Source organism: Asanoa sp. NPDC049573, from assembly GCF_040676615.1.
Lineage (GTDB): Bacteria > Actinomycetota > Actinomycetes > Mycobacteriales > Micromonosporaceae > Asanoa.
Map to the genome: position 1 here is coordinate 1 of NZ_JBFAPI010000023.1, position 54,791 is coordinate 54,791.

The 54,791-nt window shown below is 72.0% G+C and carries 57 protein-coding genes (1 of these 57 running past the window's edge); 25 read left to right on the plus strand and 32 right to left on the minus strand.

All coding sequences use genetic code 11. The features are described from left to right. The 3 genes from AB0J74_RS33880 to AB0J74_RS33890 all read left to right on the plus strand — a co-directional run. Positions 1–486 (plus strand): cbb3-type cytochrome c oxidase subunit I (locus AB0J74_RS33880; protein ID WP_363455610.1); only part of this gene is annotated, 486 nt, incomplete at its 5' end. Between the two features lie 115 nt (positions 487–601). Beyond that, a complete protein-coding gene (locus AB0J74_RS33885; RefSeq protein ID WP_363455613.1) occupies positions 602–1,309 on the plus strand; it encodes a lytic polysaccharide monooxygenase in 708 nt (235 codons plus the stop codon). Between the two features lie 177 nt (positions 1,310–1,486). Further along, a complete protein-coding gene (locus AB0J74_RS33890; protein ID WP_363455616.1) occupies positions 1,487–2,017 on the plus strand; it encodes a DUF305 domain-containing protein in 531 nt (176 codons plus the stop codon). On the opposite strand, the gene AB0J74_RS33895 is transcribed toward AB0J74_RS33890, so the two are convergent. Further along, positions 2,014–2,778 (minus strand): maleylpyruvate isomerase family mycothiol-dependent enzyme, encoded by a 765-nt coding sequence (locus AB0J74_RS33895; RefSeq protein ID WP_363455619.1) that lies wholly within the window; start codon positions 2,776–2,778, stop codon positions 2,014–2,016. The genes AB0J74_RS33890 and AB0J74_RS33895 overlap by 4 nt on opposite strands. Positions 2,779–2,917: 139 nt before the next feature. Between AB0J74_RS33895 and AB0J74_RS33900 the strand changes: the two genes are divergently transcribed. Beyond that, positions 2,918–3,769 (plus strand): hypothetical protein, encoded by an 852-nt coding sequence (locus tag AB0J74_RS33900; RefSeq protein ID WP_363455621.1) that lies wholly within the window; start codon positions 2,918–2,920, stop codon positions 3,767–3,769. An 89-nt stretch (positions 3,770–3,858) separates the two neighbouring features. Next, on the plus strand, positions 3,859–4,278 hold the full coding sequence (locus AB0J74_RS33905; protein ID WP_363455624.1) for a hypothetical protein: 420 nt from the start codon (positions 3,859–3,861) through the stop codon (positions 4,276–4,278). On the opposite strand, the gene AB0J74_RS33910 is transcribed toward AB0J74_RS33905, so the two are convergent. After that, on the minus strand, positions 4,272–5,501 hold the full coding sequence (locus AB0J74_RS33910) for an alpha/beta hydrolase (protein WP_363455627.1): 1,230 nt from the start codon (positions 5,499–5,501) through the stop codon (positions 4,272–4,274). The two genes, AB0J74_RS33905 and AB0J74_RS33910, sit on opposite strands and share 7 nt — an antisense overlap. A gap of 94 nt (positions 5,502–5,595) precedes the next feature. On the opposite strand from AB0J74_RS33910, the gene AB0J74_RS33915 reads away from it, so the two are divergent. Then, a complete protein-coding gene (locus AB0J74_RS33915) occupies positions 5,596–6,057 on the plus strand; it encodes an SRPBCC domain-containing protein (protein WP_363455630.1) in 462 nt (153 codons plus the stop codon). On the opposite strand, the gene AB0J74_RS33920 is transcribed toward AB0J74_RS33915, so the two are convergent. Together AB0J74_RS33920 and AB0J74_RS33925 are read right to left on the minus strand one after the other, a co-directional pair. Further along, on the minus strand, positions 6,054–7,400 hold the full coding sequence (locus tag AB0J74_RS33920) for an MFS transporter (protein WP_363455633.1): 1,347 nt from the start codon (positions 7,398–7,400) through the stop codon (positions 6,054–6,056). The two genes, AB0J74_RS33915 and AB0J74_RS33920, sit on opposite strands and share 4 nt — an antisense overlap. Positions 7,401–7,443: 43 nt before the next feature. Further along, a complete protein-coding gene (locus tag AB0J74_RS33925) occupies positions 7,444–8,484 on the minus strand; it encodes a glutathione S-transferase C-terminal domain-containing protein (protein ID WP_363455635.1) in 1,041 nt (346 codons plus the stop codon). Positions 8,485–8,608: 124 nt separating this feature from the next. Between AB0J74_RS33925 and AB0J74_RS33930 the strand changes: the two genes are divergently transcribed. After that, positions 8,609–9,586, plus strand: a complete 978-nt coding sequence (locus AB0J74_RS33930) for a sugar phosphate isomerase/epimerase (protein ID WP_363455638.1) — start codon at positions 8,609–8,611, stop codon at positions 9,584–9,586. 66 nt (positions 9,587–9,652) lie between these two features. Here the strand turns inward: AB0J74_RS33930 and AB0J74_RS33935 are convergent, their stop codons facing one another. Then, positions 9,653–10,195 (minus strand): snapalysin family zinc-dependent metalloprotease, encoded by a 543-nt coding sequence (locus AB0J74_RS33935; RefSeq protein ID WP_363455641.1) that lies wholly within the window; start codon positions 10,193–10,195, stop codon positions 9,653–9,655. A gap of 200 nt (positions 10,196–10,395) precedes the next feature. On the opposite strand from AB0J74_RS33935, the gene AB0J74_RS33940 reads away from it, so the two are divergent. Together AB0J74_RS33940 and AB0J74_RS33945 are read left to right on the plus strand one after the other, a co-directional pair. Beyond that, positions 10,396–10,560: a hypothetical protein gene (locus AB0J74_RS33940; protein ID WP_363455644.1), complete on the plus strand. Its 165-nt coding sequence runs from the start codon at positions 10,396–10,398 to the stop codon at positions 10,558–10,560. Positions 10,561–10,653: 93 nt separating this feature from the next. Then, positions 10,654–11,493: an alpha/beta hydrolase gene (locus AB0J74_RS33945; protein WP_363455647.1), complete on the plus strand. Its 840-nt coding sequence runs from the start codon at positions 10,654–10,656 to the stop codon at positions 11,491–11,493. A gap of 20 nt (positions 11,494–11,513) precedes the next feature. On the opposite strand, the gene rnhA is transcribed toward AB0J74_RS33945, so the two are convergent. Beyond that, positions 11,514–11,966: a ribonuclease HI gene (gene rnhA / locus AB0J74_RS33950; protein WP_363455650.1), complete on the minus strand. Its 453-nt coding sequence runs from the start codon at positions 11,964–11,966 to the stop codon at positions 11,514–11,516. Positions 11,967–12,032: 66 nt separating this feature from the next. Here rnhA and AB0J74_RS33955 point away from each other — a divergent pair, with 66 nt between their 5' ends. Further along, the gene (locus AB0J74_RS33955) at positions 12,033–12,467 is read left to right on the plus strand and encodes an SRPBCC family protein (RefSeq protein WP_363455653.1); all 435 of its coding nucleotides are present in this window, start codon (positions 12,033–12,035) and stop codon (positions 12,465–12,467) included. Further along, entirely contained in the window at positions 12,464–13,024 is a 561-nt protein-coding gene (locus AB0J74_RS33960; protein WP_363455656.1) for a TetR/AcrR family transcriptional regulator, read from the plus strand. Before AB0J74_RS33955 ends, AB0J74_RS33960 begins: the two co-directional genes overlap by 4 nt. Before the next feature lie 44 nt (positions 13,025–13,068). Here the strand turns inward: AB0J74_RS33960 and AB0J74_RS33965 are convergent, their stop codons facing one another. Then, positions 13,069–14,331: an MFS transporter gene (locus AB0J74_RS33965; protein WP_363455659.1), complete on the minus strand. Its 1,263-nt coding sequence runs from the start codon at positions 14,329–14,331 to the stop codon at positions 13,069–13,071. Between the two features lie 88 nt (positions 14,332–14,419). Here AB0J74_RS33965 and AB0J74_RS33970 point away from each other — a divergent pair, with 88 nt between their 5' ends. After that, the gene (locus tag AB0J74_RS33970; RefSeq protein ID WP_363455662.1) at positions 14,420–15,553 is read left to right on the plus strand and encodes an FAD-dependent oxidoreductase; all 1,134 of its coding nucleotides are present in this window, start codon (positions 14,420–14,422) and stop codon (positions 15,551–15,553) included. On the opposite strand, the gene AB0J74_RS33975 is transcribed toward AB0J74_RS33970, so the two are convergent. From AB0J74_RS33975 to AB0J74_RS33990, 4 genes are read right to left on the minus strand one after another with little or no spacing between them, the layout of a single operon-like run. Beyond that, complete coding sequence (locus AB0J74_RS33975; protein WP_363455665.1) at positions 15,532–16,014, minus strand: hypothetical protein; 483 nt, start codon at positions 16,012–16,014, stop codon at positions 15,532–15,534. The two genes, AB0J74_RS33970 and AB0J74_RS33975, sit on opposite strands and share 22 nt — an antisense overlap. Positions 16,015–16,051: 37 nt before the next feature. Beyond that, positions 16,052–16,660: a tyrosine-protein phosphatase gene (locus AB0J74_RS33980; protein ID WP_363455668.1), complete on the minus strand. Its 609-nt coding sequence runs from the start codon at positions 16,658–16,660 to the stop codon at positions 16,052–16,054. A gap of 57 nt (positions 16,661–16,717) precedes the next feature. Continuing rightward, positions 16,718–17,395, minus strand: a complete 678-nt coding sequence (locus AB0J74_RS33985; RefSeq protein WP_363455671.1) for a hypothetical protein — start codon at positions 17,393–17,395, stop codon at positions 16,718–16,720. Positions 17,396–17,431: 36 nt separating this feature from the next. Further along, the gene (locus tag AB0J74_RS33990; RefSeq protein ID WP_363455674.1) at positions 17,432–18,052 is read right to left on the minus strand and encodes a helix-turn-helix domain-containing protein; all 621 of its coding nucleotides are present in this window, start codon (positions 18,050–18,052) and stop codon (positions 17,432–17,434) included. A gap of 89 nt (positions 18,053–18,141) precedes the next feature. Here AB0J74_RS33990 and AB0J74_RS33995 point away from each other — a divergent pair, with 89 nt between their 5' ends. Then, positions 18,142–18,999, plus strand: coding sequence for a TIGR03560 family F420-dependent LLM class oxidoreductase (locus tag AB0J74_RS33995; RefSeq protein WP_363455676.1), 858 nt, complete (start codon positions 18,142–18,144; stop codon positions 18,997–18,999). Between the two features lie 46 nt (positions 19,000–19,045). Further along, positions 19,046–19,816: an NAD(P)H-binding protein gene (locus AB0J74_RS34000; protein WP_363455679.1), complete on the plus strand. Its 771-nt coding sequence runs from the start codon at positions 19,046–19,048 to the stop codon at positions 19,814–19,816. 23 nt (positions 19,817–19,839) lie between these two features. On the opposite strand, the gene AB0J74_RS34005 is transcribed toward AB0J74_RS34000, so the two are convergent. From AB0J74_RS34005 to AB0J74_RS34065, 13 genes are all read right to left on the minus strand, one after another. Then, entirely contained in the window at positions 19,840–20,787 is a 948-nt protein-coding gene (locus AB0J74_RS34005) for a zinc-binding dehydrogenase (RefSeq protein ID WP_363455682.1), read from the minus strand. 34 nt (positions 20,788–20,821) lie between these two features. Next, positions 20,822–21,226: a tRNA (N6-threonylcarbamoyladenosine(37)-N6)-methyltransferase TrmO gene (gene tsaA / locus AB0J74_RS34010; protein ID WP_363455686.1), complete on the minus strand. Its 405-nt coding sequence runs from the start codon at positions 21,224–21,226 to the stop codon at positions 20,822–20,824. Further along, positions 21,219–22,466, minus strand: a complete 1,248-nt coding sequence (locus AB0J74_RS34015) for an RNA polymerase sigma factor (protein WP_363455689.1) — start codon at positions 22,464–22,466, stop codon at positions 21,219–21,221. The genes tsaA and AB0J74_RS34015 overlap by 8 nt, the downstream gene beginning before the upstream one ends. A gap of 9 nt (positions 22,467–22,475) precedes the next feature. After that, positions 22,476–22,826: a YciI family protein gene (locus AB0J74_RS34020; protein WP_363455692.1), complete on the minus strand. Its 351-nt coding sequence runs from the start codon at positions 22,824–22,826 to the stop codon at positions 22,476–22,478. 129 nt (positions 22,827–22,955) lie between these two features. Continuing rightward, positions 22,956–23,390, minus strand: a complete 435-nt coding sequence (locus AB0J74_RS34025; protein WP_363455695.1) for a VOC family protein — start codon at positions 23,388–23,390, stop codon at positions 22,956–22,958. A 10-nt stretch (positions 23,391–23,400) separates the two neighbouring features. After that, positions 23,401–24,303, minus strand: a complete 903-nt coding sequence (locus AB0J74_RS34030; RefSeq protein WP_363455697.1) for an NAD(P)-dependent oxidoreductase — start codon at positions 24,301–24,303, stop codon at positions 23,401–23,403. Between the two features lie 171 nt (positions 24,304–24,474). Beyond that, positions 24,475–26,529: an MDR family MFS transporter gene (locus AB0J74_RS34035; RefSeq protein ID WP_363455700.1), complete on the minus strand. Its 2,055-nt coding sequence runs from the start codon at positions 26,527–26,529 to the stop codon at positions 24,475–24,477. A gap of 27 nt (positions 26,530–26,556) precedes the next feature. Further along, positions 26,557–27,327: a dimethylargininase gene (ddaH, locus tag AB0J74_RS34040; protein WP_363455702.1), complete on the minus strand. Its 771-nt coding sequence runs from the start codon at positions 27,325–27,327 to the stop codon at positions 26,557–26,559. Between the two features lie 24 nt (positions 27,328–27,351). Then, positions 27,352–28,917: an ATP-binding protein gene (locus AB0J74_RS34045; RefSeq protein WP_363455705.1), complete on the minus strand. Its 1,566-nt coding sequence runs from the start codon at positions 28,915–28,917 to the stop codon at positions 27,352–27,354. Between the two features lie 388 nt (positions 28,918–29,305). Beyond that, entirely contained in the window at positions 29,306–29,905 is a 600-nt protein-coding gene (locus AB0J74_RS34050; protein ID WP_363455708.1) for an ATP/GTP-binding protein, read from the minus strand. Continuing rightward, positions 29,886–30,269 (minus strand): DUF742 domain-containing protein, encoded by a 384-nt coding sequence (locus AB0J74_RS34055; protein ID WP_363455711.1) that lies wholly within the window; start codon positions 30,267–30,269, stop codon positions 29,886–29,888. The genes AB0J74_RS34050 and AB0J74_RS34055 overlap by 20 nt, the downstream gene beginning before the upstream one ends. Next, entirely contained in the window at positions 30,259–30,693 is a 435-nt protein-coding gene (locus tag AB0J74_RS34060) for a roadblock/LC7 domain-containing protein (protein WP_363455713.1), read from the minus strand. Before AB0J74_RS34060 ends, AB0J74_RS34055 begins: the two co-directional genes overlap by 11 nt. Then, a complete protein-coding gene (locus AB0J74_RS34065; protein ID WP_363455716.1) occupies positions 30,694–33,834 on the minus strand; it encodes a nitrate- and nitrite sensing domain-containing protein in 3,141 nt (1,046 codons plus the stop codon). 226 nt (positions 33,835–34,060) lie between these two features. Between AB0J74_RS34065 and AB0J74_RS34070 the strand changes: the two genes are divergently transcribed. Together AB0J74_RS34070 and AB0J74_RS34075 are read left to right on the plus strand one after the other, a co-directional pair. Next, on the plus strand, positions 34,061–34,642 hold the full coding sequence (locus tag AB0J74_RS34070) for a hypothetical protein (protein ID WP_363455719.1): 582 nt from the start codon (positions 34,061–34,063) through the stop codon (positions 34,640–34,642). 17 nt (positions 34,643–34,659) lie between these two features. Next, entirely contained in the window at positions 34,660–35,952 is a 1,293-nt protein-coding gene (locus tag AB0J74_RS34075) for a pentapeptide repeat-containing protein (RefSeq protein ID WP_363455722.1), read from the plus strand. Between the two features lie 28 nt (positions 35,953–35,980). Here AB0J74_RS34075 and AB0J74_RS34080 read toward each other — a convergent pair whose 3' ends face one another. After that, complete coding sequence (locus tag AB0J74_RS34080; protein WP_363455724.1) at positions 35,981–36,661, minus strand: hypothetical protein; 681 nt, start codon at positions 36,659–36,661, stop codon at positions 35,981–35,983. Between the two features lie 199 nt (positions 36,662–36,860). Between AB0J74_RS34080 and AB0J74_RS34085 the strand changes: the two genes are divergently transcribed. Both AB0J74_RS34085 and AB0J74_RS34090 read left to right on the plus strand, forming a co-directional pair. Next, positions 36,861–38,516, plus strand: coding sequence for a sodium:solute symporter family protein (locus AB0J74_RS34085; protein WP_363455726.1), 1,656 nt, complete (start codon positions 36,861–36,863; stop codon positions 38,514–38,516). A gap of 13 nt (positions 38,517–38,529) precedes the next feature. After that, complete coding sequence (locus tag AB0J74_RS34090) at positions 38,530–38,817, plus strand: hypothetical protein (RefSeq protein WP_363455729.1); 288 nt, start codon at positions 38,530–38,532, stop codon at positions 38,815–38,817. Between the two features lie 60 nt (positions 38,818–38,877). Here AB0J74_RS34090 and AB0J74_RS34095 read toward each other — a convergent pair whose 3' ends face one another. Next, entirely contained in the window at positions 38,878–41,151 is a 2,274-nt protein-coding gene (locus AB0J74_RS34095; protein ID WP_363455731.1) for a glycoside hydrolase family 6 protein, read from the minus strand. Between the two features lie 248 nt (positions 41,152–41,399). On the opposite strand from AB0J74_RS34095, the gene AB0J74_RS34100 reads away from it, so the two are divergent. Further along, positions 41,400–41,849, plus strand: coding sequence for a VOC family protein (locus tag AB0J74_RS34100; protein WP_363455735.1), 450 nt, complete (start codon positions 41,400–41,402; stop codon positions 41,847–41,849). Between the two features lie 12 nt (positions 41,850–41,861). Here AB0J74_RS34100 and AB0J74_RS34105 read toward each other — a convergent pair whose 3' ends face one another. Genes AB0J74_RS34105 through AB0J74_RS34120 form a run of 4 tightly spaced genes read right to left on the minus strand, consistent with a single transcriptional unit; the run spans position 41,862 to position 45,468 of the window. Next, a complete protein-coding gene (locus AB0J74_RS34105) occupies positions 41,862–42,677 on the minus strand; it encodes an LUD domain-containing protein (RefSeq protein ID WP_363455737.1) in 816 nt (271 codons plus the stop codon). Next, complete coding sequence (locus tag AB0J74_RS34110) at positions 42,661–44,103, minus strand: lactate utilization protein B (protein ID WP_363455740.1); 1,443 nt, start codon at positions 44,101–44,103, stop codon at positions 42,661–42,663. The genes AB0J74_RS34105 and AB0J74_RS34110 overlap by 17 nt, the downstream gene beginning before the upstream one ends. Continuing rightward, positions 44,100–44,804: a (Fe-S)-binding protein gene (locus AB0J74_RS34115; protein ID WP_363455742.1), complete on the minus strand. Its 705-nt coding sequence runs from the start codon at positions 44,802–44,804 to the stop codon at positions 44,100–44,102. The genes AB0J74_RS34110 and AB0J74_RS34115 overlap by 4 nt, the downstream gene beginning before the upstream one ends. 4 nt (positions 44,805–44,808) lie before the next feature. Beyond that, complete coding sequence (locus AB0J74_RS34120) at positions 44,809–45,468, minus strand: GntR family transcriptional regulator (RefSeq protein WP_363455744.1); 660 nt, start codon at positions 45,466–45,468, stop codon at positions 44,809–44,811. A gap of 58 nt (positions 45,469–45,526) precedes the next feature. Here AB0J74_RS34120 and AB0J74_RS34125 point away from each other — a divergent pair, with 58 nt between their 5' ends. The 3 genes from AB0J74_RS34125 (at position 45,527) to AB0J74_RS34135 (ending at position 50,159) form a co-directional block, all read left to right on the plus strand. After that, positions 45,527–46,606 carry a lactonase family protein gene (locus AB0J74_RS34125; protein ID WP_363455850.1) on the plus strand — a complete coding sequence of 360 codons (1,080 nt, stop codon included), beginning with the start codon at positions 45,527–45,529 and terminating at the stop codon, positions 46,604–46,606. A gap of 147 nt (positions 46,607–46,753) precedes the next feature. Then, positions 46,754–48,505 carry a substrate-binding domain-containing protein gene (locus AB0J74_RS34130; RefSeq protein ID WP_363455853.1) on the plus strand — a complete coding sequence of 584 codons (1,752 nt, stop codon included), beginning with the start codon at positions 46,754–46,756 and terminating at the stop codon, positions 48,503–48,505. Positions 48,506–48,653: 148 nt separating this feature from the next. Further along, positions 48,654–50,159 carry a sugar transferase gene (locus tag AB0J74_RS34135; protein ID WP_363455746.1) on the plus strand — a complete coding sequence of 502 codons (1,506 nt, stop codon included), beginning with the start codon at positions 48,654–48,656 and terminating at the stop codon, positions 50,157–50,159. Here AB0J74_RS34135 and AB0J74_RS34140 read toward each other — a convergent pair. Beyond that, positions 50,153–51,292, minus strand: a complete 1,140-nt coding sequence (locus AB0J74_RS34140) for a PP2C family protein-serine/threonine phosphatase (protein ID WP_363455748.1) — start codon at positions 51,290–51,292, stop codon at positions 50,153–50,155. The genes AB0J74_RS34135 and AB0J74_RS34140 overlap by 7 nt on opposite strands. A gap of 56 nt (positions 51,293–51,348) precedes the next feature. Here AB0J74_RS34140 and AB0J74_RS34145 point away from each other — a divergent pair, with 56 nt between their 5' ends. Continuing rightward, positions 51,349–51,819, plus strand: coding sequence for a MarR family transcriptional regulator (locus AB0J74_RS34145; protein ID WP_363455751.1), 471 nt, complete (start codon positions 51,349–51,351; stop codon positions 51,817–51,819). On the opposite strand, the gene AB0J74_RS34150 is transcribed toward AB0J74_RS34145, so the two are convergent. After that, complete coding sequence (locus AB0J74_RS34150; RefSeq protein WP_363455754.1) at positions 51,809–52,981, minus strand: ROK family transcriptional regulator; 1,173 nt, start codon at positions 52,979–52,981, stop codon at positions 51,809–51,811. The genes AB0J74_RS34145 and AB0J74_RS34150 overlap by 11 nt on opposite strands. An 88-nt stretch (positions 52,982–53,069) precedes the next feature. Here AB0J74_RS34150 and xylA point away from each other — a divergent pair, with 88 nt between their 5' ends. Both xylA and xylB read left to right on the plus strand, forming a co-directional pair. Further along, positions 53,070–54,260: a xylose isomerase gene (gene xylA, locus AB0J74_RS34155; RefSeq protein WP_363455756.1), complete on the plus strand. Its 1,191-nt coding sequence runs from the start codon at positions 53,070–53,072 to the stop codon at positions 54,258–54,260. 13 nt (positions 54,261–54,273) lie between these two features. Beyond that, on the plus strand, positions 54,274–54,791 hold the beginning of the coding sequence (gene xylB, locus AB0J74_RS34160) for a xylulokinase (RefSeq protein WP_363455856.1). Its footprint extends 883 nt past the window's final position; the window shows 518 of its 1,401 coding nt (coding positions 1–518); the start codon lies at positions 54,274–54,276; its stop codon lies beyond the right edge, outside the window.

The window sequence follows — 54,791 nt, forward strand, 5'->3', positions numbered from 1 at the left end:
ATGCTCGACGACCGGTTGGGCAAGGTGCACTTCTGGCTGACGTTCGTGGGCTTCCACACCACGTTCCTGGTGCAGCACTGGCTGGGCAACGAGGGGATGCCGCGGCGGTATGCCGACTACCGGCCGACGGACGGGTTCACCACGCTCAACGAGGTCTCGACGATCGGCGCGTTCATCCTCGGCGCCTCTACGCTGCCCTTCATCTACAACGTCTGGAAGGCCTACAAGGCCGGCCCGGTCGTGCTGGCCGACGACCCATGGGGGCACGGCAACTCGCTGGAGTGGGCGACCTCTTCGCCGCCGCCGTTGCGCAACTTCGACAGGATGCCACGGATCCGCTCCGAGCGGCCGGCCTTCGACCTGAAGTTCCCCGAGTTGGCGGCCGGTGCCCAGTCGATCGCCGGCCCGCCGGAGGGTGGCGCCAAGCCGTTCAGCCGGGAGTCCGACGGCGGCGCGTCGTACCCCGAGGACACTCCGCGGCGCTGAGGCACGCGTACGAGACATCGAGAAATTTCGTTAGGTCTATTTACTGTTAGGTTTGTTTACCTTATCTTTGGCGGCAGAGGGGATCGGTATCGCTCTATGAAGTGAGGAGGACTTCATGCGTAGACGCATCATGCTTCCGGTGCTGACCGTCGCCGCCCTGCTGGTCTCGATGTTCCTGGCCGCACCGGCTCAGGCGCACGGTTACATCTCCTCACCACCCAGCCGGCAGGCGCTGTGCGCGCAGGGTGTGGTGCCCAACTGCGGTGACATCGTGTACGAGCCGCAGAGTGTCGAGGCGCCCAAGGGTTCGCTGCAGTGCAACGGCGGCGGCAGCCGGTTCAGCGTGCTCAACGACACCAGCCGCAACTGGCCGGCCACCTCGGTCGGGCAGAGCGTCACGTTCAACTGGGTGATCACCGCCCGGCACTCGACCAGCACCTGGGAATACTTCGTCGGCGGCAGCCGGATCGCGGTCTTCGACGACCACGGCGCGCAGCCCGGCGCCACCAAGTCGCACAACGTCAGCCTCGGCGGCCGCACCGGCCGGATCACCGTGCTGGCCCGGTGGAACGTCGCCGACACCGGCAACGCCTTCTACGCCTGCGTCGACCTCCAGGTCGGCAGCGGCGGTGGCGGCACCAACCCGCCTCCGCCTCCTCCGCCGACGTGCGGTTCGCCGTGGAGCGCGAGCGCGGTCTACAACGGCGGCGCGATCGTCTCCTACAACGGCCGGCGCTGGCAGGCCCAGTGGTGGACACAGGGCGAGACGCCCGGCACCACCGGCGAGTGGGGCGTCTGGCGCGACCAGGGCGCCTGCTCCTGAACCGCATCGGGTACGGGTGCCCGCCGGTGCGCGGGCATCCGCCAGCCCGGCTTTGCTCTGCACCCCTGTGGGAAGCGGCTGTGGGCGTGGGGCGCTTTCTGCGGGGGTGCAGAGCAAAGCCTGACGAGATGGCAGGAGGCGCCCGGCGTGGCGGAACGACGATGGGTGATGGCCGCGGTGGCTTCACTTGCGGCGCTGCTGGTCGGCGGCTGCGGCGATACCAGTCAGGCGGCCGCCCCGGCACCGGCCCACAACGACACCGACGTGATGTTTCTGCAGATGATGCTGGCCCACCACGAGCCGGCCGCCAAACTGCTGGCGCTGGGTGAGAAGCAGGCGGCCGACCCCGCGGTCAAGGCGGTCGCGACCGAGGTGGCCACCGGCCAGGCCGCTGAGACCGCCACGATTCGCGACCGGCTCGCCGAATGGGGCCAGCCGCTGGTCTCCACCGCGAACCACGGCGCGCACGAGGCGCACGGTGGGCTGCCGCTGCTCGACGACGCCGAGTTGCTCTGCCTCGCCGGGCTGAGCGGCGACGAGTTCGACGCCACGTTCCTCACCATGCTGATCGGCCACCAGCACGGCGCGGTCGAACTGGCCCGGATGGAGACCGCGGGCGGGGCGGACCCGGCCACCCGGGACCTGGCCGCGCACACCGACGAGACGGTCCGCGCGCAGATCCAGCGGCTACTCAAGATGGCGGCCTAGAAGACCACCCTGGCCGCCGACAACGGGCTGTCCTTGGGTAGGTCGACGCCGTCGCGGCCGGAGAGGTGCAGCATCATCGCCAGCGTGTCGGCGGTGACCGACTCGACCGGGGCCCGGCCGCCGATCTGCCAGGTGCCTCCGGCCGGGCCGGTCAACTCCAGGCGCAGCGGCGGGCGGCGCCAGGCCCGGTCCAGGTCGCGGACGACCTGGCCGACGATCTCGTAGTCGTGGTCGTCGACCTCGAACGGGCGCCCGGTGGCCCGGGACAGCTCGACCCGGTGCATCCAGGTGTCCCGCGGGATCAGCACGTCGACCACGTAGCCGAGGTTGGGCTCCGCCAGTGGCGGCTCGGGGTAGAACCGCTCGGTCGAGATGCGCCGGAACAGGCCGGGCATCAGCCGGATCCGCCGGATCGCGACCGGGCCGTTGCGGGCCAGGTGGGCGACCAGCTCCGCGGGCGGGCGCCGGCCCAGGTCGTCGACCTGCACCCGGTTCTTCCCGTCGAGCGCTGTCCGGTCGGGGTAGCGCCGGCGGGCCGTGCGCAACCGGCGAAACAGGACGGTCGGCCGGGCGAGCTCCTCGTACTGGCCGCAGACGTGCGCGGCCACGTCCCGCACGTTCCACTCGTCGCAGTCGGTGGCCAGCGCCCAGTCGGTGTCGCCGAGAGACGCCAGCAGGTCGCCGAACGCGCGTAGCTCCGCCGCGGCGACGTCAGCGGCGCGGCGGCGGCTGAGCGCGTACGGCCGGGTGTCGGTAGCCATCGAGATCACCCCTTCCTTAGAAAGCTAAGCGCGACGCGCCGGGGGATCTGACCAGATTCGCCTAGGTTCCGTGAATCGCCAGTTATGCGAAGTTTCTCTGCATATATTCGCCAAGGGAGAGTTGTGAAGGGAGAAACTCATGGGGAAACTGCGCACGAGGGTGGGCTTGGGCGCGGCGGTGATCGGGCTCGGGCTGGCGCTGGGCGCGCCGGCTTTCGCGGACGGTGGCAGCTTCAGGATCAACAGTCCGCAGAGCGGCTCGACCATCTCAAGCACTCCGACCATCCAAGGCATGGGCCGGCCAGGTGCCCGGGTCGCGGTTGAGGCGATCAACCAGAACCAGAACCAGAACCAGCACCGCGACGGCTACGGCTCGCAGGGCAACGGACCCCAGGGCAACAGCCAGGAGGGGAACGGCCGAGAGGGCAACGGTCCGCAGGGCAACGGTCCGCAGGGCAACGACCCGCAGGGCAACCGGCCGCAGGGCGACCGGCCGCAGGGCGACCGGCCGCAGGGCAACGGTCCGCAGGGCAACGGCCCGCAGGGGAACGGCCCGCAGGGGAACGGCCCGCAGGGGAACGGCCCGCAGGGCAACGGGCCGCAGGGGAACGACCCGCAGGGCAACCGGCCTCAGGGCGACCGGCCTCAGGGCGACCGGCCGCAGGGCGACCGGCCGCAGGGCGACCGGCCGCAGGGCAACGGGCCGGCGGGCACCTGCAACACGACCGTCGCGCAGAACGGTCGGTGGGCGTGCACGATCTCGCCGGCGCTGCGCCCCGGCCGCTACAGGGTGATCGCGCGGCAGAGCCTGCCCGGCGCCGACAACGAGGTCGCGTCGGTCGACAACCTGCTGGTGCCCGGCGGCCAGCTGCCGGTCACCCCGGGCCCCGACCCGGTCCCGGTCGTCGCGGGCGGTCTGGTGCTGCTCGCCGGTGGTGCGATCGTCCTCGCGGCGACCCGCGCGCGCCGGCGCGCTCGGCACGCGGCCTGAGTAACCCGACCCTGAGGTGGAGCCGCCCGGCCGTGGCGGCTCCACCTCAGCCGTTTTCGCGGGCCTGACCAGCGGGTAGGTGGGACGCCATGACCGACGAGCACCGCCGACCGCCCGGACTCGACGACACCACGGTCGCCGCGCTCGGGAAGCTGAGCGAGGCGCTGGAGACTGTGGAGCGGGTCCGCGGACACCTCTACTCAGTGCACCAACTGACCGGCCACGCCGACCTGATGCTCGACGAGGCCGTCGAACTGCTCGGCCGAGCCGGTCATCAGGATCTGGCCGATGCCGTACGCGACGAGTTGATCGGCCGCAACGTCATCGAGGGCCGGTGGACCTACCAGATCGTCGAGGACTACGACGACGGTTACTACGCCGCCTTCCGCGACCTCGAGGCCCGGGCCCGGGGCCGGCTCGCCGGCGGGCGGCGGCACCTCTACGAGGCCGAGATGAAGGACCGCCGCCGGTCGAGAGGGCGGCTCGGCCACGAGAAGGGTCCTCAGTAGCCGCTTCCGCTGAGCACCGCCGCCGGCCGCAGGATCGAGTCGAGCCAGCCCAGGGCCCGCGCGTGGAAGAGCGTGCGGGCGCCGGCCTCGCAGTGGTCGCCGGCACCCTCCGCGATGCTGAAGGTGATCAGCTCCTTGCGGGTGGTCAGCGCGTCGTAGAGCTGCGGCGCCTGGGCGCCGAGCGGGTCGCCCTCGGCGTGGCAGATCAGCGTCGGGCAGCTGATCCGCTGGGCCCGGCCCTTCATCGTGTAGTCGCGCAGCATGTCGATGTAGGTCACCGAGTCGGCCGCGCCGTGCACGAGTTGCCCTCGGCGCAGCGACCAGCCCGCCGTCGGCCGCTTCTCCAGCCGGCCCAGCGTCGCGCGGACGATCGCCGTCGACGACGAGCGGCCCTCGGCGAAGCCGCGTGCCACCGGGGCCGGCATCCGTTGCAGCACGGCGTCGAACAGGTCGTACTCGCCGCCGTCGGCGATGCAGGCGGCCAGCCGCGGCTCACCGCTCGCCGCCCGGGGTGCGAGGTAGCCGCCCAGGCTCAGGCCGATCAGCGCGATCCGGTCGGGGTCGACGCCCGGCTGGTCCAGCGCGAAGTCGACCACCGGGGTGATCACGGCCTCCCAGTCGGGCCGCATGACCATTCCGCGTTGGAGCAGCGCCGCGCCCTGGCCGGGACCATCGAACGTCAGCACGTCGTAGCCGCGGGACAGGGCGGCCGCGCCGTTGAAGAAGAAGAGCTCCTCGGCGGTGCTGTCGTAGCCGCCGACGACGATCACCGTCGGCCGTTCGCGCAGGTCGCCCTCCGCGCGGAAGAAGTAGCCGGGCAGCGTGCCGTCGCCATAGGGGATCTCCACCTGCCGCGGCGGGAACGGCAGCAGGGCGGCGCCCCGCCGGAACGCGTCGGTCTGGCGCAGGTTGGCCTCGACGGCACGCCGGTCAAGGGGCGCGCCGAGCAGCATCGTGCCGGCGGTGCGGAAATAGCTCGACGCCCGCCAGTAGGCCAACCGGGCGCTCTCCACGTGCCCGGCCGCCTCCTCCGCCTCGGCCAGCTGCTGCACCCGGGTGGCCGTCAGCGTCCACTCCCGGTGCCAGCTGTCGAGGTCGGTGCCCTGCACCCGGGCCAGCGTCGCGAGGCATTCGCCGATGTCAGCGCCGCCGTACGCGGTGCTGCCCATGGTCCGGAGCGTCTGCGCGCCGAACAGCTCGTCCTTGGCGCCGATCCTGGTCATATCGCGACCTCCACCTGGGCTCGCCTCTCGCCAGCGTCGCACGCCCCTCACCTGGCAGGCTGGGGAAAGCCGAAAAGCAGAGGAGAACTCGATCATGACCAGTCGAGGGTACGAGGATTCGGCGCTGCCGCCGATCGTCCGGGAACTGGTGGTGCCGGTCGTCCCGACCCTGGCGTTCGACCTCTTCACGGGGCGGATCGGCGAGTGGTGGCCGCGCCGGTTCACCGCCGGCGGCGACGACCTGGCCGGCGTGGTGCTGGAGCCCCACGTGGGCGGCCGGGTCTACGAGCGCGACCGCGACGGCAGCGAGCACGAGTGGGGCGAGGTCGGCCTCTGGGAGTTGTCCCGGCGGGTCGCCCTGCGCTGGACGCACGGGCTGCGTACCCCCGGCGCCACGCTCGTCGATGTGAGCTTCGAAGCGGACGGCACGGCCACCGACGTGCGCCTCGAACACAGCGGCTGGCACGCCGACCAGGGCGCCGACCACGCCCGCTTCGACGCCGACGGCGGCTGGACCGAGGTCCTCGAGACCTACCGGGCCCACGCCACCCGCTAGATCCGCCGGGCCACGCCAACGGCGGCGACCGCCAGCAGGGTCGACAGGGTCAGTGAGCCGGCGAACGACCACCATGCGCCGATGCCGGCCAGCGACTGGAAGAGCAGCCCGGAGAAGGCCAGCGCCAGGCTGCCGCCGACCACGTCGCCGATGTTCTTGGCCGCGGTGTTGAAGCCCTGGGTGCCGGGCGCCGAGGCGGCCAGCACCAGCGTGCTGACCCGCGGGTAGATCAGGCCCATCCCGCCGCCGGCCAGCAGCCAGCCGGCGCCGACGAACACCCAGTGCGCCCCGGTCAGCACGGTCGCCAGTTCGGCGGCGGCGCCGGCCACCAGCAGCAGCGTGCCGAGCCGGATCACCCGGCCGTCCGGCCAGCCGCCGAGCCGGCCCTGCACGTGCGACCCGAGCGCCCAGGAGATCGAGCCCACCGTCAGCGTGAACCCGGACAGCCAACTCGGCAGGCCGTAACGGTCGTGCAGCAGTAACGGCAGGTAGACCTCGGTGCCGAAGAACGTGCCGCCGGCCGCGGCGGCGAGCAGCACCGCGCCGGGCAGGCCGGGGCGGGCGCGCAGGGTGCCCGGCGGCAGCAGGGTGCGGACGGTGGCGACCACGACCGCCGCGGCGAGTGCCGCCAGCAGCCAGCCGCGGGCGTCGGGCAATTCGGGAGACAACCCGGCCGCGATCGCGGCACCGGCGACCACCGCGGCCGTCGCGATCCGGCGCCCGCTGCGGCCGGTGGCGGCTTCGCCCGCGGGCAGCGGGCCGCGCAGCACCGGCACGATCACCAGGGTCGCGGCGGCGACCAGCACCAGCACGCCGAGGAAGACCCAGTGCCAGCTCCACGCGTCGGCGACCACACCGGCGACGAACGGGCCGACCATCCCGGGCACCACCCACGCGGCGGCGAACAGCCCGAAGATCCGCGGGTGCAGGGCGGCCGGGTAGACGCCGGCGACCAGCACGTAGAGCGCGACGGTGATGCCGCCCGCGCCGAACCCCTGCAGGACCCGGCCGGCGACGAAGACCGTCATCGTCGCGGCCGTCCCGGCCACTGCCAGACCGAGTGCGAAGACCGCGATCGCGACCAGCAGGGCCCGGCGCGGCCCGCGGCGATCGGCCCACGCGCCCGCCGCCACCATGCCGACCACGCCGGTCGCGGTGGTGGCCACGAACGCGAGCGAGTAGAGCGCCCGCCCGTCGAGGTCGGCGGTGATGGTGGGCATCACGGTGGCGACCGCGAGCGCCTCGAACGCGGCCAGGAAGACCAGGCCGGTCGAGCCGGCGGTGGCCAGCGCGTAGCGGCGGCTGAAGAGCTGCGGTCGGGTTTCGACGGCGGTGGCGGTCACCGCACGATGATGGGACCTCAAGCCCGCTTGAGGTCAACCGGTTTCAGGCCTGGGGCGTGTGCTCCGGCGGCACGACCTCGTCCGCGCGCACCGGCCCGGGCGGGGTGCCGTCGCCGAACGGGCGACCGCCGAGGGCCTCCCGGCCGTGCGGGGCGAGCCAGCCCGACAGGTCCGGGCCCAGCGGCACGATCCCGGTCGGGTTGATGTCGCGGTGCACCTCGTAGTAGTGCCGCTTGATGTGGTCGAAGTCGACCGTGTCGCCGAAGCCGGGCGTCGCGAACAGGTCGCGGGCGTAGGCCCAGAGCACCGGCATCTCGCTGAGCTTCTGCCGGTTGCACTTGAAGTGCCCGTGGTAGACGGCGTCGAACCGGACGAGCGTGGTGAACAGCCGCACGTCGGCCTCGGTGATCGTGTCGCCGACCAGGTAGCGCTGCCCGGCCAGCCGCTCGGAGAGCAGGTCGAGACGGTCGAAGAGCCGGTGGTACGCCTTCTCGTAGGCCTCCTGCGTCCCCGCGAAACCGGCCCGGTAGACGCCGTTGTTGACGTCGCGGAACACGCCGTCGTTGACCTCGTCGATCTCGGCGCGCAGCGCCTCGGGGTAGAGCTGCGGCGCGCCCGGCCGCTGGTAGTCGGTCCACTCCAGCGACATGTCGATGGTGATCTGCGGGTAGTCGTTGGTCACCACCTCGCCGGTCGTGACGTCGACGATGGCCGGCACGGTGATGCCGCGGTCGTACCCGGGGAAGCGCTTGAAGAACGCCTCCTGCAACCGCTCCATCCCGAGCACCGGGTCACGCCCGCCCGGTGCCAGGTCGAACGTCCAGCTGCGCTTGTCGTGGGTCGGCCCGGCGATGGCCATCGAGATCGCGTCTTCCAGGCCGAGCAGCCGGCGGACGATGACCGCCCGGCTGGCCCACGGGCAGGCCCGGCTGACCACCAGCCGGTAGCGGCCAGGCTCGACCGGGTAGCCGTCGCGCCCGTCGCGGGTGATCCGGCTGGCGATGTAGCGCTGGTCACGGGTGAACTCACCGGCGGGGTTGACGTAGACGCCCTGCCCGGTCGTGGCTTCCGACATGGCTCCCATACTGCCTCGCGTTTCTGGGGATTGCCGGGCGTGAATCTTCCCCCCGGCTTGCGCGCCGGGGTAGCTTGGCCAAGCATCGATGCTGGTCGAGTTTCCCGTCCCGAGCGCCAGGAGGCAGTCATCCATGTGCGTCAACGACCACGAAGCACACCAGAGCGCCCAACCGCTGGGTGAGGAGCAGCTACGCACCCTGACCAGGCGCGGCGCGCTGCGGGCCGCGGGCGTCGCGGCCGCGGCCGGCGCCGTCGGAGCGGTGGGCCTGGGCGCCGCGCCGGCCAGTGCCGGCGGGCACGGCGGCGGCAGCCACGGCCGGGTGCCCCGTGACCACATCAGCGTGCAGCTCTACACCCTGCGCGACCAACTGGCGGCCGACCTGGAGGGGACGCTGGCCGCGCTCGCCGACATCGGCTACACCCGGGTCGAACACGCCGGGTTCGTCGGGCGCACCGCGGCGCAGTTCAAGGCCGCCCTCGACGCCGTCGGCCTGCGCTCGACGTCCGGGCACGTGGGCATACCCCAGCCGTTCGACGCCGCGACCTGGCAGCGGGCCCTGGCCGACTCGCGGCTGCTCGGCTCGCGCTACATCGTCCACCCGTTCTTCGGGGTCGGCGCCAACGGCATCATCCGCGACTCGGCGACCTGGCGGGCGTTCGCCCGCGACCTGAACAAGGCCGGCGCGCTGGCCCGCAAGGCCGGGCTCGACTTCGGCTATCACAACCACCACTACGAGTTCTTCCGCCTCGATGGTGGCACCCGCACCGGCTACGACATCATCACCGAGGAAACCGACCCCGACCTGGTGCACCTGGAGATGGACCTGTTCTGGGTCACCCGGGGCGCCAGCGACCCGGTCGACCTGATCCGGGCCAACCGCGGCCGGATCCGCCAGTTCCACGTGAAGGACATGAACGACGCGGGATCGTTCGAAGACGCCGGCCAGGGCCTGATCAACTTCGCCCGGATCTTCGAGCACGGGCGCGAGGCGGGCATCGACGAGTTCATCATCGAGCGCGACGACGCCGGCATCGCGCCCCGGGTGCCCGCGGACGCGATCACCACCGCCCGGGTCGGCTACAACTACCTGGCCAACCTTCGGTTCTAGCTTTCGTACGGAGCGGGCCGCGGCTCAGCCGACTGTGCCGCGGCCGAACTCCTCGCTTTCGACCTTCTAAGCAGCCGGTTGCCAGACGAAGGTCTGCGCCGGGACCCGGCTGGTGACCGAACGGAAGCGGCTGTTCACGTCTGCTGCCTCGCGGCTGTTGGGGAAGGCGTTGGTGCAGGAGACCGGCGCGCTGCTGCCGGACATGAGGTCGGCGCACAGGCCGGTGCGGCGGTCGGGCAGGCCGAGGATGTGGCCGAACTCGTGTGTGGAGATTCGTGGCTGGTAGTAGCCGTCGTTGACCGCCTCGCGGCCCATGTACCAGTAGCCGTTGCCGAGCGACGTCGTGTAGGTGCGCGGCCAGCCGTTGTCGGCGTAGACCCGGATGTTGGGCGTGCGGCCCGCGGGCACGGGTTCCAGGCGGACGTTGGTCACCCGGCTGTTCCAGTTCTGCGCGCCCTGGTGGACCACCGACACGAACTCCTGTGCCTGGCTCGCGTCGTAGTAGAGCACCCGGACCGCGGCCTGGGCCACGCCGGCCGATGCGAGTTGCACGCCGACCATGGCGGCCGCGACCAGCGCGAGGGTGAACAGTCTGCGGCGTAGGACCATCGGGAGGCCTCCTCGTGGGATGGGTGGCTCCCAGGGTATCGAGATACATCGATCAGTTGGCCATCCCGGCGGGCACCTACCGCGGCGGGATGGTATGGCAAGCCCTACCCCCGGTTGGGTTGCCAGTGGCAATGACGGGGCGCGTTCGGGCCGGAAGAGTGCTGGAGGTAGGGGTGCTGCGTCGGTGAGGGGGACCGGGGATGGAACGGCGGTACACAGTGGGCATCCGGTTGGCGGCGTTGTTGCTGCTGGTCGGGCTCGGCGTGACGGCGGGTGGGGTGCTCGGACGGTTGCCGGCGGTGGCCGACCTGACGCGGCTGCCGTCGGTGCCGCCGGTCGGTTGGGTGGTCGGCGGAGGTCGCTGAGCGACGCGCCGAAGCTTCCGTGACATTTCAGGCATAAGCCGCGTTATTGAATGCGGGCTCGTGCCTGCCCCCAGAACACCCACGGAGGCTTTGTTGAAGAGAATCCTGGTCGCGCCGCTGCGGCGATTGACGCTGCTGATCGCGATCTGCGCGCTCGCCTCGCTCGCCGTGCCGTCCGCGGTCGCCGCGGCTCGCCCCGCGACCGTCGAAGACGCCTACCCGGTCAAGCCGACGATCGTGCTGGTGCACGGCGCCTGGGCCGACGGCTCGTCATGGAACGGCGTCACCCAACGTTTGCAGGAGGCCGGCTATCCGGTCCGGGTGCCCCCCAACCCGCTGCGCAGCCTGCCCGGCGACAGCGAGACGATCGGCGACTTCCTCTCCACCATCTCGGGGCCGATCGTCCTGGTCGGACACTCGTACGGCGGCGCGGTCATCACCAACGTCGCGACCGGAAACCCGAACGTGCGCGCACTGGTCTACGTGGACGCGTTCGTTCCGGACGAGGGCGAGACCGTCGCCCCGCTGGTCGGCGACGACTCGGTGCTCTCGGGTGACCCGGCGCTGGTCTTCGACTTCGTGCCGTTCCCGGGCGCCGCACAGGGCGACGCCGACCTCTACCTGAAGGAATCGGTCTTCCTCAGCGGCTTCGCCACCGGCCTGCCGACCGAGGCGGCCCGGGTGCTGTGGGCCAGCCAGCGCCCGCTCGTGGCCAGCGCCAGCAACCAGCCGTCCGGGCCGCCGGCCTGGAAGACCATCAGGTCGTGGTACGTGCTGGGCGAACGGGACCAGGTCATCCCGCCGGACCGCCAGCGGGCGATGGCCGAGCGCGCGGGTTCGGCGATCGCCAAGGTCGACGCCGGGCACCTGTCGCTGATCACCAATCCCGACGAGGTGACGGCGGTCATCCTCGACGCGGTGCAGCACTCCTGAGTTTTCCGGTGCGGCCGGCCCTAACGGCTGGCCGCACCGTCACGGGCTTCCCGAAGGCCGCGGTTGGCCAGGCCGTCGGCGCGGTCGTTCTCCGGGTGGCCGGAGTGGCCCTTGACCCAGAACCAGCTCACCTCGTGCGGCGCCAGGGCCGCTTCGAGCCGCTGCCACAGGTCGACGTTCTTGACCGGGGTCTTCGCGGCGGTCTGCCAGCCGTTGGCCTTCCATCGGGGCAGCCACTTGGTGATGCCGTCGCGGACATACACGCTGTCGGTGTGCAGCCGGACCACCACCGGCCGGGTCAGGCTCTCCAGCGCGCTGATCGGCGCCATCAGCTCCATCCGGTTGTTGGTGGTCGCGGTGGCCTCGCCGCCGCACAGTTCCTTCTCGACCGTGCCGAAGCGCAGGACCGCGCCCCAGCCGCCCGGCCCCGGGTTGCCGCTGCACGCGCCGTCTGTCCAGATGTCCACGGTCATGCCGGCACCCTACCGACGACCGGTGGCCCCCGACCGGGCGGCTCGCCCGGATGTACCATCTGGTACATGATGCTGACGACGAGCGCCGACGCCCGCGCCAACCTGGACGCTGCCTGGGCCGTGCTGCGCGACGTGGCCGACTGGCCGCGCTGGACCGCGTCGATGACGACGGTCGAGCGGCTCGACGAGGGGCCGCTGCGGCTGGGCAGCCGGGCGAGGATCAAGCAGCCCGGCATGCAGCCCCTGGTCTGGGAGGTCACCACGTTCGAGGATCGCGCCGAGTTCTCCTGGACGAACCGGTCACCGGGAGTACGCACGGTCGGCCGTCACCTGCTGCGCGCCAACGACGACGGCTCCACCCGGATCACTCTGGAGCTGCACCAGACCGGCCCGATCGCCGGCCTGCTCAACCTGATGTTCGGCCGGCGCAACCGGCGCTACCTCGACATGGAGGCGGCGGGCCTGAAGGCCGCGAGCGAAGCCGCCGCCGCGCGCGGGTGAGCGCCGCCCGCGAGGCGCTGCTCGACCGCTGCTTCGACGTGGTCCGGCGGCGCGGGTTCAGCGACCTGAGCCTGCGCGAGATCGCCGCCGAGGCGGGCACCAGCCACCGGATGCTGATCTATCACTTCGGCTCCCGCGATGGGCTGCTGGCCGAGGTGGTCGGCCGGATGGAGGCGGCGCAGCGGGCGCTGCTGGCCGACCTGGTCACCGACGACACCGACATCTTCGCGGTCTCCGCCGCGTTCTGGGCCCACCTGACCACCCCGGACCTGCTGGCCGCGCAGCGGTTGTTCTTCGAGGTGTACGTGCAGGCGCTCTACGGTCGCGAATGGACGGCATCCTTTCGCGAGTCGGTGATCCGGGCCTGGGAGGCACCGCTGGTCGAGCTGTTCACCCGGGCCGGTGTCTCCGGTGAGCGGGCTCGGGTGCACGCGCGGTTGGGGCTCGCGGTCACCCGCGGGCTGGGTCTCGACCTGCTGATGACAGGGGAGCGGGCCGAGGTCGACGCCGCGATGGCACTGTTCGGCGAACTGGCCCGGCGCGACCTGCGGGGTTGATCACCGCTTGCTCTGCTGCCTATATGGCAGCAGAGCAAAGCGGGTCAAACAGCCGCCTGCGTCGGCACCGCCGCCGGCTCCGCGCGGACCAGCGACGCCGGTCCCGGCCCGGCCAGCCACCGGAATGTCAGCCCGGCCACGACACACCCCACGCCCTGCACGGTCAGCAGCGTGATCACGTCAACGCGGTCGCCCAGCGCACCCGCGATCCCGGCCCCGATCACCGACGCGATCGAGGCGCCCATCCAGATCGCCGAGAACGCGCGGCCGCGCAGCCGGTCCGGTGTCTCGATCTGGAACAGCGTCCAGATCGCGCCGAGATGGATCCCCACGGGGAGACCGACGACCACGAACAGCGCGAGAACGGGCCAGAACGCACCGTCCCACCGCGGATAGTTGAAGATCACCACGTCGACCACGCCGAAGAAGGTCCAGCAGGTGGCGATCAGCGGGACCGGTCGGAAGCGCGCGGTGACCCGGGTCGCGGCCAGGCTGCCGATGATGCCGCCGACCGCCTGGGCCGACATCAGCCAGCCCAGTTCGCGGCCGCCGGCGTGGAGGGCCTTCGTGACGTAGACCGCGAACAGCGTGCCCATCATGCCCTCTCCCACCGACGAGACGGCGATGATGACGAAGATCGCGCGGACGATCCGGTTGCGGCCGACGGCGCGAAGGCCCTCGGCCAACTCACGCACCAGATGCCGTTCCGGTTCGGTTCCGGGCTCGACGACCGCGCGATGGGTGCCGCGGATCAGACCGCACAGCGCGGCCGCGATCGCGAACGTCGCCGCGTCGACCAGCGCCGCGCCGGCCAGGCCGCTGCTCACGGCGATCACGCCGCCGAGGGCCGGGCCGACCAGCCGGGCCAGGTTGTTGTTGAGCGTGTTGAGCGCGTTGGCGGCGGGCAGCCGGTCGGCGTCGACCAGGCGGGGCAGCAGCGCGTTCTCCGCCGGCTGGAAGAACTGTGCGAGCGCCTGCGACGTGAAGGCGACCGCGACCACGATCCAGACCCGCTCGGCGTCGTCGACCAGCAGCAGCGGCAGCAGCGCGAAGACCTGCAGGACGTTGGCCACCACGACGACCCGCCGCCGGTCCCAGCGGTCGACGTAGACGCCGGCGACCGTGCTGGCGGCGATCGTTCCCAACAGCGACGCCGCCACGACCGTCGCGACCGCGGCGGGTGAGCCGGTCAGCCCGAGCACCGCGACCGGCAGGGCGATGCCGAGCACCCAGTTCCCGGTCAACGAGATCAGTCCGGCGAAGAACAGCAGGGCGAAGTCGCGCTGGCGGAGCGGGCCGAGGTCCACCCGGCGACTATTCCAGTTCCGCCGGCGTCCCGGGGCCGCTATGCTGAATCAAAATTCAGTGAATCAAAATTCAGGGGAGGTACGCCGAATGCACGCGATCGTCATCGGCGGCGGCGTGGCCGGCACCGTCAGCGCCATCGCACTGCGGCGGCAGGGTGCCGAGGTCACCCTGTTCGAGGCCCATCCCGACCCGGGTGGCGAGGTCGGCTCGTTCGTCAGCCTGGCCGTCAACGGCCTGCGCGGCCTCGCCGCGATCGACTGCCTGGAGCGGGTCCGGGCGGTCGGCATGCCGATCGCCCGGTTGCGCATGTGGTCAGCGAAGGGACACGTGATCGCCGACGTGCCGCGCGGCCGCCGGGCCGCCGACCCGATGCGCAGCATCACCCTGATGCGCGGCCACCTGGTGGCGGAACTGCGGGTGGCGGCCGAGGAGGCGGGCGTCCGCCTGGTGACCGGCGAGCGCCTGACGGCGGTCGACTCCCGCGGCACGGCCCATTTCGCGAGCGGGCGCTGCGCTACCGGCGACCTGCTGGTCGGGGCCGACGGCATCCGCTCGGTCGTGCGCGGCGCCCTCGACCCGGCCGCGCCGACGCCCCGCTACGCCGGCGTCTGGGTCATCTCCGGCCGATCACGGGCCGCCGATGCGGGCGGCGGCACCTTCAACATGACGGTCGGCGCGCACGGCGCCTTCGTCCACGTCATCCCACCCGACGGCGGCGAGATCTGGTGGCAGGCCCAGGTCAACGCCCCGAACCCACCGGCGGACGACACCGGCGACCGGCTGACCCGCCTCGACACGCTCTTCGCGGCGGAGCCGATCCCCCGCCAGATCATCGCGGCCACCACGCACCTGCACCGGCACAGCGTCAACCAGGTGCTGGCACCGGTGCGGGTCTGGCACAACGCCCACACCGTGCTGGTCGGCGACGCGGCCCACCCGGTCGGCGCCGGCCAGGGCGCCTCGATGGCGATCGAAGACGGCGTCGCCCTGGGCGCCGCGATCGGCGCCGCCGCGACCGTCCGCGATGGCCTGGCCGCCTACGAGGCGGCCCGCCGGGACCGGGTCACCCGGGTGCTCAGGGCCTCCGACGACAACCGCGAGGTCAAACAGGCCGGCCCGCTCCGCCGTCGCGTCACGGAGGTCGGCATGTCCCTCTTCTTCGCCCGTTTTTACGAGCGCGCCACGGGTTGGCTCTACGACTACGAACCGGTGCCGCGTTGACTGGCCAACCCGCAGGCGAGCAAGGCGACGGCAACGGTCAGAAGGTCTTCCGTCACGGCCGCCGTGAACGCGGTGGCCTTCTCCGTGCCGGCCCAGCGCCGCCAGGTCGCGCCCGCGTAGCTGCCGACGACCGAGCCGGTCACGCCGGCCAGGGCGCCGAGACCGGGGTTGCCGCCCGAGCGCACCGCCAGCGCCGCCCCGGCCAGCGCTCCGGCCGCGATGCGGCTGGTCAGGCCCTGCCGGGACAGTCGACTCGGGACGGTGGGGAGCTTGTCGCCCACCATCTCCGCCGCGGCGCCGGCGGTCAACAGGACGCGGCCACGGGTGGTCGCCACCCGGTCGAGGAGGCGGTCGGCCCTGGTCGGCTCGGTGGTCAGGGCGACCGCCGCGAGACCGGTCATGCTGCGGCCGCCGGTGGCCACGCCGACGAGGAACGAACCGGTCAGGGCTGTCGACTCCATGTCGAACACGCTACCGGGGGCGCGACCAGGACATGGGCTAGTCGAGGAGGCGCGCGCGGACCGCGTCCAGCAGCGTGGCGTCAATGCCGCAGTCGGCCAGGTATTTGGCGACTCCGCCGTACGCCCGGTGCAGGTGTTCGATGGTGTTGACCATGACGATCCGCTCCACGCCCGCGGTCAGGGCGTAGTCGTCGGCGACCTCGTCTTCGGGCACGCCGGCGACCAGCAGGAGCAGTGCGACGAGCACGCCGGTGCGGTCTTTGCCCTCGTGGCAGTGCACGATCACGCCGCCGGGCGGTGCCTCGGCCACCGCCCGGAACGCGGCGCCGATCCCGGGGCGGCTGTGGTCGAGCAACGCCGCGTAGCTGTCGGGCACGAGTTCGTAGTCGTCGTCGCCCAGCAGCGGGACGTGGGCATAGAGCGGGTCACCGGCGAATGGGCTCGGGCGGGCGGCGCACTCCCGGGCCCAGCGAAGGTCGACGATCCGGCGGACGCCGCCGGCCCGGATCGTGGCGATCGTCTCGGGGGTCAGCCGGTCGTGGTTGTCGGAACGGAGCAGGGCGTCGGGTCGGATCCGCCGGCCGCCGGTGGTGGCGAGACCGCCGAGGTCGCGCACGTTGGTGCAGTCCGGCCAGTCCAGGATCACGGCCCGGGCTCCTTCCGTGGGGGATCAGCCCTCATGATCTCCCACGGGAGCAAGTCCTCACAACGCGCGACGGTGATGCCGGCGCCGTCCGATCAGGACGGTCGCCGCGATGACCACCGCGGCCAGGCCGGCCAGCACCGCGAGTCGCGGCGAGGGCGCGGGTCCGGCCGGCGTCGAGGAGGCGACCGGTCGCACGGCAACAGGCGCCGCCGCCGCGGCCAGCTCGGAATCGGCCTGTACGAACGGATCGCGGGACTCGTCGACGGGTAGCACCGGCGGCTTGACCGCCCCGGGCCAGTATTGCGCGAGATGCTCGGCGGTCAGCGCGGTGGTCGTCGGCAGCTGCTGGAGGCCGCCCTTCGCGCTGATCGTGCCGACCCGGTAGGGCGCGAACCAGCCCTGCACGCCGATGATCGTGAACGGGCCCTCGTGCGGGAGCACGACCGACACCGCGTAGTGCGCCGGCTCGGTCAGCTTCACGGCCGCGAAGCGGGTCTCGGCGCCCTTCCCGTCGACCAGTCGCAGCCCGACCTCGTCGAGCACACCCTCGTAGGGGTGGAACCCGTGCTGCAGCACCCACATCCCGACCGTGTAGGTCTGGTTGACGGTGAGTTGTGCCGGCATCGGCTCCAGGACCGTCGCGGCCCAGCCGCCGGCCTGCGCGGCGCCGGGCGCGGCGATCGCGCCGAGAACCAGAGCGAGAACCGCGACCGCCAGGCGCTTCAGATAGGACATGTTCGCCACCTCCGCTGGTGACGAGCCGCCCGTGGGTCAGCCGGTTCCCGCCGACTCGGCCCGCAGCGCGTCGAAGCTCAGCGCCGGTCCGGGTAGGACCGTCGTGACGGCGGCCGACCGCAGCCCGTCCAGCACCACGTCGGCGTGCCGGTGGGCGAGCGCGGCCTCGACGCCGGCCGGCAGCCCGCCGGGCAGCGGCCGGGACAGCCGCACCACCAGGGTGCCGAGGTCGCCGACGGTCACGTCGGGTCGCAGCAGCCCGGCCGACTGCGCCGACCGCACCAACCCGTCGAGCAGCGCCCCACCCTCGGCGGTCAGGGCCGGATCGGTCTGCGGCACGCTGTCCAGCAATGTCGGGATGACCGCCGCGACGCCGAGGTCGAGCGCCTCGTGCACATACCGGCGCAGCGCGGCGAACGGGTCGGGCTCGGCGGCGACCGCCGCGCGGACGGCCGCGGTCGCGGCCAGCACCGCTGCCTCGACCACCGCCCGGGCGAGCGCGCTCCGGTCGGGGAAGTGCCGGTAGAGGGTGGCGATCCCGGTGCCGGCCCGCCGCGCGATCTCGTCCAGCGGTGCGTTCGGCCCGCGCTCGACGAACACCTCGCGCGCGGCGGCCAGGATCCGCTCCCGGTTGGCGATGGCGTCCCTGCGGGTCACGCGACCCACTATACGGAGAAAGATCCTCCAGAAATGGTGGTACGGTCAACGAAGCGGAGGAATTTTCTCCGGAAGGAGGGAGCGAGCCCATGCGCCTCAGCATCAACATGACCAACGCCGCCTTCCCCGGCCCGCTGGCCCGCGACCTCGCCGACGTCGCCCGCGCCGCGGACCAGGGCGGCCTCGACACTCTCTGGGTCGGCGACCACCTGATCCAGGCCGAACCCGGCCTCGACCTGACGGAGCCGGCCGTCGAGGCGTACACCACGCTGGGTTTCCTGGCCGCCACCACCTCGCGGCTGCGCCTGGGCACGATGGTCTCGGCGGTCACCTTCCGCCCGCCAGCACTGCTGGTCAAGGCGGTGACCACGCTCGACGTGCTCAGTGGCGGGCGGGCCTGGTTCGGCGTCGGCGCCGGCTACCACGAGGCCGAGGCGGCGATGATGGGCCTGCCGCTGCCGCCGGCCGCGCACCGGTTCGCGCTGCTCGACGACACCCTGCGGCTCGCGCTGCGGATGTGGTCCGGCGACTCGTCGGCGTTCGACGGCGCCCGGGTGCGCCTGGACCGGCCGATCGGCAGCCCGCTCCCGCTCACCCGGCCGCACCCGCCGATCCTGGTCGGCGGCATGGGTGAGCAGAAGACGCTGCGGCTGGTGGCCCGCTACGCACAGGCGTGCAACCTGCCCGACATCCCGGACGGCGGTGCGACCATCCGGCACAAGCTCACCGTGCTCGAGGGGCACTGCGCCACCGAGCGCACCGACTTCGCCGCGATCGAGAAGACCGTCAGCACCCGGCTGGGCGCCGACGAGACCCCGGAACAGTTCGCCGAGCGGGCCGCCGCGCTGGCCGGGCTCGGGGTCGGCCACCTCGTGGTGATCGTCCGCGGGCCGTGGACGCCGGCGGCGGTCGAGCGGCTGGCCGCAGCCGGCCGGCTGCTGGCGTGACGGCCGGCACCGTCACGTTTCACCGGGGCTGTCTCGTCGTCAGGGCATGCGCGTACTCGTTATCGGCGGCTCCGGTGTGGTCGGGCGACCCACCGCGAGCGCCCTACAGCAGCGCGGCCACCAGGTCGCGGTCCTGACCCGCGGCGGCACTGCCGGGCCGCCCGGCACCGAGGCACTCCGCGGTGACCTGACCACCGGCGCCGGCCTCGAGACGGCACTCGCCGGCGTGGACTGCGTGGTCGACTGCGCCAACATCACGACCCTCTCCAAGGCCGCGGCCGTGCGCTATTTCACCGACACCACCACCCGGCTCGGGCGGCTCGCCGAGGCCGCCGGCGTCAAGCACCGCGTGGTGCTGAGCATCGTCGGCATCGACAAGATTCCGTACGGCTACTACATCGCCAAGCTGGCGCAGGAGAAGGCCGTTCTCGACGGCCCGGTCCCGGCCACCATCCTGCGGGCCACCCAGTTCCACGAGTTCGCCGGCCAGGTGATGGCACAGTCGACCTTCGGCCGGTTCGCGTTCGTGCCGAAGGCCGTGACCCAGCCGATCGCGGCCGGCGAAGTGGGCCTCGCGCTCGCCGAGGTGGTCGACGACGGCCCGCGCGGTCGCGTGCCGGACATCGGCGGCCCGCGCGTCGAGCACCTGCCCGACCTGGCCCGCCAACTGGTCCGGCATCGCGGCGAGCGGAAGACCGTGATCGGGGTACGGCTGCCCGGTAAGGCCGGCAAGGGGATGAACGGCCCGGACCAGCTGCCGGGCCCCGGCTCGGTCCTGCGCGGCCCGACCTTCACCGACTGGCTCGCGAGCCAGTAGCGCTTGGTCGGGCCGGCGCGCGGCTACGAAGCTGGTACTAGCAGCGTCTTGCCCACGGTGGAGCGTGCCTCGATGGCGGCGTGTGCGTCGGCGGCACGCTCCAGCGGGAAGCGCTGGCCGATCACCGGGCGGAGTCGGCCCTCGGCCGCGAGGCGCAGTGCCTCGGCGGTCAGGGCGCGCAACTGCTCGGGTGTGCCGCCCGCGCCGCGGATCAGGGTGACGCCGCGGGCGGCGGCCTGCTCGTCGGTGACGTCCGACCAGGCGCCGCTGGACAGGCCGTAGCTGACCATCCGGCCGCCGCGGTCGAGCAGGTCGAACGCCGCGCGCGCGACCGTGCCGCCGACGCCGTCGAAGACCACGTCGAGCGGGCCGACACCGGCCGACCACCCGTCGACCGTGTAGTCGACCGCCCGGTCCGCGCCGACATCCAGGACCAGGTCGAGCTTGGCGCTGCCGGCCGCGCCGGTCACCGTCGCACCGGCCGCCTTCGCCAACTGCACCAGCAGCGTGCCGACGCCGCCGGCGGCCGCCTCGACCAGGACCCGCTCGCCGGGCTTGGGCGCGGCCGCGCCGAGCAGCAGCAGCGCGGTGCGGCCGTCGGCGAGCAACGCCACCGCAGTGTCCAGGTCGACGCCGTCGGGCACCGGCACGAGGCCGGCCGCGTCGACCGCGGCCCGCGCGGCGTAGCCGCCCGAGCCGCCGGTCGAGGTGACCACCCGGGTGCCGACCAGCGCGGTGGACACCCCGTCGCCGACCGCGCTGACCACCCCGCCCACGCCGTTGCCGGGGACCATAGGGAACTCGCCCTTGAACGGCCCGAACCCGCTGGCCCGGAACATCGTCTCGACGAAGGTGATGTTGGCGTAGGCCACGTCGACCAGGACCTGGCCGGGACCGGGGACCGGATCCGGGGCCTCGCCGGGCACCAGCACCGACGGGTCACCGAACCGGGTCAGCCATACGACTCGCATACGACGAAGGATCACACCTCAACCGAGGTTGAGGTCAACGTTCGGAGATCCCACCGAGGACGGGCTTGACGTCGAGGATCGGCGTACCGTCGAGGGCTTCCAGGTTGTTGACCTTGATCCGTGCGCCGTCGACCGACAGCACGGTGACGCGGTGCAGGCCGATCGGGTTGGGCCGGTCCGGCGAGCGGGTGCTGAACACGCCGGTCAGCGGCCGGTCGGCGGCGCCGCGCGGGCGCACCGCAAGCACGTCGCGCGCCGCCCGGTCGAACCAGGTGAGCAGCAGCACCTCCTGGCCCGGCGCGAGGTCGGCGAGCGCGGCGGCGACCGACGGGTCGAACTCGAGCCAGGCGTCCGGGCCGCCCTCGTCGCCCTGCTTCGGCGCCGCCGCCGCGTCGGTGAGCGGCGAGCGGACGACCCCGACCGGTGAGATCTCAAACATCCAGCGACTCTAGGCGACGGGTGAGATACGCGCGTTCCGGGTCGTTGCCGACCAGCGCGAGCGCGGCCCGGTAGGCCTCGGCCGCCTCGGCAGGGCGGCCCAGCCGGCGCAGCAGGTCGGCCCGGGCCGCCGGCAGCAGGTGGTAGGCGGCCAGGCGCCGGTCGGCGGTCAGCGCGTCGAGCAGGTGTAGGCCGGCGGCCGGACCGTCCACCATGGCCACCGCGACGGCGCGGTTGAGGTCGACCAGCGGCGAGGGCGCCACCGTGCGGAGCACGTCGTAGAGGGCGACCACCTGCGGCCAGTCGGTGGTCGCGACCGAGGCCGCGTCGTCGTGCACGGCGGCGATCGCGGCCTGCAGCGCGTAGGGACCGGGCGGGCCGCCGGTCAGCGCCTCGACCACCAACTGCCGGCCTTCCGCGATCTTGTCGGGTGTCCACAGCGACCGGTCCTGCTCGTCGAGCAGCACCATGTCGCCCCGGGCGTCGACCCGGGCCGGGCGGCGCGCGTCGACCAGCAGCATCAGCGCGAGCAGGCCGGTCACCTCGCGCTCGGCCGGCAGCAACCGGTGCAGGATGCGAGCGAGCCGGATGGCCTCGTCGGCCAGGTCGCCGCGGACGAGCAGCGCGCCGGCGGTCGTCGCGTACCCCTCGGTGAAGATCAGGTAGACCACGTGGAGTACCGCCGGGAGCCGGTCGGGCAGTTCGGCCGCGGACGGCACCCGGAACGGGATCCGGGCCTCGCGGATCTTGCGCTTGGCCCGCACCACCCGCTGCGCCATCGTCGCCGGCGGCACCAGGAACGCCCGCGCCGCCTCCGGCGTGGTCAACCCGGCCAGGCAGGTGAGGGTCAGCGCGAGTTGCGCGTCGAGGCCGAGCGACGGGTGGCAGCAGGTGAAGAACAGCCGCAGCCGCTCGTCGGGCTCGTCGCCGCTCCACACCGGATCGACCGGCGGCGGCGTGTCGCGCCGGTCGGCCTCGACCTGGAGCAGGGCCAGTTTCGCGGCGAACACCTTGTCGCGGCGGAGCAGGTCGACCGCCCGGTGGCGGGCCACGGTGAGCAGCCACGCCCCCGGGCGGTCGGGAACACCGTCTTTCGGCCAACGGGCCACGGCGGACGCGACGGCGTCGGCCGCGACCTCTTCGGCCAGATCGAGGTCGCCCAGGGTACGGACGAGCGTCGCCAACAGCCGGCCCCACTCCTCGCGGAACACGGCCTCGACGGATGGACTGCCCGTACCCATGACGGCTCGCTACTCGCCGAACTCCATGATCGGCCGCACCTCGACGGACCCGTACTTCGAACCGGGGCACCGCTCGGCCCACTCGATCGCGGCGTCCAGGTCGGGCACGTCGATCAGGTAGTAGCCGCCGAGCACCTCACGGGTCTCGGCGAACGGCCCGTCGGTGACCGTCCGCTGACCGTCCTGGACGCGCACGGTGGTCGCGGTCGTCGACTCCTGCAGCGCGTCGCCGCCCTTGGAGACGCCGGCCTTCTGGATCGCCTCGGAGTAGGCCCAGTATTCGTTCATCACCTTCTCCGCTTCGGCCGGGTCGGGCGTGCCCCGGTTCTCCTCGCTGTAGATCAGCAACAGGTAGCGCATGGGTTTCTCCCTCAGGCATGCAGTGGTCGGTGACCACCTCTCATCCTGACGACGTACGACTTCGCCGCAATCGACATCAGGTCTCGGATTTTTTTCAGCGGCGCCGCGGATGATGTCGCCGCGCTCTGGTTAGTGCGGCGTGGCTTTCGTCGTGCTGTGCGGCGGCTGTGGATCCAGTTCCTGGAAGAGGGTGATGTGCAGGTCGCCCGGTGCGTCGAGGCGCGCGTTCAGCGACCGCCACGGCGTCTGCGTCGGCGGTGCCACGGGCACCGCGCCGGCGTCGACCAGCGCGGCCGTGTCGCTCGTGGTGTCGTCGACCTCGAACGCGATCCGGAACCGCGGCGCCACCGGGTGACCGACCTCGACCTCGTCGATGAAGCGATGGTGCGCCGTGTTGGCGATCTCCAGCGTGGCCCGGCCGGCCTCCAGGATCATCACCCGCTCGTCGCCGCCGCCGCTGAACGCCGCTTCCTCGGTGAGCCCGAGCGCGTCCCGGAAGAACGCCACCGCGGCGTCGTAGTCGTCGACCTGGACCACCAACCGCATCTGCCTGACCTCTGCCATGCGAGGAAGGCTAACCGCGGCTCGACCGGCTCCGCAGTTCGCGCAGGTGCTTGGCCATCGTGCTGATGTCCTGCTGGCCGTAGCCGTCGGCGAGCGCCGCCGCGACCGCGGCCCTGTTGGCCTGGGCCTGGGTGACCGGCACGCCGACCCGCTCGGCCAGCGCCAGCACCAGGTCGGCGTCTTTGGCGACGAGGTCGAGCGAGAACGCCACCGGGTTGTCGTCGGGGTGTTCGAAGATCGCCCGTTTGTATTTCAGGAACGGCGCGCCGGTGGCGCCGGACAGGAACACGTCGTACGCGGTGGCCGGGTCGATGCCGGCCGCCTCGGCCAGCACGTACGCCTCGCTGAGGCCCTGGTTGATCGCGATCAGCAGGGTGTTGATGGCGACCTTCATGGTCGCGCCGGTCCCGGTCGGCCCGATGTGGAAGACGTTCGCGCTCATCTGTTCGAGGATGGGCCGGACCCGGTCGACGTCGGCCGCGTCGCCCGCGGCCAGGGCGGTCAGCGTGCCGCCCTCGACGCTCGACACGCTGCCGGAAACCGGGCAGTCGACATGCACCCCGCCCGCACCGCGCACCATCTCGGCCAGGCGCAGCGTGGTGCGCGGGTCGACGGTGCTGGTGTCGACGACGGTGGTGCCCCGGCGCAGCCCGGCGACGATCCCGTCGCGGCCCTCGTGGGCGGCCAGGTCGGCCTGGTCATTCGACAGCGAGACGAGGACGACGTCGGACGTGCCGGTGGCCTCGCGCGGCGTGCCGGCGACGGTCGCGCCGGTGCGGGCCGCGACCTGCTCGGCCCGCTCCCCGGTGCGGTTCCAGGCGGTCACCGGATAGCCGGCCGAGCGCAGCCGCCCGACCATCGCCCCGCCCATGTTCCCGGTGCCGATGACGGCCAGCCGCGGCTTGTCGGTCATCCCACCATCCTTACACCGATGATCACGCCGGGTCGGCGTGATCGCCCAGCCCGCGGCGAGCACCGCGAACGCGTGGTCGGCGGGCTCCCACGCTGGCTGCTTCCCGAGGACGACGGCGGCCCGCTGGTCGGGGCCCGGGCGTCGCGCGAGTTCTTCGGCGCGCCCTGCGGCTCACCGGCCCGGCGCGTCCAGCGGGTCCGGGTCCGGGTCGGTGTCGGCCAGCCGCGTGGCGATCTTGCTGAGCGCCGCGTCCAGCGCCGGCCCGGTGGGCCGCTGGCCGTCGCGGTCGGGGAGCTTGGTGAGCAACCAGGTCTTCCACGCCTCGGCCAGCTTGCGGTAGGACTCCTCGCCCCGCTGCGTCAGGCCCAGGCACTCGTCGTCGTCGATCGTGACCAGGCCGCGCCAGGCCGCCGCCGCGAACGCCGGTCGCAGCACCGAGGCCGGCAGCCGGTAGGCCCGCCCGATGCCGGCCACGTCGACCGGGCCGGCGTAGCGGGTGCGCAGGTGGATCTGAGTCAGGCACCACGCGTCGCCGGCGGCCAGGCCGGTGTTCGACGCCGCCAGCACCGCCGGAGCGGCGGCCTGCCCCTCGGTGCGGATCACCCGGGAGACCGCCCGCTCGAGTTCGCCGTCGGAGCCCTGCGCGTCGGGCATGCCGAAGCCCTCGCCCAGGTCGGGAGCCGCGGCCCGGGCCATGTCGCGCAGCGGCACCTCCTTGAGGAACCAGGCCAGCACGAAGGCGACCAGCGGGACCGGCACCGCGTAGAGGAACAGCGCGTGCACCGATTGCGCGTACGCCTCGATGATGGGTCCGGACTGTGCCGGCGGCAGGTCGTGCACCGCGCTCGGCAGCCCCAGCACGCCCGACGGGAGCACCCCGGTCTGCCGCAGCGCGTCGGTCAGGTGGTCGTTGAGCTGGTTGGCGAAGATCGTGCCGAAAACCGCGGCGCCGAACGAGCTGCCCAGGGTACGCAGGAACGTCACGCCCGAGGTGGCCACGCCGAGGTCGCGGTAGGCGACGGTGTTCTGCACGATGATGATCAGGATCTGCATGGACAGGCCGATGCCGACGCCGAAGACGAACATGTAGAGCGACGTGTTCAGCGTCGACGTGCCGGAGCCCATCCGGGACAGTAGGTAGAGCCCGAGCGCCATGACCAGGCCGCCGACGATCGGGAAGACCTTGTAGCGGCCGGTGCGGCTGACCGTGTTGCCGGCCAGCACCGCCGTGACCAGCAGGCCGACGACCAGCGGCAGGGTGCGTACGCCGGAGGCGGTCGCCGACACGCCCTGCACCCACTGCAGATAGGTGGGCAGGAAGGTGAGCGCGCCGAGCAGCGTGAAGCCGACGACGAAGCTCAGCGCCGCCGAAACCACGAACACCCGCGACTGGAACAGCCGGATCGGCAGCACCGGCTCCTTGGCCCGGCGCTCGGCGAAGCCGAAGGCGACCAGCAGCAGCACGGAGATCGCGAACAGCCCGATGATCACGGGGGAGGTCCAGGCGTACTCGGTGCCGCCCCAACTCGTGGCCAGCGTGAGGCCGGCCGCGCCGGTGCCGACCAGCACGATGCCGAGATAGTCGATGATCGGTTTGCCGCGGCTCTTGATCGCCGGGATGGTGCGGGCGGCGACCAGGATGACCACGACGGCCAGCGGCACGTTGATGTAGAACACCCAGCGCCAGCCCAGGCCGCTGTCGGTGAACAGGCCACCGATCAGCGGGCCGATCACCGTCGCGAGCCCGAACACGGCGCCCAGACCGCCCTGGTAGCGGCCCCGGTCGCGGAGCGGGATCACGTCGCCGATCAGCGCGGTCGCGGTGACCAGCAGGCCGCCGGCGCCGATGCCCTGGACCGCGCGGGAGAACACCAGCCAGAGCAGGCTCTGCGCGGCCCCGCAGAGCAGCGAGCCGAGAATGAAGATCAGCGCGCTGATCTGGAAGATCCGCTTGCGGCCGAACTGGTCGCCGAACTTGCCGGCGAGCGCGGCGGCGATGGTCTGGGCCAGCAGGTAGGCGGTTACCACCCAGGAAAGATGGTTGGCGCCGCCCAGGTCACCGACGATCGTCGGCAGCGCGGTGGCGACCACGGTCTGGTCCATCGCGGCGAGCAGCAGGCCGAGCACGACGGTGCCGTAGATGACGTTGATCTGGCGGCGCGACAGTTCGCGTGGTCGGGCCTCGCCGCTCGGTGCTACTGCCCTGTCCGCTGTATCCACTGCCACGCGCACCCCCGTACGCCCGCCGGATCTTCAGCGTACGGGCGGTATCAGCACGGTGAGGCAGGTTACGCAGCCTTCGAGCTTCTCGAACTCGCTGATGTCGACCACGATCGGCGCGAAGCCGAGTTGGTGGATCAGCGCCGTGGTGTGCGGTGCCGAGGCCGCGATCAGCACCCGCTCGTCGCCGAGCGGCACGACGTGGCAGCCGGCCTCCTCCTCGACCGGCAGGACCGGCGGCAGCGCGTGCGTGTCGAGCAGGTGGGGGAGCGCGACGAGGGTGCCGTCGGGCAGCGCGGTCACCGCCGACTTGAGGTGCAGCACGCCGTGCAGGGTGACCGGCGTCGCGGTCCTGCCGCGGGTGGCCAGGTGATCGCGGAGCTGCGCGAACCCGGCCTCGTTGGTGCGGCCGCCCACGCCGACGTAGACCCGGTCGCCGACCTGGAGAACGTCGCCGCCGTCGAGCGTGCCGGGCGCCTCGATCTCGGCCACGTCGAGCAGCAGCGCCTCGGCGGCGGCGCGGGCGCCCGCGACCTCCGGCCGCCGGTCGGGCGCGCCCGGCCGGGTGAGCACGGCCAGGTCGCCGCAGACGACGACGGTGTCTTCGACGAACACGCTGTCCGGGCAGTCGTCGGCGGGGGCCACCTCGAGCACGGACCAGCCCGCGCCGGCCAGGGCCGCGCGGTAGGCGTCATGCTGCCGCCGGGCCAGGTCGACGTCAACGGGGGTACGCGCGATGTGGGTGACGATGCCGTCGGCCAGCCGGGAACTCGGGGCGCGGACGAGCGCCGTACCGCTGATCATGCGGTTGATTCTGGGCCCGCCCGGCTAATGCCGCAAACCTGTGGTGATCCGCATCAGCTCGTCTTGGGTGATCGGGCCACCCTTGCCGCCGCGCGCCTCCTGCATCGCCTTGGCGAGTTGGGCCCGGCGCAGCACCTCGCCGACGTCGGCGCCGCTGAAGCCGTGGCTGACCGCGGCCAGCGCGGCGGGGTCGACGTCGGAGGCGAACATGGTGAACCCGGCGTACTCGTGACGCTCGCTCAGGTCGCGGATCTTCATCTTGAAGATCTCGGCGCGGCCGGCCTCGTCGGGCAGCGGGATCGACAGCTTCACGTCGAACCGCCCCGAGCGGATCAGCGAGTCGTCGACCCGGTGCGGGAAGTTGGTGGTCGCGACCACGATCACGTTCTGGTTGTCTTCGATGAGGTTGTTCATCTCCTGTTTGAAGATGCCCGCCACGGCGTTGACGGCCTGGCTCGCCGCGTCGCCGCCGGCGCCCGCGTAGCTGATGATGCTGTCGAACTCGTCGAAGAGCATCACGGTCGGGTGCCGGTAGCGGCGTGCCTCCTGGAAGATCGCCTTGATGTTGCGCTCGGAGCCGCCGAGCCACTTGTCGAGGATCTCCGGCGTGCGGATCTCCCGGAACGTGGCGCCGATCTCGTTGGCCAGGGCCCGGGCCAGCATCGTCTTGCCGGTGCCGGGCGGCCCGTAGAGCAGGATGCCCTGGGGCCGGCGGGCGCCCCAGCGGGCCATGATGTCGGGATGCCGGAAGCTGACGGCGATCTCCCGGAACTGGCCGACGATGCTCTCCAATCCGCCGACGTGGTCAAGGGTGACGTTCTCGGTGCGGGTCGGGCCCGGCGCGGCGGCCGTGGGGCTGGCCGGCGGCGGCTGGGTCTCGCGCCGGCCGATCACGTAGGTGCGGCCGCGCAGCGGCGCCTCGCCCCCGACGAACTCGCCGACCACGCGCAGCACCAGCAACGTCATCTCGCGCAGCAGGGCGGTGGTCATCTCCGCGCTGGGCACGTTGGCCCGGATCGAGATCGTCCGCGGCCCGCTGCGCAGCGGCCCGTCGGACGAGAACGGGTTGCCGTTGTTGTTCTTCGCGTTGGCCGTCGGCCCCGGGTAGGTGATGGTCGCCTTGAGCCCCGCGGCGTTGGCGGCGGCCAGCGGATCGACCTTCTCGCCGTAGTCGTCGGGCGGCCAGATCGTGCGGACCAGCCGGCTCGGCACGGTGGCGATCACCTCGGCCCCCTGGGCGATCCGGCTGGCGACCGGCCCGTCGTTGCCGAACCGCCGGGCCAGCATCGCACCGAGCGGCGCGGCGGCCCCGAGCATGGCCGCGTCGAACATGGTGCGGGCGGTCGGCCCGCCGCGGACGCTGACGTCGGCCGACATCCGGTGCACGGCCGCGCCGTCGACGGTCGCGGTGTCGAGCCAGTAGCGCACGTCCTGCACAGGTTGCGGGAAATACCCACCCCCGAGCAGCCGCACCCGATCTTCCCGCGCCGCGGCGATGATCCCAGGGCCATCGTTGATCATCAGCCGCCCACCGAGCACCTCGACGGTCTCGGTGCCGCTCCGCGGCCCGTTAGAGGCTCCGTCTGACATTGATCCACCCCCGCCAAAACCCGGGTCGACCCGCACCTAAGACTGACACGCCGCGCCCACCCTCACCACCGATCGCCCCCTAACTGGCCATCGAGGGCGTCCGAGGGTCGTCCGTTTGCTTCCCGGTAAGCGGGGTTTGTTCTGTTACGCGAAGTAGGGGCCGCTTTCGAGTGGCCGAGAAGGCATGACCGGGTGCTCGAGCTGGTCGTGCACCCCGGTCTCGCGCCGGGCAGCATGCAGGAACGCTTCCCTCGCGCTCTGCGTGCTGGAACGCTTCTCTGGCGCTCAGCGTGCTGGAACGCTTCTCTCGCGCTCAGCGTGCTGGAACGTTTCCTTCGCGCTCAGCGTGCCGCCGCCACGCCCCTGGCTTGCGGCGGTTGCCGCTCAGTTATCTGGCCGGGACCCGGTCGCGGCGGGTGGCGACGTGTTCGACCAGGGCGATCAGCAGGTCTTTGCCGGACTGGCGCTCGCGGGCGTCGCAGAGCAGGACCGGCACGTCGGGGTCGAGGTCGAGGGCGTTGCGGACCGAGTCGGGGCTGTGTCGCTGCAGGCCGTCGAAGCAGTTGACGCCGACGACGAACGGGGTGTTGCGGGTCTCGAAATAGTCGACCGACGGGAAGCAGTCGGCCAGCCGGCGGGTGTCGGCCAGCACGACCGCGCCCAGCGCGCCGAACGCGAGCTCGTCCCAGAGGAACCAGAAGCGGTCCTGGCCGGGCGTGCCGAAGAGGTAGACCTGAAGGTCTTCGTTGATGGTGATCCGGCCGAAGTCCATCGCCACCGTGGTCGTGGTCTTGCTCTCCACGCCGGAGACGTCGTCGGTGCCCTCGCTGACCGAGCTGAGCACCTCTTCGGTCTGCAGGGGCCGGATCTCGCTGACGGCGCCGACCAGGGTGGTCTTGCCCACCCCGAAGCCGCCGGCGATCAGGATTTTCAAGGCGATCGGGATGTGCTGCCCCTCGCCAGTGCGGTCAGAGCGCACGGAGTCCATTGACCACCGCCTGGAGGATGTCGTGGTTGGGGAGGGCGGTCGCGGGCTGGGGCTCGTAGGAGACCACCAGACCCGCGCTGAGCAAATCACTGAGTAACACCCGGACGACGCCGAGCGCCAGGTCGACCCGGGCGGCCAGCTCGGCCACCGCGACCGGACGCTGCGCGATCTCGATGATCAGCCGGTGTTCGGGCTGCAGCGGCGCCAGGTCGACCCGGTCGAGCGGCGCGGCCACGACGAACGCGACCAGGTCGAAGCCGCTGGCCGGGCGGACCCGGCCGCCGGTGACCGTGTAGGGCCGGACGACCGGCCCGGCGTCGAGGTCGAGCCAGTCGGGGTCGGTGTGCCGGGCGTCAGCCGCCATCAGGGCTCCCGGACGGCGGGATCGGCGGTATCCGGGCCGGTGCCGTCAGGTTCTGGCCGACCCGGGTGACCAGCATGGCCATCTCGTACGCGGCCAGACCGATGTCGGTCTCCGCGGTGGCCAGCAGCGCCAGGCAGGCGCCCTGCCCCGCGGCGGTCACGAACAGGTAGGCCTGCTCCATCTCGACCATCGTCTGCCGCACGGCGCCCGCGTCGAAGTGCCGGGCGGCGCCCTTGGCGAGGCTCTGGAAGCCGGCCGCCATCGCGGCGAGGTGCTCGGCGTCGTCGCGCTCGAGGCCGCTCGTCGACCCCATGAGTAGCCCGTCGGCGGAGAGCACGATCGCCTGCTGCGCCCCGGGCACGCGGGCGACAAGGTCTTCGAGCAGCCAGTCGAGGTTGGACTGCGGCCTGGTCGTCTGCGTCACTTACGCGTCCTTTCCGGATGGATCTTCGATCCGCGACCGGTCGTCGTCCTTTTCAGAGGGTACGGGCGGCGTCACGGCGCCGTTCCCCTCCGTCCGGTCGGGAAGTTCAGCCGACGCACCGTTTCCGTCGGCCGGCGCGTGCGGGCTTTCCGGGTCCCCGCTGGCACCGTTGGCGGCTTCGGCGGCCGGGTCGGTGCGGATCCGCACCGGCCGGGTGGCGTCGTCGAGTTCCTTCTTCGTGGGCGGTGCCGGCGGTGTCCAGATCGGCTTCGGCGCCGTTTCGGCCGCGCTTTCCCGGCGGCCGCGGCTGGTGCCGGCCTGCAGGGCCGACATGCGGGCCCGGACTTCTTCCGGGTCGCGGGGAGCGGGCGGCGCGGAGGTCGGGCTCGTCGGCCCGCCGAAGCCGGCCGGGAAGCTGCCCGACGACTCGCCGTCGTCGACGGGGCGGCGCAGTTGCGGCGCGAGGTGGCGCTGGCGGTTGCGCCGCGGCAGGCCGTCCTCGCCGACGACCAGTTCGGCGGTCGAGTCGTCGGCGGGCCGCTTGCGGCGTCGCTGCACCGGCAGGCCGAGCGCCGGGGTCGGCTCTGCGGCGAACTCGGCCGATGACGCCGCGCCCGCCGACCGCTCAAGGGCCGAACCGCCGAGCCCGGACGCCGGCCCGATCGAGGGTGCTCCAGGCGTCGACCCGCTCGAGGTCGAGCCGGCGAAGGTCGGCCCGGACGAGATCGGGTTCGTCGGGGTCGAGTTCGGGTTCGTCAGGGTTGAGGCCGGGTTCGTCGGGGTCGAATTCGGGTTCGTCGGGGTCGAGGTCGGGCTCGTCGGGCTCGTCGCGCCCTTCGGACTCGAGAAGGTCGAGGTCGGGCTCGTCGGGGTGGAGAAGGTCGAGGTCGGACCCGTCGGGCTCGAGAAGGTCGAGGTCGGGTTCGTCGGGGTCGAGAAGGTCGGGGCCGGGTTCGTCGGGGTCGGGAAGGTCGAGGTCGGGAAGGTCGAGGTCGGGACCGTCGAGGCCGGGAGCGACGAGGTTGGCGCGGGGTTGTCGGTCTTGCGGCGGGTCAGGCCGCCGGACAGCGCCGTGGGCCAGTTGGACCGCGGCGACGAGCTCCACGCCCCGGCCGGTGTGCTGTCGCCGGAGCCGGTCATCGCGCCGTCCGGGACCGTCCACACGGGGGAGTCGTCGGCGTTCTCGCCCGGCATCAGGACCGCGTCGGCGTCGCCGGCCGGCAAGGCGCGGTCGGCCGGCTCGCGGCCGGGCAGGGCCAGCGCGGCGGTGCCGGCGCCGATCAGCGCCGTCGGGAGCAGCGCGACCGCGGTCACGCCTCCGTAGGGCGACGGGCGGAGCTGGACGCGTACGCCATGGCGGGCACCCAGCTGGGCCACCACGAACAGGCCCAGGCGCGCGGAGTTGGCCGGGTCGAACTCGGGCGGCTCGGAGAGCCGCTGGTTGGCCTCGGCGATCGCCTCCGCCGGCATGCCCAGGCCGCGGTCTTCGATCTCGATCGCGTAGCCGTTGGGCACTGCCTGCCCGGCCACGTGCACCTTGGTGTGCGGCGGCGAGAACGAGGTCGCGTTCTCGATCAGCTCGGCCAGTAGGTGGATCACGTCGGCGACCGCACGGCCGGCGACCGCGGCGGGCTCGACGGCCACGATGTTGACCCGCGGATAGTCCTCCACCTCGGACACCGCGCCGCGGATGACGTCGATCATCGGGACCGGCACCCGCCAGCCGCGGCCGGGTGCGGCGCCGGCCAGCACGACCAGGTCTTCGGCGTGGCGGCGCATGCGGGTGGCCAGGTGGTCGACGCGGAACAGGTCGCCCAGCTCGTCGGGGTCGGTGGTGCGCCGTTCCATCTTGTCGAGCAGCGCGAGCTGGCGGTGCAGCAGCGTCTGGCTGCGCCGGGCGATGTTGAGGAAGACCTCGCTGAGGCCGCGCCGCAGCGCCGCCTCGTCGACCGCGGACCGGACCGCGGTGCGCTGGACCGCGGCGAACGCGTGGCCCACCTGGCCCAGCTCGTCGGAGCCGTATTCGAGCGGGGGCGACTCCGCGTCGACGTCGACCTCCTGTCCGCGGCGCAGGCGGCCGATCAGGGTGGGTAGTCGCTCGTCGGCCAGCTCGAGCGCGGTGGCCCGCAGCCCGATCAGGCGGCGGATGAGGCCGCGGCCGACCCGGATGGACACGTAGAGCGCGATGCCGACCGCGATCAGGCCGAGGATGCCGGCCAGCGCCAGCCGGATCAGGATGCCGGTCGCGACCGGGACCGCGCGGTCGGCGAGCCGGTCGGAGGCGTCAAGCTCGAACTCGCGCAGGGCGTGTTGCACGGTGTCGTACGAAGACTGCCAGGCGGTCTGGGCGACCGGTGGTCTCGTGTTGTCGCGGCCCTTGCTCACCAGCGTGTCGAGCATGTCGTTGAGCTGGCCGAACGCGGCGCCCTCGGTGAGCTGGGTGTATTGCGCGCGGTCGTCGTCGGGCAGGTCGGCGAGGGCCGAGTCGTAGAGGTAGCGCTCGGTGCCGATGATCTGCACGAGCTGGCCGTGCTCGCCGGCGGCGAACTTGTCGCCCGCGAAGACCCCGCCGAGCAGCGCGTCGGCGCGGGCCAGCACCTCGCGGGCGCGGCCGAGCGAGGTGACCGCCCGACCCTCGCGGCCGAGTTGCTCGTCGGGCAGGGCGACCAGCACGGAGAACGCGCGGAAGGCCGAGTCGATCACGCCGTTGTAGAGGCCCAGCGCGCCGGCCTTGTCCATGTCGCGGCGGTCGATGAAGTCGCGGCCCGACGGCAGCACCGCGAACGACTGGTCGAGCTGCTGGAGCCGGCTGGCCAGCAGGTCGCTGGTGTCGGCGCCGGCCGAGGAGCGGCGGAACTCGCTGATCGCGTCGTCGGTCACCGCGCGCTGGGTGGCGAGCCGTTCCGGACTGCTTCTTCCGGCCAGGTAGACAAGGGACAGTCGGCGTTCCTGCTGCAAAGCGGCGACGACGTTTTCACCGGGCTTGCCGATGTCGTCGAGCAGGCCTTGCGCCGACAGCAGGCTGAGCGCCGGACCCAGCGTCAACGTGGTCGCGAAGATCCACAATGCGGTGAGCGCGGCGATCGGCACGGCGACCAGGGAAATGATCTTCGAACGGATCGACCAGCTGCGCGAATTCATCAGTCCTCGCCCGAGGGGTTGGCAGGAGCGACGACACGCGACCTGCCCGCTCCCGCCAGAAAGCCGACACCGCCGAGACGCATGCGCCTTGGGCAGGATACGCAAATGCCGGCGGTGGCACTACAGCCAGCCGTCGATGGCGGTCGCAGATTTCCGAACTAGTCCCGCGATACGCGATTGGCGACCGTTGCCATCTGGGAAATAACGAGGGCGAAGGAGGAACGCCATGTCGCCCACCCAGATTGTCGTTCTCGTCATCGTCATCGTGGTGATCGCCGCCGTCGGCATCTTCGCGTGGAACGCGATGCGCCGCCGGGCCCTGCGCGAACGCTTCGGCCCGGAATACGACCGGGTCCTCGAAGAGCAGGAGAGCCGGTCATCAGCCGAACGTGAACTGCGCGAGCGCGAGCGCCGGCACGCCGAACTGACCCTCACACCGCTCAGCGCGGAGTCGCGCGACCGTTACGCACAGGCGTGGGAAGAGCTGCAGGTGCTCTTCGTCGACGACCCGGCCCGCGCGGTCGGCGCCGCCGACGAGCTGGTCACCCGCCTGGTCGCGGAGCGCGGCTATCCGACCGAGAACTACGACGACCAACTCGCACACCTCTCCGTCGACCACGCCCGCACGCTCGGCAACTATCGCGAGGCGCACGAGATCCACCTCGCCAACGAGCGCGGTGAGGCCAGCACCGAGCAGCTGCGCAAGGCCGTCGTGCACTACCGCTCCCTGGTCGCCGAGCTGCTCGGCGACGAGCCGGTGGCCAGCCACAACACCGACGGCCCCGTCACCGACGCCGACGCCCGCTAGTTTCGAGGAGATCCCCCATGACCTATCAGGACCAGCGCAACGACGAGCACCCCGAAGCGGTGCGCTCCGACCCGGTTCCGGTGCAGCGCACCTCGCCCGACGACCTCGACGACGACCGCGACCCCCGCGACAGTGACGGCGACGGCGTCGACGACCGCACCGAAGCCGATGCGGGCTACCACGAGAACAGCGAGCCCGAGGTCGGCTACCACGAGAACACCGACGCGGAGCCCGGCTTCCACGAGAACGCCGACGCCGACGGCGATGGCGTCACCGACCGGGCCGACTCCGACGGTGACGGCGTCACCGACCGGGCCGACGCCGACGCCGGCTACCACGACAACGACGACCTCGAGCACGAGACAGAAGACGACGAGCGCACCGGGTACGACGAGCCGGTGCTCGCCTCGCCCGTCGACGACGACGGCGACCGGACCGGGATCGACAGCTCCGAGCTGGACCGCGAGCGGGACGAGGAGCACGACCGTGACGGTCTCGGCGGCCCGACGTTCCCCGACTCGGCGATGACACCGGCCGCCTTCGGCGCCGCCACGGCCGGCGGCGCGGCAGCCGCAGCGGCGATGGCCGCCAACCGCACCGACACCCGCACCGACGCCGAGGCGGTCGAAGACCGCACGGACGTCGACCGCACGGACACCGACCGCACTGACCTCGACCGCGCCGACCTCGACCGCGCCGACCTCGACCGCACGGACCTCGACGGCACGGACGTCGACCGCACCCGCGTCGAGGGCACGGACGTCGACGGCACGGACCTCGACCGCACCGACGTCGACCGGACCGACCACGACCAGGCCGGATACGGCCGGACCGACGCCGACCTGACCACCTTCGACCCGACCGACCGCGACCGTGCCGACGAGGACCGGGTCGACGCTGACGCGGTCGACGAGGACCGGGTGGACGGCGTACCGGTCGAAGACGACCTGGCCGTGGCCGAGACCGACGTGGCCGTGGCCGGGACTGACCAGGCCGCCGCCGGGCGCGCCGAGCTGATGCCCGGCGAGGTCGACGCCGAGCCGGTCACCGCGCTGGTCGCGGCCGAGGCCGCCCAGGGCTTCCGGGACCGCTGGCGCGAGGTGCAACTGCGCTTCGTCGACGACCCGCGCGCTGCCGCCGGCGAGGCCCAGGGTCTCGCGGAAGAGGCAGCCGACGCCCTGGCCGCCGCCATCGACGCGATGCGCACCGACCTCGGCGGCTGGGAGGCCACCGAGGGTGCCGACACCGAACACCTGCGGGTGGTGGTCCGCCGCTACCGCGACTTCCTGGACCGGATGCTGCAGAGCTGATCAGCCGATCCCGTCGAGGCCGCGCCGCTCAACCCAGCGGCGTGGCCTCGACGCGTTGCCCCTCGACGGTTACCGCACCGGCCGGCAACTCCAGCGGCGGCGCCGGTCGCGCCTCGCCGTCGACCTCGAGGATTCCGACCTGCCGCCCGTCGACCACGATCCACCCGCCGCGGACCTTGGCGTTGCGCACCTCGGCGGTCGCCCGGTAGAGCCCCGACGGCTTTCGCACCGCGGCGACGTCGAAGGAGAAGCTGTCGCGCCCGACGGTCGCCGTACCCTTGGCCCGCTTGGTGTCGAACGACCCGCTGACCCGGCCCTTCTCGCCGGTGAGGGCCAGCCGACCGTCGACCGCGGTGCCCTGGAACCAGGCCTCGACCCGGTTGCCGTCACAGAGATAGGCGATCGCCACCCCGTCCTTGACCGCGATCGCGATGCTGGACCGCCCGTCCCGGGTCGAGCCGGCCCAGGTCACCGTGACCTTCTCCTGCGCCTGTGCCTTGGCCGGCGGCGGCGTGACCGCGCGGTCGGCCGGCGGCGGGGTCGGCGAGGGCGCCGCGGTCGTGGCCGTGACGGCCGGCGGCGCGGCCACGGCCGGCGCCCGCGCGGCGGCGGGTTTCGGTGCCACCGTCAGCGCGTCGTTGGCGAAGAACAGCCCGGCGCCGGCGGCCAAGCCGACCACCAGCATCACGATCGTTCCCACATGCTTCATGACCACTCCCCGCCGGCGTCGTCGCGTTCGGGCCCGGCCCGTCCATGATGTCCCGTCCGTGCACACCTGGGCAGAGCGGAAACCTGACAGATCGCCGCGCCGCCGGCTGAACTGAAGAGTTTTCGCGAACGTCGCCCGGGGTACCTCCCGCCGCGCGATCGATCCGAGCCGTTCGGACCGGCAGGCGAAAGGGGACGGTGTGGACGGTGGGCTGCGCCTAAATCTGAACGTGCTGGACTACGTGCTGCTGGCGCTCTATTTCGCGACCGTGCTCGGTGTCGGTTTCGCAGCCCGGCGGGCGATCAGGACCAGCGTCGACTTCTTCCTGTCCGGGCGTTCGCTGCCGGCCTGGGTGACCGGGCTCGCGTTCGTCTCGGCCAACCTCGGCGCGCTGGAAATCATCGGCATGGCTGCCAACGGCGCCCAGTACGGCCTCATGACGGTGCACTACTACTGGATCGGCGCCGTGCCGGCGATGGTGTTCCTGGGCATCGTCATGATGCCCTTCTACTACGGCTCCAAGGTCCGTTCGGTGCCGGAATACCTGCGCCGGCGATTCAACTGGAAGAGCCACCTCTTCAACGCGATCACCTTCGCGGTGGCCCAGATGCTGATCGCCGGGGTCAACCTCTACGCGCTCGCCCTCGTGCTCGACGCCCTGCTGGGCTGGCCGCTGTGGGTCTCGATCATCGCCGGCGCGGCGATCGTGCTGACCTACATCAGCATCGGCGGCCTGACCTCGGCGATCTACAACGAGGTGCTGCAGTTCTTCGTGATCCTGGCCGGGCTCATCCCGATCACGGTGCTCGGCCTGGTCAAGGTCGGCGGCATCAACGGGCTGTTCGACAAGGTACGCGACGGCGACCTCGGCCGGGCCGGCCTGCACGCCTGGTCCAACACCGGTTCGTCCGACAACCCTCTCGGCGCGCACTGGTTGGGCATCGTCTTCGGGCTCGGCTTCGTGCTGTCGTTCGGCTACTGGACCACCAACTTCGCCGAGGTGCAGCGGGCGCTGTCCGCCCGCAACATGAGCGCCGCCCGGCGTACGCCACTGATCGCGGCGTACCCGAAGCTGTTCATCCCGCTGTTGACCGTGATTCCCGGGATGGTCGCGGTCGTCACGGTGCAGGGCCTCGGCGCCGAAGACGGCGACCTGGTCTACAACAACGCGATCCCGTTGCTGATGCGCGACCTGCTGCCCAACGGTGTGCTCGGCGTCGCGGTGACCGGGCTGATGGCCTCGTTCATGGCCGGCATGGCGGCCAACGTCAGCGGCTTCAACACCGTGTTCACCTACGACATCTGGCAGACGTACGTGAAGCGGGAGCGCTCCGACGACTACTACATCAAGATCGGCCGGGTCGCGACGGTCGGCGGCATCGTCGTCGGCATCGGCACCGCGTTCATCGCCGCCGGGTTCAACAACATCATGAACTACATCCAGGCGCTGTTCTCGGTGTTCAACGCCCCGCTGTTCGCCACGTTCATCCTCGGCATGTTCTGGAAGCGGATGACCACGGCGGCCGGGTTCTGGTCGCTGTTGTCGGGCACGGTCGTGGCGTTGGGTACCTATTTCCTCTACCTGGGTGGCGCGTTGCCGTTCAACACCGACCTGGAGGAGAGCTTCTGGGGTGCCGGCCTCGCGTTCGTGACCGTCCTGGTCACGGGGTTCGTCATCAGCCGGTTCGGTCAGCCGAAGCCGGAAAGCGAACTCCGCGGGCTGGTGTCGGGGCTGGGGGGCGTCGACCTCAAGGGCGACGTGATCGCGGGCGACGCGGTCTGGTACCGGTCGCCGCTGCTGCTCGGCGGTGTCGCGCTGGCCCTGTCCCTGCTGTTCTACATCCCGGTCTGGTGAGAGGAGCCGCGCGATGAGCGACGACAACGAACTGCTGAACGAGACCGAGGAGGACCGGCGGGCATCGGCCGCGCGCCGGTTCGACGTACGCCGGGTGATCGGTGGGTTGTTCGTGGTGTACGGCCTGATCGTCGGTGTGGCCGGCGTCTTCGACGGTTCGGCCGCGATCGACAAGGCCCAGGGCGTGCGGATCAACCTCTGGGCCGGGCTGGCGATGCTGGCGGTCGGGCTGCTCTTCCTGCTGTGGCAGTGGCTGTCGCCGGCCGAGGCGCCCGAGCCTCCGGAGCCTTCCTCGGAATAGGTGGAAACGGGTCCCCGCACCGGCTGCCGTGACCGGAACGGGGACCCGTCGTCTATGTGGTTAGGACAGCGGAGGGTAGGCGTTGGCCATCAGTTGGCGGAACTGCGCCGAGAACCACGCCCCGGAGATCGGTGCGTCGGGCAGGGCGCCGGTCGGGTTGTTGCCGTTGAGGCCGTTGCCGCCGTACGTCGGGTCGCACATCCGGTCGAAGCCCTTGCCGTCGTTGTTCGGGATCTCCTTGCTCGAGCCGTCGGACTCACCCGGCGGCTTGACCCACACGTAGGCGTCGATGCCCGCGGCGGGCGCCGCGGTCGGCCGCTCGCCGAGGCCGGCACCGCTCTGGTTGCACCAGTTGCCGGCGTGGATCCGCCGGTCGATGCGGGACTGGTCGACGAACGTGTTGAGGTCGGTCGAGGTGCTGGCCGCGGTGGGCCGGGCCGAGCCGCCCCAGCCGTTGCGCGACGTGTCGATCAGCATGCCGATGCTGGAGCTGAAGCCCTGGCTGATCAGCTCGGTGCGGAACGCCTGGGCGAACGACAGTTCGTCGACGTAGAAGTTCCAGTCGACCCACTTCGACTGCCGGATCTGCTGTCCGTTGACGGTCGTGTTGATGTTGAAGAAGGGCTCGCGCAGGGCCGAGTAGTTGGCCGTGTTGACGATGAAGCCGTGCACGTCGTCGACGGTCGCGCCGGACGCGGTCGCGGCCTGCTTGAGCTTCTGGGCGGTCGGGCGGAAGTTGCTGTCCCAGCCGATCCAGCCGTGGTGCGCGGCGTCGATGTAGTTGTAGACGTTGGGAATCGCGCCGAGCTTGTCGAGCGCGTAGCCGACGCCGTTGACGTAACCGCCGTTGGAGTTCATCGTCGCGCACTTGGCGATGTTGAGGTTGGTGACCAGGTTCGGCAGCGAGTCGATCTCGATGACCGCGATGATCCGCAGGCTGCGGTACTTCGTGTCACCCATGATCGCCGCGATCGGGTCGATGTATTCGGTCTTGTAGCGGGGCAGGTCCTCGGTGCCGAGTTCGCCGTTGGACGCCAGGGCGGAGCAGTCCCGGCCGGGCAGGTCGTAGATGACGAACTGGGCGTAGCCGGCACCCTGGGCGAGCGCGGCGTCCAGGTGGGCACGCAGGCCCATCGGGCCGTTGGACTGGCTGTCCGGGGTGCCCTCGATCGCCGCGATCCGGTCGAGCCAGACGGCGGTCGGCTGGTTGCTCACCCGGGAGCCACCCGGCTCGGCGGCGGCCTTGGCCGACCATTCCGGGTTGACGTAGCCGCGGGCGCCGACGTACGGGTTGTCGACCCGGCCGCCGCCGTTGGGCACGTCGTTGTCGGACTCGGTGGCCGTGACGGACACGTTGCCGGCCGAACTGGTGGCGGCGATCGTCGCGGTGCCGTTGGTCGTGTCGCTGTCTTCGGACGCGCTGACCGTGACCGGCACGCCGGTGCTCCAGTTGGAGCTGGTCAGCGTCAGGCTGGTCGGCGCGATCGTGATGTTGGTGTCGCCGGACTTGGCCAGCGAGACGGCGACCGAGCCGGTCGGTGCGGCGCTGAGCCGGTAGGTGACCGTGGCCGAGCCCCCTTCGGGGACGCTGACCGCGCCGGTGCTGGCCTGCAGCGTCGGGGTGGTGGAGCTGCCGCCGACGGTGAACGGCACGGCGCTGGTGGTCGTCGAGAGTCCGCCGCCGTCGACCGCGCGGGCGGCCGCGGTGTGGCTGCCGGAGGCGACCGAGGTGGCGCTGTACTCGTACGGTGCGCTGGTGTCGCTGTTGACGACCGTGCCGTCGATCAGGAACTCGACCCGGCTGATCGGCCCTTCGACGTCGCTGGCCGTGGCCGCCAGCGGCACGGCCGCGCCGGCGGCGAAGGTGGCGCCGCTGGTCGGGCTGGTCAGCGTCACGGTGGGCGGGGTGTTGGTGGGCGTGGTGCCGCCACAGGCGGTGCCGTTGACGGTGAAGGCGGTCGGCTTGGGGTTGCTGCCGCTCCACGCGCCGTTGAAGCCGATCGACGTGGACGCGCCGGTCGCGAGGTTGCCGTTGTAGTCCATGTTGCGCGCGGTTACCGCCTGGCCGGTCTGCGTCCAGGTGGCCGACCAGCCCTGCGTGACGCGCTGGCTCGCGTTGGGGAAGGTGAAGCCGAGCGTCCAGCTGGTCAGCGCGTCGCCGGTGTTGCGCAGCGTCACGTTGGCGGTGAACCCGCCCGGCCAGTCGTTGGTGGTGTAGGTGACGTCGCAGGCGACGGCCGCCTGGGCCGCCGATGTGGGCGCGACGACGCCCGCGGCGGCGAGCAGGCCGGCCCCGGCGACGGCGAGCAGTCGCCGTCTTGTCGACAGAGTCATTGCCGTGTCTTCTCCTTGACCAGACCGGGTCCGTACCCGGGGATGGGGGTGTGGGGGTTGGCGATAGCTGTGCCCGGCCCGGTCAGGCGAGATCGCGCGGCGTCGCAGCGCGCCGTCCGGAGTTGGTGCTGCTCCGGTGCCCTCGGCTTCGTGGTGCGACCCGCGTGGATGCGGCTCGATAGAGAGTCTTCCATGGGAGCGCTTCCATGACAAGCGTTTCTGTCGTACGCGGGGTCCACCATGGCGGCATGACACCGCGACTGCAGATCACCGTCGACTGTGCCGACCCGGTCGAGCTGGCCGCTTTCTGGGCGACGGCGCTCCACTATGACCCGGCGCCGCCGCCCGAGGGCTTCGCGAGCTGGCACGGGTGGTACCGCAGCGTCGGCGTGCCCGAGGAGGAGTTGACGGGCCCCGACGCACCCGACCGGCTGGTCGACCCGGCGGGCGTGGGCCCGACGTTCTGGTTCCAGCAGGTTCCCGAGCCCAAGACGGTCAAGAACCGGCTCCATCTCGACCTGTCGGTGAGCGGCGGCCGCTCCCAGCCACTGGCCGAGCGCCGCACGGTCATCGAGGCCGAGGTGAACCGCCTGGAGAAGGCCGGCGCCCACGTGTTCCGCCTACTGGACGACCCGGCCAACGACTATATCGCGGTGGTGATGCACGACCCGGAGGGCAACGAGTTCTGCGTCTGCTGACCCGCAGGTCGGTCACCCGACGATGACGACGTCGAGGCGGCGGGGGCCGTGCACGCCCTCGACGCGGTTGAGTTCGATGTCGCTGGTCGCCGACGGGCCGGAGATCATCGTGAGCGGGCGGGTCGGGTCGTCGAGGCGGCGCAGCGCCGCGGGCAGGCGGGCGACGATCTGGTCCGCGCGCACGACACACACGTGGTGGTCGGGCACCAGCGTCAGCAGGCGGCGACCCTGGTCCGGGCCGGCGTCGAGGATCAGCGTCCCGGTCTCGGCCACCGCCACCGCGCACCCGGTCACCACCGCGACGCCCGGCGCGTCCAGGTCGGTCACCGTCAGCGGCGCTGGATCGCCGTCGCGGACGGCCCCGCGGTCGGGGACGGCCTCGCCGTCGCGGGCCGGGTCGGCGTCGCGGGCCGGGTCGGCGTTGCGGGCCGGGTCGGCGTTGCGGGCCGGGTCGGCGTTGCGGGCCGGGTCGGCGTTGCGGGCCGGGTCGGCGTTGCGGGCCGGGTCGGCGTTGCGGGCCGGGTCGCCGTTGCGGGCCGGGTCGGCGTTGCGGGCCGCGAGCCACTCCGCCGGTGCGCCGGGCGGGAGGACGACGGTCGACGCGTCGGCCAGGAAGCTGGCCACTGCCGCGGCCAGGTCCGCGGGGGTGCAGCGGTGGACCGCCGCGCGGTAGTCCTCGAGGCGCTCGACCAGCAGGTCGATCAGGTCTGCGCCCGCCGGGCCGTCGTCCTGGTCGTAGCTGCGGGGCACCTCGACCGTGGCCGTCGGGCGGGCCGACTCGATGCGGCGGAAGATCTCCGCGCGGGCGGGGTCAGGAGGAGTGCTCACGGGTCCACCATTCGCGGAAGGTCTGCTTCGCGGGGAGCGGGGCGTCGCGGGACGAGGTCCAGGCCGACAGCGGCCACGGCAGGCGGCGGATCGCGCCGCGGCGACCGGCCACGACGCGCAAGGGTGCCGCGCCGCGCCGGGCCGCCCGGAGCGCGGCCGCGTAACGGCGGCGGTCGCGCATGACGAACGACATCGTGCGCATCGCCGCACGCTCGGTGGACGGGCGGCCGCGCGCGGCGTCCACGCCGGACTGTCGTAGGTGGACCAGCACCTGCGGGATGTCGATCCGCACCGGGCACGCGTCGAAGCAGGCCCCGCACAGGGTGGACGCGTAAGGGAGGGTGCGGTTGGCGCCCTCGCCGCTCATCTGGGGTGACAGGATCGCGCCGATCGGGCCCGGATAGACCGAGCCGTAGGCGTGGCCGCCGACCCGCTCGTACACCGGGCACACGTTGAGGCACGCCGAGCAGCGGATGCAGCGCAGCGCCTGGCGGCCCACCGGGTCCGCCAACGTGTCGGTGCGGCCGTTGTCGACCATGACGATGTGCACCGTCTGCGGTCCGTCGCCGGGTGTGACGCCGGTCCACAGCGAGGTGTAGGGGTTCATCCGCTCGCCCGTCGACGACCGAGGGAGCAGTTGGAGGAAGACCTCCAGGTCACGGAACGTCGGCAGCAGCTTCTCGATGCCGACCACCGAGATAAGGGTCTCCGGCAGGGTCAGGCACATCCGCCCGTTGCCCTCCGATTCGACGACCGCCAGCGTGCCGGTGGCGGCGATCGCGAAGTTGGCGCCGGAGATGCCGACCTTGGTGGAGAGGAATCGGGAGCGCAGGTGGCGCCGGGCCGCCTCCGCCAGAGCCGGCGGATCGTCGGTCAAGGTGGCCACATTGACGCCCGGCATCCGGCGGGCGAAGATGTCGCGGATCTGGCTGCGGTTGTAGTGGATCGCCGGCACCAGGATGTGCGACGGGGTGTCGTCGGCCAACTGCACGATCAGTTCGGCCAGGTCGGTCTCGACCGCGTTGATCCCGACCGCGGACAGTGCCTCGTTGAGACCGATCTCCTGGGTCGCCATCGACTTGACCTTGACCACCTCGGCGGTGCCGGTCGCGCGCACCAGGTCGGCGACGACCGTGCACGCCTCCTGCGCGTCGCGCGCCCAGTGCACCGTCGCACCGGCCGCGGTGGCTGCCGCCTCGAACTCGGCGAGCAACGACGGCAGCCGGGACAGCACGTCGTCCTTGATCGCGGCTCCGGCCACCCGCAGCAGTTCCCAGTCGGGCACCTCGCCGACCACCCGCAGCCGCTTGTCGCGGATCGTGTGGGTCGCCTTGCGCAGGTTGCGGCGGAGTTGCTCGTCGCCCAACTCGCGCCGCGCGGCGGTGGGGAACGGCAGCCGGGCGACGATGTTGCCGGTCCCGCTCATCGCGCGGCCAGGATCTGGGCGTAGTGGATCGGGGTGACCTGCGCGTCGCGGCGGGAGAGGCCGCCGCCGATGTGGGTCAGGCACGAGTTGTCGGCGGCGGCCAGATAGGACGCCCCGGTGGCTAGAACCGCGGCGCACTTGTCGGCCAGCATCGCGCCCGAGACGCCGGGGTTCTTCAGCGCGAAGGTGCCACCGAAGCCGCAACACTCCTCGGCACCGTCCAGCGGCGTCAGCGTCAGGCCCTCGACCGCCTCCAGCAGGCGGCGCGGCCGGTCGCCGAGCCGCAGCATCCGCAACCCGTGACAGGTCGGGTGGTAGGTCACCGTGTGCGGAAACCGCGCGCCCACGTCGGTCACCCCCAGTTCGTCGACCAGAAACTCGGACAGCTCGTACGTGCGCCCGGCCACCGACGACAGCGCGGCCGACGGGGCGAGCCGTGGATAGCTCTCCCGGACCATCGCCACGCACGATGCGGACGGCGCCACGATCGCGTCGTACGCGTCGAAGGTCTTGACGAAGTTGGCCACCAGCGGCAGCGCCTCCTCGCGGTATCCGCTGTTGGCGTGCATCTGGCCGCAGCACGTCTGGTCGAGCGGAAACTCGACCTCGTGTCCGAGCCGGGAAAGGACGGTCACCACCGCCTTGCCGGTGTCCGGGAACATCAGGTCGTTGACGCACGTGACAAAAAGGGCTATCCGCATGGGCTCACCGCGTCTCGAAATAGGGCAGGTGGCGGTCGCGCGCCGCCGTGAGGTGGTCGCGCATCGCCGCGGCGGCCGCGTCGGGGTCGCCGGCGCCGACCGCGTCGACCACCCGGTGGTGTTCGCGGGCGCTGATCCCGTAGTGCGCGGCCGGGAAATGCAGCCGGAACAGGTGCAGGTGGGCGCGCAGTCGGACCACGGCGTCGTGCAGCATCCGGTTGCCGGACAGGCCGGCCAGCGCGTGATGGAAACGGGCGTCCTGGGTGGTGAACGCCGCGATCGCCGCATAGCCGTCGGCGCCGGCCGGGCCCGGCAGGTCAGCGGCCGTGCGCAGGCCGGTCAGGTCGGTGTCGTCGAGACCGGCGCCGGCGGCCCGGGCGGCGGCGACCGGCTCCAGGATCAGCCGCATCTCGACCAGTTCCTCGAACTGGGCCCGGGTCAGCAGCGCCGTCGCCGTGTAGCCGACCAGCGGGGTCTTGCTGACCAGGCCGTCGGACTCGAGCCGGGCCAGCGCCTCGCGGACCGGGGTGGGTGAGACGGCGAGCCGGCGGGCCAGCGCGTCGATGTTGATCCGGGCGCCGGGCTGCACCTCGTGATCCATGATCAGGGCCTGCACGGCGGCGTAGACGTCGTCGGTCAGCGTGATCCGTCGGGCGGGCTGCACAATCAAAGATCCTATAGGATCGACGGCCGGCGCGCAGTCCTTGGCGGGGAATGATTTGATCAACCGCGTGACCGACGAACGCCTGTACCTCGGCTGTTACACCAGGGAATCCGGCGGTACGGGGGAAGGCATCGTCGCCGTCACCCGCGACCCGGCCACCGGGCGCCTGAGTCCCGGACCGGTGGTCGCACGTACCCCGTCGCCGTCGTTCCTGACCTGGCACCCGACGCTGCCGGTGCTCTACGCGGCCAACGAACTGGCCGAGGGCGAGGTCAGCGGCTGGGCGGTGGACGGCGCCGGGCCGCTGCAGCCCCGCGGGCGGGCCGGCACGGGCGGCACCGAACCGTGCCACGTCGCGGTCACCGCCGACGGCGGCCACCTGCTGGCCGCGAACTACGCGAGCGGCTCGATCTCCGTACACCCGCTGGATCCGGAAACCGGCGCGGTGGGTGCCCGCAGCGACCTGGTGGTGCACGACGGGCACGGACCGGACCGCGACCGGCAGGCCGGCCCGCACCTGCACATGATCTCCATCGACCCGGCCGGCGGCCCGCTGGTCGCCGTCGACCTCGGCACCGACGGCCTCTATCCCTACCGGGTCGTCGACGACCGGCTGGTGCCGGCCGGCGACCCGCTGCGGGTCACGGCAGGGGCGGGGCCCCGGCACATCGCCCGGCATCCCGACGGACACCGGGCCTACCTGGTCGACGAGCTCGACGCGATGGTCACCAGCTTCGAGATCGGGGCAGAGGGCTGGCGCGAGCGCAACCGGCTGGAGGCGAGCACCCGGCCCGGCGAGAAGTTCCCGTCGGAGATCGCCTGCCGGGCCGACGGCCGCTATCTCTACCTGGCCACGCGGGGCGTCGACACCCTGTCGGTGTTCGCGTTGGACGGTGCCGCGCCGCGGCTGGTTACCGAGGTCGACTGCGGCGGTCGGTGGCCGCGACACCTGGCGCTGGCCGGCGACCACCTCTATGTCGCCAACCAGCTCGGCAACTCGGTGAGCGCGTTCGCTGTCGATCCGCGCACCGGCGTGCCGACGATGGTCGCCGATCCGGTCGCGGTGGCAAGTCCGACTTGCGTATTAGCTCCGCGCGAGACCGTCATTTCGGGATCCGCGGAAAAGGTTGCCGCGTAAGAGGTTTCGTGGACTCGTTGGAGTATCGCAGTCACAGGAAGTGACGAAAACCGATCCCTTCGTTGCTCCTGCGTAACTTTAAGCCGAACGTACCTGGCGATGTGGGGCCTCGCTACGCAAGATGGTCGGGTGTCTGGCCGGCATCGCATGCGTATGAAGTTCCGCGGGGCTGGCGTCATCGCCGCCGCGATGGCGCTTGTCCTCGTCTCCGTTGGCGTCTACTTCGGTTACCGACAGGTAAGTCAGCCCGGTTGCTCGGGTTCGGCGAAGCTGACGGTCTCCGCCGCGTCGGAGATAGCGCCGGCGATCAAGACCGCCGCCAAGTCGTGGGTCGACGGCGGTGCACAGGCCGACGGCGTCTGCGTCGCGGTCGACGTGGTCGCGCAGGAGCCGGTCGACGTCGCGGCGGTGGTCGCCGGCAAGCACGGCGTCGCCCTTCCGGGCGTGGGCCTGGCCAACGGCAACGCCACGATGCCCGACGTCTGGGTGCCCGACTCGTCGACCTGGCTGATGCGCTTGCAGAGCGCGGCGTCCGGCTTCGCGCCGACCAACGGCGAGTCGATCGCCCGCAGCCCGGTCGTGATCGCCATGCCCGAGCCGGTCGCCACCGCCATCGGCTGGCCGCAGAAGAAACTCGGCTGGCAGGACCTGCTCAGCCAGCTGACCACGAGCAACTCGATCAAGCCCGGCATCGTCGAGCCGACCCGCGACGCCGCCGGCCTGTCCGGCCTGCTCGCTCTCGGCGAACAGGCCGGGAAGCTCGGCGCGCAGGGGCAGGAGGCGCAGACCTCGGTGCTGCGCGCGCTCGCCTCCGGCAAGTCGGCGCTCCGCGAGGACCTGCTCGCCAAGTTCCCGAACGCGACCGACCCGGCCAGCATCGCGCAGGCGCTCTCCGCCGCGCCGCTGTCTGAAGAAGACGTCGTGCAATACAACGCGCAGAAGCCGCCGATCCCGCTGGCCGCGCTCTACCTGGAACCGGCTCCGACCTCGCTCGACTACCCCTACGCGGTCATGCCGGGCACCGACCCGGTGAAGGCGAAGGCGGCGGAGGGCCTGTTCCGGGTGCTGACCACCAAGGACTTCAAGAACCAACTCGGTGCCGAGCACCTGCGCGCCGCCGACGGCACCTGGGGCGACGGCTTCGAGGCGCCGGCCGGCGCGCCCAGCCCGGCCGGCACCCCACAGGTGACCTCGTCCGGCAACTCCGGCGGCACCGCGGCCGGCAGCTCCGACCCGGCCGTCATCGACCGCACGCTGGCCACCTGGACGGCGGTCACGCTGCCTGGCCGGCTGCTCGCGGTCATCGACATCTCCGGCACGATGGGCGGCAAGGTGCCCAGCGCCGGCAACGCCACCCGGATGCAGCTCACCCAGCAGGCCGCGGCCAAGGGCCTCGGTCTGTTCAGCGACGACTGGGCGGTCGGGCTCTGGGTGTTCTCCAGCAACCTCGGCGGCGGCAAGGACTACAAGGAACTGGTGCCGATCCAACCGGTCTCCAGCGGCCGGACGAAGCTGGCCGCCCAACTCGGCGCCGTCAAGCCCAAGAAGGGCGGCGACACCGGTCTCTACGACACGATCCTCGCCGCCTACAAGAACGTGCAGACCGACTGGCAGGGCGGCCGGGTCAACTCGATCGTGCTGCTGACCGACGGCATCGGCAACGACGACCCCGACGGCGGCATCAGCCACCCGGCCCTGCTCAACGAGCTGAAGAAGATCAAGGACGACAAGAGGCCGGTCCAGCTGATCATCATCGGACTCGGCGACGAGGTGAACCGCGGCCCACTCGACCAGATCACCAAGGTCACCGGTGGTGGTGTCTTCGTGGCCAAGGACCCGGCGAAGATCTCCGACATCTTCTTGCAGGCGATCTCGCTGCGCCCCAACGTCGGCAAGTGAAGCCACCCCTGTCGTTTGCCTAGCTAACGGCTTGCCGTCAAGCAAGTGACGGTTTTCTGTCCCAGCTCCACCGGGTGACGGCGGATGGGCGAAGATGTCCAGGCACCGCACTCCGGTGCGTCGACACCCACGAGCTGGGGAGGGCTTTGTGACGTCGGCGACGCTGGTAAACCCTGCTGCCGCGCGCCCGGAAACCGGGCGCGACTCTGTCAACGCCGCGTTGGTACGCGCCCGCCAACGCACCTATGTGCGCGCTGTCTTCCTGGTCGACGTCGCGATGGTCACGCTCGCGGTGCTCGGCGGATACGCCGTGCGGTTCGGCGGGCTCTCCGAGCGGTTCGGCGGTGGGGCGCCGCGCGACTCGACGCCGTACGCCCTGATCATGGTCGGTCTCGGTCTGGTCTGGCTCCTGTCGCTCAAGCTGATGCGCAGCTACGACATCGGCCTGATGGGCTACGGCGTCGACGAATACCGGCGGGTGTCGGCCGCGACGGTCCGGCTGGCCGGCGCGATCGCGATCGTCGGCTACGTCGTCGACCTCGGCGTCGCCCGCTGGTTCCTGGTGTTGAGCTTCGCGCTCGGCCTGGTCGGCCTCGTGGGCGGCCGCTACGCCGCCCGCAAGTGGTTGCACCACGCCCGCAAGCGCGACGGCTCCTGGTCGCGCCAGGTGCTGGTCGTCGGCGACGCCGTGCACATCAACGAACTCGTCGCCACGCTGCGCCGCGAGCCCTACGCCGGCTACCACGTGGTCGGCGCGTGCATCCCCGACGCGCTGATCGCGCCGGTGCCGCAGCGCCTCGGCGACGTGCCGGTGGTGGGCTCGTTCCGCACCGTCCTGGAAGCGGTCGAGTCGACCGGCGTCGACACGGTCGCGGTCACCACGTCCGGCGAGTTGACCGCGATCCGGCTGCGCCGGCTCGGCTGGCAGCTCGAGGGCACCGGCGTCGACATGGTGCTGGCGCCGGCGCTGACCGATGTGGCCGGCCCCCGCATCCACACCCGACCGGTCGCCGGGCTGCCGCTGATCCACGTCGAGGCACCCGAGTTCCGCGGCGGACGCAAGCTGGTCAAGGGATTCTTCGACCGGGCCGCGGCACTGTGCGCGCTCACCCTGGCATCCCCGCTGCTGATCGCGATCGCCATCGCCATCAAGCTCGACGGCGGTGGCCCGGTGTTCTTCCGGCAGACCCGGGTGGGCATGTCCGGCAAGGAGTTCGGCGTCTTCAAGTTCCGCACCATGGTGGTCAACGCCGAAGAGGTGCTGGCGCAGCTCAAGGCGCGCAACGAGACCGACGGGCTGATGTTCAAGATGCGCGACGACCCGCGGGTCACCCGGGTCGGCCGGTTCCTGCGCCGCTACTCGCTCGACGAGTTGCCGCAACTGGTCAACGTGCTGCTCGGCCAGATGAGCCTGGTCGGCCCGCGCCCACCGCTGCCCCGCGAGGTGGCCCGCTACGACGGCGACGTGGCCCGCCGGCTGCTGGTCAAGCCCGGCATCACCGGGCTCTGGCAGGTCAGCGGCCGCTCCGACCTGAGCTGGGAAGACGGCATCCGGCTCGACCTCTACTACGTGGAGAACTGGAGCCTGACCGCCGACCTGGCGATTCTGTGGAAGACGGTCGGCGCGGTGGTCGCCAGCCGCGGCGCCTACTGACTCTTGGGTCCGTTCCAGTCCAGGCACACCACGACCGCGTCGTCGACCAGGTCGGCCGAGACGTGCGCGCGCAGCTCACCGAGCAGCGCGCGCACCGCGTCCAGCGGCGACTGCCGCCGGCTGTGCCGCACGAAGCGGGTCAACGCGGTGTCGCCGTACCGCCCGCCGGTCTGGTTGGCCGCGTCGTAGACGCCGTCGCTGATCACGAACAGCCGGTCACCCACCTCCAGATCGAAGGTCTGCGGCCGGTAGATGGTGCCGTCGAACATGCCCAGCGGCAGCTGCGCCTCGAGCTCCACATCGGACGCCTCCTCGCCGCGCAGCAACAGCAACCGCGGTGAGCCGGCGTCGACGGCGGTGACCACGCCACTGTCCAGGTCCACCGAGAGCAGTAGGGCGGCCAGGTGCTGCTCGCCCCGGTAATGCGCGAAGATCGCCTGGTCGGCCAGCGCCGCCTGGTCGGCCAGTTCGAGCCCGCCACGGCGGGCGTTGCGCAGGGCGTGCGTGGCCAGGCTGGTCAACATCGCCGCGGCGACGCCCTCGCCGGAGCCGTTCACGGCCGACATCCAGAGCCGGTGCCCGTCGTCGGCCCAGTCGAAGCTGTCACCGCGCACGGCGTACGCCGGTTCGAGCTGACCGGCCAGCGAGAACGACGGTCGGCTCCGGCTCCGCCCGGGCAGCAGCTCCCACTGCATCTCGGCGGCCAGCGTCAACCGCCGGGCCCGCGCCGCGACCAGATAGGCGTCGGTGCTGCCACGCACCGCGGCCACCTCGTGCGCGAGCGAAGCCGCCAGCCGGGCCAGCTCGCCGTGCGCCGCCTCGTCGTCGCCCGGCACCGAGGCCAGCCGGAGCACGCCGATCCGGTCACCGCGCATGGTGACCGGGAGGAACAGGACGTCGTCGTCGAAAACCTCGGACTGGTGGTCGAAGCTCCGCCAGGCCGGGTGCCCGGGATGCGTCAGCGCCTCGCCGCCACCCAGCGGCAGCAACGCGGAGAGCCGGTAGTCGACCAGGAACAACTCCACGTCAGTGACCCCGTAGTGCTTCTCGACCTCCTCGCTGAGCCGCTGCACGAGCGCGTCGGCCTCCGCATGCGCCAGCGCGCGTTCGACATCGACTAACCGTTCGTTCATCAGTGGTCCCCTCGCCGAGGTGGCGACCAACGCCGCCGAGGTAGGGTTTTCCCACCATGGCCGATCACCATGCGTCCAACGACGTCGCCGCCCAGGCCGCTGCACTCGACAGCGCGGCCGAGGCGTTGCTGTCCGTGTGGGACGCGGCACGCGAAGGTGCCGCCGATCGTGTCTCGGGGTCACAGTTGCGGGCGATGCTGGTGGTCGAGGAGTTCGACGGCCTCAACCTCCGTGGTCTGGCCAGCAGCCTGGGCATGATCCTCTCGTCGGCCAGCCGCCTCTGCGACCGGCTCGTCGCGGCCGGGATGATCGAGCGCTTCCCCGGCCGCACCGACCGGCGCGAGATCTCGCTGCACCTCACCCAGACCGGCCTGCGGCTGCTGGAGGAACTGAGCAACGAGCGTCAGCGACGGCTGCGCGAGGTGCTGGAGCAGATGAGCCCGGCCGCCCGGCAGGGCCTGCTGCGCGGGCTCAGCGAGTTCGGCGACGCCATGGGCAAGCCCGACTCCGACGCGCTCACGGCCTGACCCACTCCGCCGGCTCGGCCAGGATGTCGCGGATCACCGCGCCGGCCGCACCGACCGAGGCCGCCGCCGGCCCCAGCGCCGACGCCCGCACCGTCATCGGCGACCACGCCGAGGTCAGCACCCGCCGGGCCAGTTCCGCCTCGACCGCCGGCGCCAGCCACGGCGCCAGCGGCCCGAAGATGCCGCCGAGCACCACGGTGTCGACGTCGATCATGTTGACCACGCCGGCCAGTGCGACACCCAGCGAGGTGCCCGCGGCCGGCAGCCGGCCCGCGGCCAGCGCGGCGTCGTCGCGCAGCCGCGCCAGGCCGGTCTCGCCCGCCGGCAGGTCGCGCAGCAGCGCCTCCTGGCCCGCGTACTGCTCCAGGCAGCCGAGCGCGCCACACCGGCAGGGCGGGCCGTCGGGGCGGACGCAGACGTGGCCGAGTTCGCCGCTCCAGCCCCGGGCGCCGCGGAACAAGGCGCGGTGCAGCACGATGCCGGCGCCGATGCCGATCTCGCCGGAGACGTAAACGAAGCTGTCCAGCCCGTCGCCGTCGGCGTCCAACTCGGCGAGGGCGGCCAGGTTGGCCTCGTTGTCGATGGTCAGCGGCAGGTCGCCGAGCGGGCCGCCGGCAAGTGCGACCGCCGCGTCGACGTCGTGCCAGGCCAGGTTGGGTGCCCGGTGCACCAGACCGGCGCCGGAGACCAGGCCCGGGACGGCCAGGGCGGCGCCGGCGACCACCCGCCCGGCCGCGGCCGCCTCCGCTCGTAGCCGCGCGCCGAGGCCGGCGACGGCGTCGAGGACGGCCGCCGGGCCGAGCAGCCGCTGGTCGCCGTGCAGCACCAGGCGGTGCCGGACCGTGCCGGACAGGTCGACGACACAGCCGGCCAGGTAGTCGACGTTGATCTCCAGGCCGAGCCCGGCCGGGCCGTACCCGTTGAGGACGAGCCCGACCGCCGGCCGCCCGGCGCCGGTCCGCGGCGCCGGACCGACCTCGCTGATCAGGCCGCCGGCGGCGAGGTCGTCGACGAGCGCGGAGACGGTGGCCCGGGTCAAGCCGGTGCTGGCGGCCAGGTCGGCGCGGGACGGCGGGCGCGGCGCGGCGGCCACCTGGCGCAGCACCAGGGCCAGGTTGTGGGCACGCACACTGGCCTGCCGCACCGGATATCCGCTCTCCACGCCTTGACACTGCCATGGCGGAGTCAAATAATTCAACCGCTAAACAAATTAACGAGTTCGAAACCAGACTTCTTCGGAGGAGGCCCCGATGGCAGCCGATCCCACCCGTGCCGACAAGTTCTCGTTCGGCCTGTGGACCGTGGGCTGGCCGGCCCGCGACCCGTTCGGCGACGCCACCCGGGCGCCGCTCGACCCGGTGGAGTCGGTGCACCGGCTCTCCGACCTGGGCGCCTACGGCGTGACGTTCCACGACGACGACGTCATCCCGTTCGGCGCCGACGACGCGAGCCGCAACGAGCACATCTCCCGGTTCCGCAAGGCGCTCGACGAGACCGGCATCGTGGTGCCGATGGTGACCACCAACCTGTTCACCCACCCGGTGTTCAAGGACGGCGGCTTCACCAGCAACGACCGCTCGATCCGCCGGTTCGCGCTGCGCAAGGTGATGCGCAACATGGAGCTGGCCGCCGAGCTGGGCGCGCAGACCTACGTGATGTGGGGCGGCCGCGAGGGCTCCGAATACGACTCGGCCAAAGACGTGCAGGCGGCCCTCGACCGCTACCGGGAGAGCGTCGACTTCCTGGCGCAATACTCGATCGACCGCGGCTTCGGCCTGCGCTTCGCGCTGGAGCCCAAGCCCAACGAGCCGCGCGGCGACATCCTGCTGCCGACGGTCGGCCACGCGCTGGCGTTCATCGGGAGCCTGGAGCACGGCGACCTGGTCGGCCTCAACCCCGAGGTCGGGCACGAGCAGATGGCCGGGCTCAACTACGCGCACGGCATCGCACAGGCGCTGTGGCACGGCAAGCTCTTCCACCTCGACCTCAACGGCCAGCGCGGCATCAAGTACGACCAGGACCTGGTCTTCGGCCACGGTGACCTGGCCAACGCGTTCGCCCTCGTCGACCTGATCGAGCACGGCGCGCCCGGCGGCGGCCCGGCCTACGACGGCCCGCGGCACTTCGACTACAAGCCGTCGCGCACCGAGGACGTCGACGGCGTGTGGGCCTCGGCGGCCGCCAACATGCGGATGTACCTGCTGCTCAAGGAGCGGGCGCAGGCGTTCCGGGCCGACCCCGAGGTGCAGGAGGCGTTCGCCGTGAGCAAGGTCGGCGAGCTGAGCGAGCCGACCCTGTCCACCGGCGAGAGCTACACCGACCTGCTCAACGACCGGTCCGCCTACGAGGAGTTCGACGCCGACACGGTCGCCGAGCGCGGCTTCGGCTTCGTCCGCCTCAACCAGTTGGCGCTCGAGCACCTGCTCGGCGCCCGGGGCTAAGGAGTAGATGACCATGCCGTTGGTCGCCGGCGTCGACTCGTCCACGCAGTCGTGCAAGGTGGTGGTCCGCGACGCCGAGACCGGCGCGCTGGTCCGCGAGGGGCGCGCCACGCATCCGGAGGGCACCGAGGTGCATCCGGACGCCTGGTGGCGCGCCCTGAGCGAGGCCACGCACCAGGCCGGCGGCCTCGACGACGTGGCCGCGGTCGCCGTCGGCGGCCAGCAGCACGGCATGGTCTGTCTCGATGAGTCGGGCGAGGTCGTCCGCCCGGCTCTGCTCTGGAACGACACCCGCTCGGCCCAGGCCGCCTCCGACCTGACCGCCGAGCTGGGCGGCCCGAAGGCCTGGGCCGACGCCGTCGGCTCGGTGCCGGTGGCCAGCTTCACCGTCACCAAGCTGCGTTGGCTGGCCGAGCACGAGCCCGACAACGCCGCCCGCACCGCCGCGGTCTGCCTGCCGCACGACTGGCTGACCTGGCGGCTCGGCGGCACCGGCGACCTGGCCGACCTGCGCACCGACCGCGGTGACGC

What these genes read in the sequence shown, in the direction of transcription:
- AB0J74_RS33885 (WP_363455613.1), top strand. Translation starts at nt 602, where the DNA reads ATGCGTAGACGCATCATGCTTCCGGTGCTGACCGTCGCCGCCCTGCTG.
- AB0J74_RS33895 (WP_363455619.1), bottom strand. Translation starts at nt 2,778, where the DNA reads ATGGCTACCGACACCCGGCCGTACGCGCTCAGCCGCCGCCGCGCCGCT.
- AB0J74_RS33900 (WP_363455621.1), top strand. Translation starts at nt 2,918, where the DNA reads ATGGGGAAACTGCGCACGAGGGTGGGCTTGGGCGCGGCGGTGATCGGG.
- AB0J74_RS33905 (WP_363455624.1), top strand. Translation starts at nt 3,859, where the DNA reads ATGACCGACGAGCACCGCCGACCGCCCGGACTCGACGACACCACGGTC.
- AB0J74_RS33910 (WP_363455627.1), bottom strand. Translation starts at nt 5,501, where the DNA reads ATGACCAGGATCGGCGCCAAGGACGAGCTGTTCGGCGCGCAGACGCTC.
- AB0J74_RS33915 (WP_363455630.1), top strand. Translation starts at nt 5,596, where the DNA reads ATGACCAGTCGAGGGTACGAGGATTCGGCGCTGCCGCCGATCGTCCGG.
- AB0J74_RS33925 (WP_363455635.1), bottom strand. Translation starts at nt 8,484, where the DNA reads ATGGGAGCCATGTCGGAAGCCACGACCGGGCAGGGCGTCTACGTCAAC.
- AB0J74_RS33930 (WP_363455638.1), top strand. Translation starts at nt 8,609, where the DNA reads ATGTGCGTCAACGACCACGAAGCACACCAGAGCGCCCAACCGCTGGGT.
- AB0J74_RS33935 (WP_363455641.1), bottom strand. Translation starts at nt 10,195, where the DNA reads ATGGTCCTACGCCGCAGACTGTTCACCCTCGCGCTGGTCGCGGCCGCC.
- AB0J74_RS33940 (WP_363455644.1), top strand. Translation starts at nt 10,396, where the DNA reads ATGGAACGGCGGTACACAGTGGGCATCCGGTTGGCGGCGTTGTTGCTG.
- rnhA (WP_363455650.1), bottom strand. Translation starts at nt 11,966, where the DNA reads ATGACCGTGGACATCTGGACAGACGGCGCGTGCAGCGGCAACCCGGGG.
- AB0J74_RS33955 (WP_363455653.1), top strand. Translation starts at nt 12,033, where the DNA reads ATGATGCTGACGACGAGCGCCGACGCCCGCGCCAACCTGGACGCTGCC.
- AB0J74_RS33970 (WP_363455662.1), top strand. Translation starts at nt 14,420, where the DNA reads ATGCACGCGATCGTCATCGGCGGCGGCGTGGCCGGCACCGTCAGCGCC.
- AB0J74_RS33975 (WP_363455665.1), bottom strand. Translation starts at nt 16,014, where the DNA reads ATGGAGTCGACAGCCCTGACCGGTTCGTTCCTCGTCGGCGTGGCCACC.
- AB0J74_RS33985 (WP_363455671.1), bottom strand. Translation starts at nt 17,395, where the DNA reads ATGTCCTATCTGAAGCGCCTGGCGGTCGCGGTTCTCGCTCTGGTTCTC.
- AB0J74_RS33995 (WP_363455676.1), top strand. Translation starts at nt 18,142, where the DNA reads ATGCGCCTCAGCATCAACATGACCAACGCCGCCTTCCCCGGCCCGCTG.
- AB0J74_RS34000 (WP_363455679.1), top strand. Translation starts at nt 19,046, where the DNA reads ATGCGCGTACTCGTTATCGGCGGCTCCGGTGTGGTCGGGCGACCCACC.
- AB0J74_RS34005 (WP_363455682.1), bottom strand. Translation starts at nt 20,787, where the DNA reads ATGCGAGTCGTATGGCTGACCCGGTTCGGTGACCCGTCGGTGCTGGTG.
- tsaA (WP_363455686.1), bottom strand. Translation starts at nt 21,226, where the DNA reads ATGTTTGAGATCTCACCGGTCGGGGTCGTCCGCTCGCCGCTCACCGAC.
- AB0J74_RS34015 (WP_363455689.1), bottom strand. Translation starts at nt 22,466, where the DNA reads ATGGGTACGGGCAGTCCATCCGTCGAGGCCGTGTTCCGCGAGGAGTGG.
- AB0J74_RS34020 (WP_363455692.1), bottom strand. Translation starts at nt 22,826, where the DNA reads ATGCGCTACCTGTTGCTGATCTACAGCGAGGAGAACCGGGGCACGCCC.
- AB0J74_RS34025 (WP_363455695.1), bottom strand. Translation starts at nt 23,390, where the DNA reads ATGGCAGAGGTCAGGCAGATGCGGTTGGTGGTCCAGGTCGACGACTAC.
- AB0J74_RS34030 (WP_363455697.1), bottom strand. Translation starts at nt 24,303, where the DNA reads ATGACCGACAAGCCGCGGCTGGCCGTCATCGGCACCGGGAACATGGGC.
- ddaH (WP_363455702.1), bottom strand. Translation starts at nt 27,327, where the DNA reads ATGATCAGCGGTACGGCGCTCGTCCGCGCCCCGAGTTCCCGGCTGGCC.
- AB0J74_RS34045 (WP_363455705.1), bottom strand. Translation starts at nt 28,917, where the DNA reads ATGTCAGACGGAGCCTCTAACGGGCCGCGGAGCGGCACCGAGACCGTC.
- AB0J74_RS34050 (WP_363455708.1), bottom strand. Translation starts at nt 29,905, where the DNA reads ATGGACTCCGTGCGCTCTGACCGCACTGGCGAGGGGCAGCACATCCCG.
- AB0J74_RS34055 (WP_363455711.1), bottom strand. Translation starts at nt 30,269, where the DNA reads ATGGCGGCTGACGCCCGGCACACCGACCCCGACTGGCTCGACCTCGAC.
- AB0J74_RS34065 (WP_363455716.1), bottom strand. Translation starts at nt 33,834, where the DNA reads ATGAATTCGCGCAGCTGGTCGATCCGTTCGAAGATCATTTCCCTGGTC.
- AB0J74_RS34070 (WP_363455719.1), top strand. Translation starts at nt 34,061, where the DNA reads ATGTCGCCCACCCAGATTGTCGTTCTCGTCATCGTCATCGTGGTGATC.
- AB0J74_RS34075 (WP_363455722.1), top strand. Translation starts at nt 34,660, where the DNA reads ATGACCTATCAGGACCAGCGCAACGACGAGCACCCCGAAGCGGTGCGC.
- AB0J74_RS34080 (WP_363455724.1), bottom strand. Translation starts at nt 36,661, where the DNA reads ATGAAGCATGTGGGAACGATCGTGATGCTGGTGGTCGGCTTGGCCGCC.
- AB0J74_RS34090 (WP_363455729.1), top strand. Translation starts at nt 38,530, where the DNA reads ATGAGCGACGACAACGAACTGCTGAACGAGACCGAGGAGGACCGGCGG.
- AB0J74_RS34095 (WP_363455731.1), bottom strand. Translation starts at nt 41,151, where the DNA reads ATGACTCTGTCGACAAGACGGCGACTGCTCGCCGTCGCCGGGGCCGGC.
- AB0J74_RS34100 (WP_363455735.1), top strand. Translation starts at nt 41,400, where the DNA reads ATGACACCGCGACTGCAGATCACCGTCGACTGTGCCGACCCGGTCGAG.
- AB0J74_RS34110 (WP_363455740.1), bottom strand. Translation starts at nt 44,103, where the DNA reads ATGAGCGGGACCGGCAACATCGTCGCCCGGCTGCCGTTCCCCACCGCC.
- AB0J74_RS34115 (WP_363455742.1), bottom strand. Translation starts at nt 44,804, where the DNA reads ATGCGGATAGCCCTTTTTGTCACGTGCGTCAACGACCTGATGTTCCCG.
- AB0J74_RS34130 (WP_363455853.1), top strand. Translation starts at nt 46,754, where the DNA reads ATGCGTATGAAGTTCCGCGGGGCTGGCGTCATCGCCGCCGCGATGGCG.
- AB0J74_RS34140 (WP_363455748.1), bottom strand. Translation starts at nt 51,292, where the DNA reads ATGAACGAACGGTTAGTCGATGTCGAACGCGCGCTGGCGCATGCGGAG.
- AB0J74_RS34145 (WP_363455751.1), top strand. Translation starts at nt 51,349, where the DNA reads ATGGCCGATCACCATGCGTCCAACGACGTCGCCGCCCAGGCCGCTGCA.
- xylA (WP_363455756.1), top strand. Translation starts at nt 53,070, where the DNA reads ATGGCAGCCGATCCCACCCGTGCCGACAAGTTCTCGTTCGGCCTGTGG.